Annotated in this window: 42 protein-coding genes and 2 pseudogenes (1 of these 44 only partly in view); 30 read left to right on the top strand and 14 right to left on the bottom strand. The window is 72.2% G+C overall.

Annotation, left to right across the window (positions count from 1 at the left end):
• The 5 genes from N8I87_RS04285 to asnB all read left to right on the top strand — a co-directional run.
• A protein-coding gene (locus N8I87_RS04285) for a type I polyketide synthase (RefSeq protein ID WP_263205591.1) crosses the window boundary here: on the top strand, positions 1-10,871 show its 3' portion. 3,289 nt of this gene lie to the left of the window's left edge; only the last 10,871 of its 14,160 coding nucleotides appear in the window; its start codon lies off the left edge, out of view; it ends in the stop codon at positions 10,869-10,871.
• A gap of 60 nt (positions 10,872-10,931) precedes the next feature.
• Positions 10,932-13,403: a thioester reductase domain-containing protein gene (locus N8I87_RS04280; RefSeq protein ID WP_263205588.1), complete on the top strand. Its 2,472-nt coding sequence runs from the start codon at positions 10,932-10,934 to the stop codon at positions 13,401-13,403.
• Entirely contained in the window at positions 13,400-14,536 is a 1,137-nt protein-coding gene (locus N8I87_RS04275; RefSeq protein WP_263205586.1) for an alpha/beta hydrolase, read from the top strand. The genes N8I87_RS04280 and N8I87_RS04275 overlap by 4 nt, the downstream gene beginning before the upstream one ends.
• 65 nt (positions 14,537-14,601) lie before the next feature.
• Positions 14,602-15,381, top strand: a complete 780-nt coding sequence (locus N8I87_RS04270) for an alpha/beta fold hydrolase (protein WP_263205584.1) — start codon at positions 14,602-14,604, stop codon at positions 15,379-15,381.
• A 319-nt stretch (positions 15,382-15,700) separates the two neighbouring features.
• Positions 15,701-17,542, top strand: coding sequence for an asparagine synthase (glutamine-hydrolyzing) (gene asnB / locus N8I87_RS04265; protein ID WP_263205582.1), 1,842 nt, complete (start codon positions 15,701-15,703; stop codon positions 17,540-17,542).
• Here asnB and N8I87_RS04260 read toward each other — a convergent pair.
• On the bottom strand, positions 17,515-18,084 hold the full coding sequence (locus N8I87_RS04260) for a DUF4232 domain-containing protein (RefSeq protein ID WP_263205581.1): 570 nt from the start codon (positions 18,082-18,084) through the stop codon (positions 17,515-17,517). The two genes, asnB and N8I87_RS04260, sit on opposite strands and share 28 nt — an antisense overlap.
• Positions 18,085-18,126: 42 nt before the next feature.
• Positions 18,127-19,695 (bottom strand): alpha/beta hydrolase, encoded by a 1,569-nt coding sequence (locus N8I87_RS04255; protein ID WP_263205580.1) that lies wholly within the window; start codon positions 19,693-19,695, stop codon positions 18,127-18,129.
• Positions 19,696-19,966: 271 nt separating this feature from the next.
• Between N8I87_RS04255 and N8I87_RS04250 the strand changes: the two genes are divergently transcribed.
• Together N8I87_RS04250 and N8I87_RS04245 are read left to right on the top strand one after the other, a co-directional pair.
• Complete coding sequence (locus tag N8I87_RS04250) at positions 19,967-20,605, top strand: chaplin (RefSeq protein WP_263205579.1); 639 nt, start codon at positions 19,967-19,969, stop codon at positions 20,603-20,605.
• A 225-nt stretch (positions 20,606-20,830) separates the two neighbouring features.
• Positions 20,831-21,685: a GNAT family N-acetyltransferase gene (locus N8I87_RS04245; RefSeq protein ID WP_263205577.1), complete on the top strand. Its 855-nt coding sequence runs from the start codon at positions 20,831-20,833 to the stop codon at positions 21,683-21,685.
• Positions 21,686-21,743: 58 nt separating this feature from the next.
• Here the strand turns inward: N8I87_RS04245 and N8I87_RS04240 are convergent, their stop codons facing one another.
• The gene (locus N8I87_RS04240; protein ID WP_263205575.1) at positions 21,744-22,226 is read right to left on the bottom strand and encodes a nucleoside deaminase; all 483 of its coding nucleotides are present in this window, start codon (positions 22,224-22,226) and stop codon (positions 21,744-21,746) included.
• A gap of 251 nt (positions 22,227-22,477) precedes the next feature.
• Between N8I87_RS04240 and N8I87_RS04235 the strand changes: the two genes are divergently transcribed.
• Complete coding sequence (locus N8I87_RS04235; protein ID WP_263205572.1) at positions 22,478-23,254, top strand: GNAT family N-acetyltransferase; 777 nt, start codon at positions 22,478-22,480, stop codon at positions 23,252-23,254.
• A 410-nt stretch (positions 23,255-23,664) separates the two neighbouring features.
• Positions 23,665-25,116 (top strand): immune inhibitor A, encoded by a 1,452-nt coding sequence (locus tag N8I87_RS04230; protein ID WP_263205570.1) that lies wholly within the window; start codon positions 23,665-23,667, stop codon positions 25,114-25,116.
• A 43-nt stretch (positions 25,117-25,159) separates the two neighbouring features.
• Here the strand turns inward: N8I87_RS04230 and N8I87_RS04225 are convergent, their stop codons facing one another.
• Positions 25,160-27,883 (bottom strand): glycoside hydrolase family 2 protein, encoded by a 2,724-nt coding sequence (locus N8I87_RS04225; protein ID WP_263205568.1) that lies wholly within the window; start codon positions 27,881-27,883, stop codon positions 25,160-25,162.
• 104 nt (positions 27,884-27,987) lie between these two features.
• Positions 27,988-29,169 carry an ROK family transcriptional regulator gene (locus N8I87_RS04220; protein ID WP_263205565.1) on the bottom strand — a complete coding sequence of 394 codons (1,182 nt, stop codon included), beginning with the start codon at positions 29,167-29,169 and terminating at the stop codon, positions 27,988-27,990.
• Between the two features lie 136 nt (positions 29,170-29,305).
• On the opposite strand from N8I87_RS04220, the gene N8I87_RS04215 reads away from it, so the two are divergent.
• The gene (locus tag N8I87_RS04215; RefSeq protein WP_263205562.1) at positions 29,306-30,760 is read left to right on the top strand and encodes an APC family permease; all 1,455 of its coding nucleotides are present in this window, start codon (positions 29,306-29,308) and stop codon (positions 30,758-30,760) included.
• A 124-nt stretch (positions 30,761-30,884) separates the two neighbouring features.
• On the opposite strand, the gene N8I87_RS04210 is transcribed toward N8I87_RS04215, so the two are convergent.
• Positions 30,885-31,322 carry an SPW repeat protein gene (locus tag N8I87_RS04210; RefSeq protein WP_263205560.1) on the bottom strand — a complete coding sequence of 146 codons (438 nt, stop codon included), beginning with the start codon at positions 31,320-31,322 and terminating at the stop codon, positions 30,885-30,887.
• 650 nt (positions 31,323-31,972) lie between these two features.
• Here N8I87_RS04210 and N8I87_RS04205 point away from each other — a divergent pair.
• A complete protein-coding gene (locus N8I87_RS04205) occupies positions 31,973-32,146 on the top strand; it encodes a DUF8839 family protein (protein WP_263205557.1) in 174 nt (57 codons plus the stop codon).
• Between the two features lie 156 nt (positions 32,147-32,302).
• Here N8I87_RS04205 and N8I87_RS04200 read toward each other — a convergent pair whose 3' ends face one another.
• Positions 32,303-33,358, bottom strand: a complete 1,056-nt coding sequence (locus N8I87_RS04200) for an acyl-CoA dehydrogenase family protein (protein WP_263205556.1) — start codon at positions 33,356-33,358, stop codon at positions 32,303-32,305.
• 99 nt (positions 33,359-33,457) lie between these two features.
• On the opposite strand from N8I87_RS04200, the gene N8I87_RS04195 reads away from it, so the two are divergent.
• The 9 genes and pseudogenes from N8I87_RS04195 to N8I87_RS04155 all read left to right on the top strand — a co-directional run bounded on the left by N8I87_RS04195 (position 33,458) and on the right by N8I87_RS04155 (position 41,995).
• A complete protein-coding gene (locus tag N8I87_RS04195; RefSeq protein ID WP_263205554.1) occupies positions 33,458-33,808 on the top strand; it encodes a YciI family protein in 351 nt (116 codons plus the stop codon).
• Entirely contained in the window at positions 33,808-35,001 is a 1,194-nt protein-coding gene (locus N8I87_RS04190; protein ID WP_263205551.1) for an RNA polymerase sigma factor, read from the top strand. Before N8I87_RS04195 ends, N8I87_RS04190 begins: the two co-directional genes overlap by 1 nt.
• Before the next feature lie 138 nt (positions 35,002-35,139).
• Positions 35,140-36,462 (top strand): aldehyde dehydrogenase family protein, encoded by a 1,323-nt coding sequence (locus N8I87_RS04185; RefSeq protein ID WP_263205549.1) that lies wholly within the window; start codon positions 35,140-35,142, stop codon positions 36,460-36,462.
• 121 nt (positions 36,463-36,583) lie between these two features.
• On the top strand, positions 36,584-37,948 hold the full coding sequence (locus N8I87_RS04180) for a PI-PLC domain-containing protein (protein ID WP_263205548.1): 1,365 nt from the start codon (positions 36,584-36,586) through the stop codon (positions 37,946-37,948).
• Positions 37,949-38,011: 63 nt separating this feature from the next.
• Positions 38,012-38,929: an oxidoreductase gene (locus N8I87_RS04175; protein WP_263205546.1), complete on the top strand. Its 918-nt coding sequence runs from the start codon at positions 38,012-38,014 to the stop codon at positions 38,927-38,929.
• A 79-nt stretch (positions 38,930-39,008) separates the two neighbouring features.
• Entirely contained in the window at positions 39,009-39,401 is a 393-nt protein-coding gene (locus tag N8I87_RS04170; protein WP_263205544.1) for a BlaI/MecI/CopY family transcriptional regulator, read from the top strand.
• Positions 39,398-40,325: pseudogene (locus tag N8I87_RS04165) on the top strand (M48 family metalloprotease). The gene N8I87_RS04170 and the pseudogene N8I87_RS04165 overlap by 4 nt, the downstream one beginning before the upstream one ends.
• Before the next feature lie 123 nt (positions 40,326-40,448).
• Positions 40,449-40,841 (top strand): VOC family protein, encoded by a 393-nt coding sequence (locus N8I87_RS04160; protein WP_263205543.1) that lies wholly within the window; start codon positions 40,449-40,451, stop codon positions 40,839-40,841.
• A gap of 83 nt (positions 40,842-40,924) precedes the next feature.
• On the top strand, positions 40,925-41,995 hold the full coding sequence (locus N8I87_RS04155; RefSeq protein WP_263205541.1) for an adenosine deaminase: 1,071 nt from the start codon (positions 40,925-40,927) through the stop codon (positions 41,993-41,995).
• Here N8I87_RS04155 and N8I87_RS04150 read toward each other — a convergent pair.
• Both N8I87_RS04150 and N8I87_RS04145 read right to left on the bottom strand, forming a co-directional pair.
• Positions 41,977-42,492, bottom strand: coding sequence for a mycothiol transferase (locus N8I87_RS04150; protein WP_263205539.1), 516 nt, complete (start codon positions 42,490-42,492; stop codon positions 41,977-41,979). The genes N8I87_RS04155 and N8I87_RS04150 overlap by 19 nt on opposite strands.
• A gap of 65 nt (positions 42,493-42,557) precedes the next feature.
• Entirely contained in the window at positions 42,558-43,472 is a 915-nt protein-coding gene (locus N8I87_RS04145; protein ID WP_263205537.1) for a LysR family transcriptional regulator, read from the bottom strand.
• 117 nt (positions 43,473-43,589) lie between these two features.
• Between N8I87_RS04145 and N8I87_RS04140 the strand changes: the two genes are divergently transcribed.
• A complete protein-coding gene (locus N8I87_RS04140; RefSeq protein ID WP_263205535.1) occupies positions 43,590-44,582 on the top strand; it encodes an aldo/keto reductase in 993 nt (330 codons plus the stop codon).
• Here N8I87_RS04140 and N8I87_RS04135 read toward each other — a convergent pair.
• Complete coding sequence (locus N8I87_RS04135) at positions 44,572-44,871, bottom strand: DUF1905 domain-containing protein (RefSeq protein ID WP_263205533.1); 300 nt, start codon at positions 44,869-44,871, stop codon at positions 44,572-44,574. The genes N8I87_RS04140 and N8I87_RS04135 overlap by 11 nt on opposite strands.
• An 85-nt stretch (positions 44,872-44,956) precedes the next feature.
• Positions 44,957-45,340, bottom strand: a complete 384-nt coding sequence (locus N8I87_RS04130) for a nuclear transport factor 2 family protein (protein WP_263205532.1) — start codon at positions 45,338-45,340, stop codon at positions 44,957-44,959.
• Between the two features lie 335 nt (positions 45,341-45,675).
• Between N8I87_RS04130 and N8I87_RS04125 the strand changes: the two genes are divergently transcribed.
• The 4 genes and pseudogenes from N8I87_RS04125 to N8I87_RS04110 all read left to right on the top strand — a co-directional run.
• On the top strand, positions 45,676-46,086 hold the full coding sequence (locus tag N8I87_RS04125; RefSeq protein ID WP_263205530.1) for a hypothetical protein: 411 nt from the start codon (positions 45,676-45,678) through the stop codon (positions 46,084-46,086).
• Between the two features lie 118 nt (positions 46,087-46,204).
• Positions 46,205-48,544: an ABC transporter ATP-binding protein/permease gene (locus N8I87_RS04120; protein WP_263205528.1), complete on the top strand. Its 2,340-nt coding sequence runs from the start codon at positions 46,205-46,207 to the stop codon at positions 48,542-48,544.
• A gap of 8 nt (positions 48,545-48,552) precedes the next feature.
• Positions 48,553-49,095, top strand: a complete 543-nt coding sequence (locus N8I87_RS04115; protein ID WP_263205527.1) for an SH3 domain-containing protein — start codon at positions 48,553-48,555, stop codon at positions 49,093-49,095.
• Positions 49,092-50,033, top strand: a pseudogene (locus N8I87_RS04110) (serine/threonine-protein kinase); the annotation flags it as partial. The gene N8I87_RS04115 and the pseudogene N8I87_RS04110, both read left to right, overlap by 4 nt.
• A gap of 321 nt (positions 50,034-50,354) precedes the next feature.
• Here N8I87_RS04110 and N8I87_RS04105 read toward each other — a convergent pair.
• On the bottom strand, positions 50,355-51,629 hold the full coding sequence (locus N8I87_RS04105; RefSeq protein ID WP_263205525.1) for a streptophobe family protein: 1,275 nt from the start codon (positions 51,627-51,629) through the stop codon (positions 50,355-50,357).
• Positions 51,630-51,796: 167 nt separating this feature from the next.
• Here N8I87_RS04105 and N8I87_RS04100 point away from each other — a divergent pair, with 167 nt between their 5' ends.
• Positions 51,797-53,104 (top strand): DUF6777 domain-containing protein, encoded by a 1,308-nt coding sequence (locus N8I87_RS04100; protein WP_263205523.1) that lies wholly within the window; start codon positions 51,797-51,799, stop codon positions 53,102-53,104.
• A 114-nt stretch (positions 53,105-53,218) separates the two neighbouring features.
• A complete protein-coding gene (locus N8I87_RS04095; RefSeq protein WP_263205522.1) occupies positions 53,219-53,671 on the top strand; it encodes an ATP-binding protein in 453 nt (150 codons plus the stop codon).
• Between the two features lie 12 nt (positions 53,672-53,683).
• Here the strand turns inward: N8I87_RS04095 and N8I87_RS04090 are convergent, their stop codons facing one another.
• Entirely contained in the window at positions 53,684-54,571 is an 888-nt protein-coding gene (locus tag N8I87_RS04090; RefSeq protein WP_263205521.1) for an RNA polymerase sigma factor SigF, read from the bottom strand.
• 220 nt (positions 54,572-54,791) lie between these two features.
• On the opposite strand from N8I87_RS04090, the gene N8I87_RS04085 reads away from it, so the two are divergent.
• Both N8I87_RS04085 and N8I87_RS04080 read left to right on the top strand, forming a co-directional pair.
• Positions 54,792-55,373: a DinB family protein gene (locus N8I87_RS04085; RefSeq protein ID WP_263205520.1), complete on the top strand. Its 582-nt coding sequence runs from the start codon at positions 54,792-54,794 to the stop codon at positions 55,371-55,373.
• 69 nt (positions 55,374-55,442) lie between these two features.
• Positions 55,443-55,823: a helix-turn-helix domain-containing protein gene (locus tag N8I87_RS04080; protein ID WP_263205518.1), complete on the top strand. Its 381-nt coding sequence runs from the start codon at positions 55,443-55,445 to the stop codon at positions 55,821-55,823.
• 11 nt (positions 55,824-55,834) lie between these two features.
• On the opposite strand, the gene N8I87_RS04075 is transcribed toward N8I87_RS04080, so the two are convergent.
• Positions 55,835-57,037, bottom strand: coding sequence for an epoxide hydrolase family protein (locus tag N8I87_RS04075; RefSeq protein ID WP_263205516.1), 1,203 nt, complete (start codon positions 57,035-57,037; stop codon positions 55,835-55,837).
• 123 nt (positions 57,038-57,160) lie between these two features.
• Here N8I87_RS04075 and N8I87_RS04070 point away from each other — a divergent pair, with 123 nt between their 5' ends.
• Positions 57,161-57,643, top strand: a complete 483-nt coding sequence (locus N8I87_RS04070; RefSeq protein WP_263205514.1) for a VOC family protein — start codon at positions 57,161-57,163, stop codon at positions 57,641-57,643.
• Positions 57,644-57,671 lie beyond the last annotated feature (28 nt).

Raw genomic sequence — 57,671 nt, 5'->3', positions numbered from 1 at the left:
TCACCGCCGGTCCCGTGCCGGAGATCACCGTGCACAGCCGCCCGCGCGGCCAGGACGCCACCGGCTGGACCCTGCACGCCACCGCGTCCGCGGCCGAGTCCGCCCCCGTGGCGGCCGGGCAGCCGCCGGTGTGGCCGCAGACGGCCGAGGAGCTCTGGACCCCGGAGACCTACGAGCGGCTGGACGTGCTCGGCCTCGGCTACGGTCCCGCCTTCCAGGGCGTGCGGTCGGTGGTCGCGACCGACGACGACACGCTGCTGGCACGCCTCTCGCTGCCGTCCGACGCCCGTGACGTGGCCGATCCCTACCCGGTCCACCCGGCGCTGCTGGACGCCGCCCTCCAGGTCGCCGCGGCCTTCGACGCCGACGGCGGGCGGGTGTTCCTCCCGGTCGCCGTGGGCCGCTGCGTGCTGCCGCCCGGCGGCGCCGCCGACCTGACCGCGTCCGTACGGCGCACGGGCGGTTCGGCCACGGACCTCACGCTGGACGTGACCCTGTGGGACGCCGACGGACTCCCGGCCGGCCGCCTTGAGACCGTACGGCTGCGCGCCGCCGACCCGGCCGACCTGGGCGGCGGTTCGGAGAACGGACGGCACCTGTACGAGGTCGCGTGGACGGATCTGCCCGAGGAGCCCTCCGCCGCAGAGGGCACCGTGTGGGCGGTCGTCGGGGACGGGTCCGATCCACAGGTCGCGGCGGCCCGGCAGGGCCTCGGCGCGGCGGGGGCCGAGGTGCGCGACACGGGCACCGACGTCGTCGTACGCATCTGGCCGCGTCCGGCCGATGACGCCGAACCGGCGGCCGTGGCACAGGAGTTGGCCGCCGCGGCACTGGAGGAACTGCACGCCCTGATCGCGCTGCCCGGGGAGGAGGCCCCGTCCCGGACCGTATGGGTGACCCGCGGCGCGGTCGCCGCCGCCGACGGCGACCGGGTGACCGGCTTCGCCCAGTCGGTGCTGTGGGGCCTGGCGCGCAGCGCCCGCGCCGAGCACCCGGACCTCGGGCTGACCCTGCTCGACCTCGACGATCTCGACCACGCGGACATGGCGACCGCTCTGCTCGCCACCGGGGGCCGTTCCGACGAACCCGAACTCGCCCTTCGTGCCGGTACGTTGCTCGTTCCGAGGCTGGTGCGCGCCCGCCCCGCGGACACCTTGCGCGTGCCGGCCGGGGACCACTACGAACTGGTCCTCGCCGACGATCCGGCCCTGCGCACCGCCGAGCCCCTGCCGCTGGGGCCCGGCCAGGTGCGGATCCAGGTGCACGCGCTCGCGCTCCCGGCGCCCGGAGCGGCATCCGTCGCGTGCGCGGGTGTGCTGACCGAGGTCGCCGCCGACGTCGAGGGACTTCTTCCCGGCCTGCGGGTGGCCGCCACGGCCGACACCGCGCCGGGCTCCGAGGCGGTCACCGACGCGTCACGGATCACGGTGGTCGCGGACGACGTGGCGCTCACCGCCGCGGCAGCGGCAGCCGAACACCCGCGCGTCTTCCATGTCACCGACGTCCGCGAGGCGATCCGCCACCGGGCCGTGTCCGACCGCCCCGTGGTCCTGGACCTGGCCGGCACCCCCACCCCGGTCCCCACCGACGGCACCGTGCTGATCACCGGCGGTCTGGGAGCCGTCGGCCGGCACATCGCCCGCCTCCTCGCCGAACTCGGCGTTCCCCGGCTGCTCCTGACCTCTCGTCAGGGCGCCGACGATCCCCGCACCGCCGAGGTCACCGCCGAACTGGCCGCGCTGGGCACCGAGGTCGAGGTCGCGGCATGCGACGTGGCGGACGCGGCGGCCGTGGCCGACGTACTCGCCGGGATCGGCGAGGAGTCGCCGCTGCGGGGCGTCGTGCACTGTGCCGGTGTCCTGGACGACGGCGTGGTCGCCGAGCTGACCCCCGAGCGGCTCGCACGGGTGCTCGGCCCGAAGGCCGACGGCGCCGCCCATCTGCACCGGCTCACCGCGGACGCGCCCCTCGACCTGTTCCTGCTGGTCTCCTCGGCCGCCGGTGTCGTCGGCAACCCGGGCCAGGGCAACTACGCGGCGGCCAACGCCTTCCTGGACCAACTCGCCCACCACCGGCGTTCCTTGGGCCTGCCCGGCGTCTCCGTCTCGTTCGGCGCGTGGGCGGGCGAGGGCCTCGCCGCCGCACACGCCGACCTGGAGCGGATGGCGCGTCTCGGCCATCGCGCCCTCACCCCCGACCAGGGCCGCGACCTGGTAGAGCTGTCCCTGCGGCGGAACGCGCCGCACCTGGTCGCCTGGGTCCTGGACCTGCCCCGGCTGCGCGAGCACGCGGACGGGGCCGCGCTGTGGCGCTCGCTGCTGCCCGCGCCCAGCACCGACCGGCCCACCGCTGACGGCCTGGCCGACCGCCTGGCCCGGCTGCCGGAGCCGGAACGCGCCGAACGCGTCCTTGCCCTGGTCCGCGACGAGGTCTCCCGCGCCCTCGGCCTGCGTTCGGCGGAATCCGTCCGCCCCGACCAGCCGCTGCGCGACCTCGGCATGGACTCGGTGACCGCGGTCGAACTCCGCAACCGCATCGGCAACCGCATCGGCGCCCGGCTCCCCGCGACTCTGCTGTTCGACCACCCCACCGCGGGCCGGCTCGCCGCCCATCTGCTGTCCCACGTCCTCGTCACGGACGGCGACCGTGCCGCCCGGCGCACCGCGTCCGCCCCGGCACGCCTCGCCGCCCCGGCGACGGACGAGCCGATCGCCGTGGTCTCCATGGCCTGCCGGCTGCCCGGTGGGGTGAGTGACCCGGAGGGACTGTGGCGGCTGGTCGCGGACGGCCGTGACGCGGTCGGTCCGTTCCCGGCGGCGCGCTGGGACGTGGAGTCGCTGTACGACCCCGATCCGGACGCCCTCGGCAAGACATACGCCCGCGAGGGCGGCTTCCTGGACGACATCGAGTCCTTCGACCCGGGCTTCTTCGGCATCACCCCGAAGGAGGCCGCCGCCATGGACCCGCAGCAGCGGCTGCTCCTGGAGACGTCCTGGGAGGCGCTGGAGCGCGCCGGGATCGTGCCCGCCGCACTGGCGGGCAGCATCACCGGTGTGTACGTCGGGATGTTCGGCAGCGACTATCTGTCCGGCTCCCGGCTCGACCAGCTGGACGGCTACGTCGGCACCGGCTCCGCGCTGAGCGTGGCCTCGGGCCGGCTCGCCTACGCCCTCGGCCTGCACGGTCCGGCGATGACCGTCGACACCGCCTGTTCCTCCTCCCTGGTGGCCACCCACCTCGCGACACAGGCGCTGCGGACCGGCGAGTGCGATCTCGCGCTGGCCGGCGGAGTGACGCTGATGGTCACACCCCAGACCTTCGTGGAGTTCAGCCGGCTGCGCGGACTGTCCCCGACCGGCCGCTGCCGTTCCTTCTCCGACGACGCGGACGGCGCGATCTGGGCCGAGGGCGTCGGCATGCTCGTACTGAAGCGGCTGAGCGACGCCCGGCGCGACGGGGACGAGGTACTGGCCGTGCTGCGCGGCACGGCCGTCAACCAGGACGGCCGCAGCCAGGGCCTGTCCGCGCCCAACGGCCCCGCGCAGGAGCAGGTGATCCGGCGGGCGCTGGACGTGTCCGGACTGGAACCCGCCGACATCGACTACGTGGAGGCCCACGGAACCGGAACGACGCTCGGCGACCCGATCGAGGCCAATGCGCTGGCCGAGGTCTTCGCCGACTCCCGTCCCCAGGACCGCCCGCTGTTCCTCGGCTCCCTCAAGTCCAACATCGGCCATGTGCAGGCGGCTTCGGGCGTGGCAGGGCTGATCAAGGTGGTCCAGTCGCTGCGCCACCGGACCCTGCCGCGCACCCTGCACGCCGACACGCCCAGCCGGCACGTCGAGTGGGACGGCAGCGGGCTGCGGCTGCTCCAGGAGGCCGTGGACTGGCCGTCGACGGGGGAGCGGGTCAGGCGCGCCGGGATCAGTGCCTTCGGCATCAGCGGCACCAACGCCCATGTGATCGTCGAGGAGGCCCCGCGCGTCGAGCCCGCGGCCGTGCCCGTCGACCCTGCTGCCCCGCGTGAAACACTGCCCGAGAAGCGGTTGTTCGTGCTGTCCGGACGCGGCGAGACGGCGCTGCGCGGACAGGCCGCGCGGCTGGCCCGGTACGTCACCGACGACACCTCGCTGCCGGACGTCGCCCACACCCTGGCCCGTCACCGCAGCCACTTCGAATGGCGCACGACCGTCGTCGCCGGCGACCGGGACGAACTGCTCTCCTCCCTCAAGGCGTTGAGCAGCGGGCGCAGGCCCCTGACACCGCCCCGCGAGGAGCAGACCGGCAAGGTGGCCTTCGTGTTCGCCGGGCACGGCGGCCAGTGGACCGGCATGGGCATGGAACTGCTGGCCCGTTCCGAGGCGTTCCGCGAGGAGCTGACCCGAATCGACGAGGCTGTCCACCGGCAGGTCGGCTGGTCCGTGCTCAATGTGCTGCGCGCACCCGAGGAGTTCTCCCCGCTCGACCGCACGGAGTACCTCCAGCCGGTTCTGTTCGCGGTCAACGCGGCCCTGGCCGCCGCCTGGCGCGAACTCGGCGTCACACCCGACGCGGTCGTCGGACACAGCCTGGGCGAGATCGCCGCCGCCTACACCGCGGGCGCCCTGACACTGGACGAGGCGGTGGCCGTGGTGACGGGGCGCGCCCAGGCGGTCGTCCCCCTGGTCGGACAGGGCGGCATGCTGGCCGTGGAACTGCCCTCCGCGGACGTCGAGAAACTGCTCGAACCGTATGCCGACCGGCTGTTCGTCGCGGCCCTCAACAGCGCCCGGGGCACGGCCGTTTCGGGCGACGCCGACGCACTGGCCGAGCTGCGCCGGAGCCTGGAGGAGCGGGAGATCCCCGCACGCGTCCTGTCGACGCCGTTCGCCTCGCACACCCCGCTGCTGGAGCCGCTCCGCGACGAACTGCTCGACCGATTCTCCGTCGTCCACGGCACCCGCACACCCACCCCGTTCTACTCGTCGGTGCTGGCCGAACCGGTGCCCGGGGACCGGCTGGACGCCGCCTACTGGTTCGCCAACCTCAGGCAGCCCGTCCGCTTCGCGGACACCGTCCGGCGGATGCTGGCCGACGGCTACCGCTACTTCGTGGAGCTCAGCCCGCACCCTTCGCTCACCTCGTCCGTCGAGGCGGTCGCCGCCGAGGCCGGCATCGACGCGGTCGGCGTCGGTTCGCTGCGCAGGCAGCGCGACGGCCGGGACGTACTGCTCGGCAGGGTGGGCGAGTTGTACACGGCCGGGCACACGCCCGACTGGGCCGCGCTGTTCCCCGAGGGCCACAGGGCGGACCTGCCCACCTACGCCTTCGCCCGCGAACGGCACTGGCTCGCCCCGGTCCAGGGCGGCGGCGCGGCCGGGGGTTCGCCGCTGCTCGGCACCCACGTCGAGGCCAGCGACGAGCCGGACAAGGACATCTTCCAGAGCGAGATCGACCTGCGCGACTCCCGCTTCGTCTATCTGACCGACCACCGCGTCACCGGCGAGGTGTGGCTGCCCGGTGCGGCCTTCCTCGACATGGCGCTCGAAGCCGCGACCGCGGTGACGGAGGGCGGCGAGGTGCGGCTGGCCGACGTGGCGTTCGTCCAGCCGCTGCGGCTGGACGAGGAACGGCCCGTACGGCTCCAACTCGTGCTGCGCCCGGCCGAGAACGGCTTCCGGGACTTCACCGTCGCCTCCGCCGCGCCGGGCGAGCGCTGGGAACGGCATGTCACCGGCCGGATCGCGGTTGCCGACGCCGGTCCCGCGGCGGACGAGGGCGAGGACCTGTCCGCGCTGCGCGAGCGGTGTGCGGAGCGCGTCGACGTACCGGCCGTGTACGCCGGACTCGCCGCCCTCGGCATCGAGTACGGCCCCTTCTTCCGGGGGCTGGAGGAGGGCCACCGCAGCGATGCCGCCGCGGTCGGCCGGCTCGCCGCCAAGCCCGCCGCCGGTCATCTGCTGCACCCCGCCGTGCTCGACGCCGCCTTCCACTCGGCCGCGTTCCCCGAAAACGCCCCGCAGGGACGGGCGTTCGTGCCCGCCGGGGTCGGACGGCTGCGGTTCACCGGGTTGCGCACCACACCGGCCTGGGTGACCTGTGCCCTGCGCGGCGTGGACGGCGACACCGCGACGCTCGACCTGCGGCTGTGGGACGAGGACGAACAACTCGTCCTGGAGGCCTCTCAGTTCCGGCTCGCCGCGCTCTCGCCGCTGGACGGCGCGCTCTTCGAGACCCGCTGGCAGCCCCGCCCCGAGGCACAGGAGGCGCCCGACGGCGGCAGTTGGCTGATCCTCGCCGACGAGACCGGAGTGGCCGAAGAACTGGCTGAACGGCTCGGGGATCTGGTGCCGCACGTCATCGCCCGCAGGGGAGAGGCGTTCGGCGTCGAAGGCCCCGGACGCTATGTGCTCGATCCGGCCGACCCCGCCCAGCTGGCCCGTCTGCTGGACGAGGCCTACCCGGACGGGCCGCCCGGACGGGTCGTCCAGCTCTCCGCGCTCGACGCCCCGGCGATCGGCGACGCACGCACCGCCGATGAGGCGGCCCGCCTGTGCTGCCTGAGCACCCTGCATCTGGTGCGGACCCTCGCCGACCGGCCGAAGGGCCGCACGCCCCGCCTGTTCGTGGTCGTCCGCGGCAGCCAGGCCGCCGGTGACAGCGGCCGGGTGACGCACCCCCAGCAGGCGCTGGCCTGGGGCTTCGGCCTCGCCGTGGCGCAGGAGTACCCCGAACTGGCGACCACGCTCGTCGACCTGCCGCCCACGGGCGGCGCCGGGGAACTGTGGACGCAGCTGTGGCACGCGGACGACGAACGGCTGGTCGCGCTGCGCGAGTCGGGCCGCCTGGTGCCGCGTCTGGCCCGTACCCGCCCGGACGACGCCGGTGACGCCGGCACCGACGGCGTCCACCTGATCACCGGCGGTCTGGGCGGCCTCGGCCGGGTCGTCGCCGAGCGGCTGGTCCGACGCGGCGCCCGACAGCTCGCCCTGATGAGCCGGGGAACGCCCGACGCCGAAACCACCGCCTGGATCCGGGGCCTTCAGGAGCGCGGTGTCACCGTGCACCTGCCCCGCGCCGACGTCGCCGACCGCGCCGGTCTCACGGCCGCCCTGGACGCCGTACGACATGAGGCGGGCCCGATCACCACGGTCGTGCACGCGGCCGGTGTCCTCGACGACGCCACCGTGGCGAACCTGACCGACGAACGCGTCCTGCGCGTTCTCGCCCCCAAGGTGCTCGGCACCGCCCTGCTCACCGAACTGATTCCGGAAGCCCGGAGCCTGGTGCTGTTCGCCTCGGCGGCCGGACTCCTCGGCTCGGCCGGTCAGAGCCCGTACTCCGCCGCCAACGCCTTCCTCGACGCCTGGGCGCATCACCTCGCCCACGCCGACCGGCGGGCGCTGAGCCTGGACTGGGGCGCCTGGGCCGGCGTCGGCATGGTCGCCGAGTCCGGCACCCGGGCCGCCGAGACCAGCCGCTCCGGACTGATCGCCTTCTCCCCGCAGGACGGCGGCGAACTGTTCGAGCGGGTGCTGACCACCGGCCGCCGTCAGCTCGCGCCCATCGCCCTCGACTGGGAACTGCTCGGGCTCGACCCCGACGCGGTGCGCGGCCGCCCGATCCTGGGCGACCTGATCACCCTTCCGACGGGCGGCGCCGACACCGACGACCTCGTCAGGAAGGTGTTCGCCGCCACCACCGAGCACGACCGCGCCGAGTGGCTGGAGGCGTACGTACGGGCCCGGGTCGGCGAGGTCTCCGGCGGCGCCGTGGACGTGTTCGCGACCACGGCCCTGAAGGAACTCGGCCTGGACTCCCTGATGCTGGTCCGGCTGCGCAACGCCTTCGCCCGCGAGCTCGGGGTCGAACTCCCGGCCGCCGACGTGTTCTCCGCCGCCGACATCCGCGGCCTCGCCCGCGCCCTGGGCGCGGCCCTGCCCGAGCGGGAGACGGCAGCGCGCGAGGAGAAGCCGGAGCGGGCGGCGGAAGTGCCCGAGACCGAATTGCGGCCCGCCACCCGGGACGTCGTACGGCTCCTGCGCAGCGCCCAGCCGGGCATGCCCGACGCGGCCCACGGCGTCGGCCTCGCCGTACGCCTCACCGCGCCCTCCACCCGCGAGACCCTCACGGACATCGTCGACCGGCTCGCCGCACGGCACGCCGCCCTGCGCACCGCGATCGTCACCGGACCCGAGGGCGGGCGACAGCTGCGCGTGGACCGCGAGTTGACGCGGCCGCTGCTGCGCTGGACCGCCGACCCGGACGCCGATCCGGCCGACCGGCTGCGCCGGCTGCTGGAGCCGCCGTTCGACCTGGCGAGCCCGTCGCTGTGGCGCTTCGAACTGCTCGACGGCGGTACCGGCGGCCAGATCCTGGTCTTCGGAGCGCACCACGCGGTCAGCGATCTGCAGTCCCTGCTGCTGGTGGCCGGGGAGATCGACGCCGAACTGTCCGGCACCCCGCTCGGCGGCACCGTCACCAACCGGGACATCGACCTGCTGATCGAGGCCCAGGAAGGCGGCCAGGGCGCCACCGCCGAGTGGCGCGAGGCCTTCCACGGCAGCGAGCGGCTGGACCTGACACTCACCCATGACCGGCCCGAGGACCGTTCGTACCGGGCAGGCAGCGTGACCGTCACCCTCCCCGGCTCACTCATGGAGCGCGTCTCGGCGGCCGCGAGCACTCTGGCCGTCACCCCGGCCGCCTTCTGCCTCGGCACACTGACCGTGCTGCTCGCCAGGAAGCGGGAGCGCGAGCGGTTCGTGCTCGCCGTGCCCGTCGACACCCGCATCCACGCCGACGCGTTCGGCGCCGTGGGCTTCTACGGCGTGCCCGTGCCGTTCCCGGCGCAGGCCGCCGCGGGCGAGACGGTCGAGGAGGTGCTGCGCCGGACCGACGGCCGGCTGGAGAAGGTCCTGGCGAAGGGCGCCATGTTCTCGGACGTCCTGGCCACACTGGCCAAGCAGGGGCTGTACCGGGCGAACGCGCCGCTCGTGGAGGTGTACTTCAACTTCGTCCGCTTCTCCGGTCGGCTGAACCGGCTGGAGGTGCTGCCCGCCGGGATCGGATACACCGACCTCGACCTGATGATCACCATGACCCCGGACGCGGGCACGGTCCGGCTCGACCACAACCTGGACATCCTGGACGCGGCGACCGCCACCGCGCTGGGGGAGGAGTTCGTGCGGCTGCTCGAGGAGACGGCGCGGGACGCGACGGCGGTCGTGCGGGAGGGCGGTGCGACCGCGACCGTGTCCCGCGAGGGCGGTGCTACCGCGGTCGTGGCCCGTGAGGAAGGGCCCGCCGCAGTACGGCGGCCGACCCTCGGCCTCGCCGCCACCTTCGCCCTCGGCAACCTCCCGCTGATGTGTGAGTCCGCACTGGAGGAGGAGGGCGTCACCGTCGCGGAGGCCCCTTACCACCAGGTCCTGGCGAGCCTTCAGGACCCGTCCGGTGTCCTCGCCGACCCGGCCACCGCGGTGGGCGTGGTGCTGCTGCGGGCCGCGGACCTGGAACGGTTCGGCCCGGTGGACGACACGCTCCTCGCCGAGCTGCGCACCGCCTACCCGGCCGCGCTGAAGGCCCTGTCCGAACGGACCCGCAGGCCGCTCGTCGTCGGCTTCCCGCCCGCCGCCCACGAAGAGGAACGCTTCGTCGAATGGGAACGCGGGATCGCCGCCGACCTGGCCGACCTGCCCGGCATCGCGGTCCTCGGCCCCGACGAGTGGACCCGCCACCACCGGGTCGACGAACGCTTCGACGCGCGCACCGAGCGGCTGGCCCACCTGCCCTTCACCCCGCACTTCCAGGCGGCCGTCGCCCTGCGCCTCGCCGAGGTCGTACGGGCCGTGCTGCGTCCGGCGCCCAAGGTCATCGCCGTCGACGGCGACGAGACCCTGTGGGGCGGTGTCGCCGGGGAGCTGGGCCCGGAGGCGGTGGACCTCACCGGACCGCGTGCCCTGCTGGCGCGCAGGCTGCTCCAGTGGCGGGCGGCGGGCGCACTGCTGGCGCTGGTCAGCAACAACGACGAGGCCACGGTCCGGGCCGTCCTGGACCGCCCCGACAGCCTGCTGAAGGCCGAGCACTTCAGCGTGCTCTCCGCCGCCTGGGGCCCGAAGCCGGCCCGGATCGCGGACGCGGCGCGCACGCTCAACCTCGGCGTGGACAGCTTCCTGTTCCTGGACGACAACCCGGCCGAGATCGCCAAGATGCGGGCGGCGCTGCCGCTGGTGCTGTCCGTGACCTGCCCGCCGACCGGCGAACTCGACGGTTTCCTGGGCCGTTTGTGGCCGCTGGTCCCGGCCGCGACGACCGCCGAGGACGCGCTGCGGGCGCGGTTCTACGAGCAGGAGCGGGAGCGCGACGCGGTGCGCGAACAGGGCGGGTTCGAGGAGTTCCTGGCCCAGCTGGAGCTGGCGGTCGACATCCGTGCCCTCGCCGAGGACGACGTACAGCGCGCCGAGCAACTCGTGCGCCGCACCAACCAGTTCACCCTGCGTGCCCGCTCCTCGGACGGCGGCGATCTCGCCCGGTGGCGGGAGCGCGGCGAGGTGTGGACGGCGGCGGCCCGGGACCGGTTCGGCGACTACGGTCAGATCGCCCTGCTCGCCGTACGCGCCGAGGGCGGCCAACTCGACGTCCTGGCCTGGATGATGAGCTGCCGCGCACTCGGCCGGGGCGTCGAGGAACGCCTGCTGGCGTGGCTGGCCGACCGGGCCGACGCGCTGGGCTGCGCCAAGGTCCGGCTGTCGGCGGAGCGCACCCCGCGCAACGCGCCCGCACGGCGGCTGCTGGCCGCGCTCGGCGGTGGCCACCAGGACGACGAGCGGCTGGACGCCGTCGTCACACCGGACCATCTGCGGGCGTTCCGGTCCTGGGAGCAGCAGTGACGGACCCAGGAGCAAGGACAGCAGTGAGCGACAGGACAGTGCACAACGTGAAGGGCTCTCATGCGTGATCTGAACGACGACGGCGGCAGGCTGACGACCGCCGAGGCCATCGAGCGAGGCGGTGGCGGGCTCGGCGTGACCGACCTGCTGGCCCGATTGCAGACCGCGGCGGCCGGACCGGCGCCCGCCCCGGCGGTCCGTGACGTGGACGGCCTCGCGGCCACCATCGCCACCGCCGCGGGCCGCTACCTGCCCTCTGGCCAACTGGCCCCGGACGCCGACTTCTTCGACGCGGGCGGTACGTCCGTCCACGCGGTGGAGCTCATCGCGGAGCTGGAGGACGAGCTGGGCATCGAGGTCGACCTGGACGATGTCTTCGCCGACGCCCGGCCGATCAGCCTGGCCCGGCGCTGGCTCCCGGTGATCGCGGGCACGGAGTCGGTGGAGACCGGTTCCGGCACGGCAGCGACGGAGGCCGGTTCCGGCACGGCAGCGGCCCCCGCGGACACCGGCTCCGGCGCCGCACCGGCCCCGGTGAGCGGCACCGCGGGATCGGCGGCCGCCGTCACACCGGCCGCCCTCCCGCTCTCCGCCGCCGGGACCCTCCCCGCCCCGGCCCCGCGCACCCTCCCCGTCCCGGCGCCCCGCACCCCACCCGCCGTACCCGGCACCCCCCGGTCCACCACCGACCGCCACTCCAGGGCCCGCCAGGAGGACCTCGACCAGATCCTGGCCGACCTCGCGCTCGCCGACCGGCTCCCCTTCACCGACGTACCCGAGCCGCTGCCGCCCCGCCGGATCCTGCTCACCGGCGCCACCGGCTTCCTCGGCGGCCATATGCTGCTCGACCTGCTGCGGCACAGCGACGCCCATGTGTACTGCCTGGTCCGCGCCGACGACGAGAAGGCGGCCGAAGCCCGGCTGGCGCAGCAGCTGCGCAGCTACCGGCTGCCCTGGTCGTCGGAGGTGGCACGCCGGGTGACCGTGCTGCCCGGCGACATCCGCCGCCCGCGTCTCGGTCTGTCCGACGAGCTGTGGCACAGCCTCGCCCATGAACTCGACAGCATCGTCGGCGTCGCGGCGGCCGTGGACTTCCTGCGCGGCTACCAGTCCCTGCGCGGCAGCAACGTGCTCGGCACGCTGACCCTGGCCGAACTCGCGGCGACCGGCCGTCCCAAGCCGCTGCACCACATCTCCTCGATCGCGGTGTTCAACGAGGTCGGCATCACCTCCATGGGCGAGGACGACCCGCTCGCCCACATCGACCGGCTCATCTCCGGCTACGACCAGTCCAAGTGGGCCGCCGAGGTCGCGCTGCGCCGGGCCCGCGACCACGGCCTGGTGGTCACCGCGCTGCGCCCCGGCGGCATCGGCGGCCACACCAGGACCGGCGCCTACAACCCGCTCGACCTCAGCAGCGGTCTGATCTCGGCCTTCGGCCGCTTCCGCACCGTACCGGCGTTCCGCTACCTCAACGCCGCCCCGGTCGACTGGGTGAGCCGGGTCGCCGTCGCCGCGGTCTGCGAGCCGGACGCCTGGGGCTTCGACTACAACCTGACCGGCGTCCCCAACACCCTCGACGACGTCGTACAGGACATGGCGCTCGGCGGGATGCACGTCCGCGTCCAGGACTGGGACGAGTGGCGCACCGACGCGCTGGCCCGGCTCGAGGCCGAACCGATACCCGAACTGGGCTTCCTGAGCCGGGTGTTGCAGAGCGCCACCGCCCTCAAGCTGGTCGAGGCCACGCTGAGGGGACCCGCCGCCGGCAGCGAGCGCACCGACTCCCTCGTCGCGGCCCTCGGCCTGCCGCCCGCGGCCCGCTACGACGCACGGGCCCAGATGAAGACCTTCGAGAAGCTCGCCGGTGACGGCCTGGCCCGGCTGCCCCACAAGGAGGACCAGCCCTACCTGTGGTTCACCGAGACGACCGAGGGCACCGTCGGTCCGGTCGGCGCGAACGCAGGGACACCCTGCTCGATGGCGCTCACCCTGTCCATCGCGAGCATGTACCAGCTGGTGAAGGAACGCCGGATCGACGTCACCGGCGAAGTGACCTGCTCCGCGATCCACCCCGGTCCGCTGACCGTCGAGCGCGGCGACGTCTGGATCCGTCCTGAGGAGGGCATCCCGCAGCAGCACGGCCTCAGGCACCAACTCCTGCGCTACCGGCTGCGGTTGCGCGATGCCGACGGCGGACAGTGGTGGCTGGAGGGCCGCAAGTACGCCCGCGCCCGCCGCGATCTGTGGCGGCAGACCCGCGCCCTGACCGTCGAGATCGGCCGCGAGGGCGAGGCCGCGAGCCTGCTCGGCGAGGTCGTCGTACCCGCCGATTCCTACGTCCGCGACCAGATCGACGGCATCAAGGTCGACCCGCGCCTGACCGGTCAGGAGAAGCGGGCCGCCAAGCTGACCTGGCTCGCCTGGTTCGGCCTGGAGATGGGCCGCGGACTGCTCGGCCCGTTCACCCGGGCCGCCGCGGACCTGCTCGACCTGCGCCGCACCCCGACCCTCACGGAGCCCAACCGATGATGTTCAAGGCCACGACCTCCCGCACCCGGCCGGCGCTCCGCAAGGTCCGGACCACCGCGGCCCCGCGCCCGCTGCGCCACCGTCTCGACCCCACCCGGGTCGAGGAGATCCCCTTCCGCGCGAGCGACGGCGTCCGGCTCGGCCTGACCCGCGTCGACACCGGCGACACCGCCCGCCCCGCCGTCCTGCTCCTGCACGGGCACACCGCCTCCGCGGACATGTTCCTGCTGCCGGAGACCCGCAACATGGTCGACGTCCTGCTCGACGACGGCTACGAGCCCTGGCTGCTCGACTGGCGGGGCAGCTGCCGGCTGCCTTACAACGAGACCGGCCGCAGGTACACCTACGACGACGTGGCGTTGTACGACATCCCCGAGGCCGTCTCCCACATCCGCGAACGCATCGGCGACCGGCCGCTGTTCGTGATCGCCCACTGCATCGGCTCCCTCTGCCTGTCGATGAGCATGGCGGCGGGGCTGGTGCCGGGCCTTGCCGGAGTCGTCTCCCAGGGCGTGTTCCTGACCCCGAAGCTGGCGGGCCGCACCTCGCTGCGCATGTCGGTCGCGGGGGAGTTGCTCAAGACCCGGATCGACCACATCCCGGTCGACTTCCGCAAGGTGGGCCTGTGGTCCAAGTACACGCCCCTGTTCGCCCTGGCCTCCCGCAAAGCGGACTGCCCCGACCCGACCTGCCAGATCCTGCACAACTCGGCCTGGGGCACGGGCGCCTCGCTGTTCGTGCACGAGAACCTCGCCGACGCCACCCACGACCGGCTCGCCGAGCTCCTCGGCCCCGCGCCCCTGTGGATCCTTCCGCATCTGCGCCGGATCGAGCTGGCCCGCAGCGTCGTGCGCTGGCACGACACCGACCACCGCTACCGGGCGCTGCCGCCCAACGCGCTGGACGCGGCCGGCCGCATCGACACCCCGCTGCTGCTCCTCGCGGGCAGTGACAACGGGCTCTGGCTGGACTCGCAGCGACTGTGTCACGAGGTGCTGGCACACCGGCAGCCGCAGCTCGACGTGGCGTACACCGAGATCCCCGGATACGGCCACCTCGACCCGTTCATCGGCCGGGGCGCCGCCCTCGACGTGTTCGGGCACATCCTGGAATTCCTGGGCGAACGACGGTGACGGGGCAGGGGGCGGCCGGTTACCGTACCGGGCAGTAACCGGACCGCACCCAGGAGGACCCTCACATGCCGCAGCTCGAAGTCGACGGCGCCGCGTTGACGTACGACGACGAGGGCCCCCGCGACGGCGACGGGGTGCCCCTGGTGTTCGTCCACGGCTGGACGGCCGACCGGCACCGCTGGGACCACCAGGTGGCGCACTTCGCCGAGAAGCGGCGGGTGATCCGGCTGGACCTGCGCGGGCACGGCGAGAGCAGCGGGGCGGGGGTGCGCACGATCGCGGAGCTGGCGAAGGACGTCCTCGCCCTCCTCGATCACCTCGAGGTCGAGCGCTTCGTGCTGATCGGTCACTCCATGGGCGGGATGATCTCCCAGACCATCGCCCTCTCCCACCCCGAGCGCGTCGAGCGCATGGTCCTGGTCGACTCCATCAGCCGGATGACCTACAGCCGCGGCCGGGGCCTGCTGATGGGCGTGTCCACCCTCGTGCCCTTCAAGCTGTTCGTCGCGGCCAACATCCAGCGGGCCTTCGCCCCGGGCTACCCGCGCGAGAAGGTCCGCGAGTGCGTCCGCGCCTCCGCGGGCACTCCGCGCGAGGTGGTCATGACGCTGTACGGCGCCATGCGGGCCTTCGACGTCCTCGACCGGGTCGGCGAGATCCGCACGCCCGTCCTGCTGATCCACGGCTACCACGACATCCAGCTGCCGGTGAAGCAGATGCTCCGGATGGCCATGGCCTACCCGGACGCCGTCGTCCGCATCATCGACGCGGGCCACGAGCTGCCGCTGGAGAAGCCGGCGGAGCTGACGGCGGCGGTGGACTCGTTCGTGACCGCCCACGCCTGACCCGGCCCGCCGCACCTGCCCCGGCTCTTTCACGCCTGCCCCGGCCCCATCGCGTCTGCCCCCGGTCCCGCCGCGCCCGACCCCGTCCCGCTGTTTGGGGAAGTCTTTGCCCATGGCCGGTTCCCGGCGGGACCGGCCCGGTGCGGCGGCGATCCGTCCCCCTCGCACGGGCAAAACGCGGCCGAAAGGGTCATGACGTTCGGCCGTCCGGGTTACGGCCGCGTTGACCGGCCCTCGTGTCTGGCACAGGCTCGACATATAGGTGCTGGATACATCCGGTTCGGCGGGGTGCCGCGGGACCGGAGGCTGGAGGTAGGGCATGTGCGGCATCACCGGCTGGGTCTCCTTCGACCGCGACCTGCGCGACGAGGCCGCCACCCTGGACGCGATGACCGAGACAATGGCCTGCCGCGGCCCGGACGACCGCGGCACCTGGATCGAAGGGCCCGCCGCCCTCGGTCACCGCAGACTCGCGATCATCGACCTGCCCGGCGGCCGCCAGCCCATGACCGCCGGCACACCGGACGGAACCGTCGCGCTGGTCTACTCGGGAGAGACGTACAACTTCACCGAACTCCGCCGCGAACTCACCGGCCGCGGCCACCGTTTCACGACCGACTCCGACACCGAGGCGGTCCTGCGCGGCTACCTCGAATGGGGCGACGCCGTCGCCGAGCGCCTCAACGGCATGTACGCCTTCGCGGTCTGGGACGGCCGGCACGACAAGCTCGTCATGATCCGCGACCGTATGGGCATCAAGCCCTTCTACTGCTTCCCCACCTCCGACGGCGTCCTGTTCGGCTCCGAACCCAAGGCCGTCCTCGCCAACCCGCTGGCCGGGGCCCGGGTCGGCCTCGACGGCCTGCGCGAGCTGTTCACCCTGGTCAAGACCCCCGGCCACGCGGTGTGGGAGGGCATGCGCGAGGTCGAACCCGGCACCGTGGTCACCGTCGACCGCGCGGGGCTGCACACCCGGACCTACTGGAGCCTTCAGACCCGGGCGCACCCCGACGACCGCGACACCACCGTCGCCACCGTCCGCTCGCTCCTCGACGACATCGTGCGCCGCCAGCTGGTGGCCGACGTCCCGCGCTGCACCCTGCTCTCCGGCGGCCTCGACTCCTCGGCCCTCACCGCGATCGCCGCTCTGCAACTCGCCGAACAGGGCGAGAAGGTCCGCAGCTTCTCCGTGGACTTCGTCGGCCAGAGCGACCACTTCGTCGCCGACGAACTGCGCGCCACCCCGGACACCCCGTTCGTGCACGACGTGGCCCGCCTTTCCCGGACCGAGCACCAGGACATCGTCCTCGACGCACAGACCCTGGCCGATCCCGGCGTACGCGCCAGGGTCATCCGGGCCCGGGACCTGCCCATGGGCTTCGGCGACATGGACGCCTCGCTCCTGCTGCTGTTCCGGGCCGTCCGCGACCAGTCCACGGTCGCCCTGTCCGGGGAGTCCGCCGACGAGGTCTTCGGCGGCTACCTCCAGTTCTTCGACGAGGAGGCCCGGGCCGCCGACACCTTCCCCTGGCTGGCGATGGCCGCCCGGCACTTCGGGGACGACAGCAGCGTCCTGCGGCCCGATCTCGCCAAGACCCTGGACCTGGAGTCGTACATCGCCGACTCCTACCGCACCGCCGTGTCCGCCATCCGCCGCCTCGACGGCGAGAGCGACTTCGAGTACCGGATGCGGCAGATCTGCCACCTCCACCTGACCCGCTTCGTCCGTCTCCTGCTCGACCGCAAGGACCGGATGAGCATGGCTGTGGGCCTGGAGGTCCGGGTGCCGTACTGCGACCACCGGCTCGTCGAGTACGTCTACAACACGCCCTGGTCGCTCAAGTCCTTCGACGGACGTGAGAAGAGCCTGCTGAGGGAGGCCGCGGCGGACGTCGTCCCGCGCTCCGTGTACGACCGGGTGAAGAGCCCCTACCCGTCCACCCAGGACCCCCGTTACGGCCTTGCCCTCCAGGAGCAGGTCAAGGATCTCCTCGCCCGCCCCGGCCACCGCGTCTTCGACCTGGTGGACCGTGAGAAGCTCCACCGGGCCGCCCATCGCGACACCCCCGTGAGCACCCAGTCCGCCCGGCACGGCCTGGAAGGCGCCCTCGACCTGGCCACCTGGCTGGACCTCTACACGCCCGAGCTGTCCTTCGGCTGACCACCCGACCAGGGAGACTCCGTCCGGCCCCGCTCGAGCGCGCGGTCCGCGTCCGCCGACTTCGGCTGCCACCACGTCGTCACCGGTTCCCACACCCGGATCGTGTCCCCGGCGCCCAGTTCGGCCGCGGTGAAGGAGCGCCCCCAGTGGGACGGGTCCCCGGCCACGGTCAGCGTGCCCACCCGGCGGGCCTCGGGGTCGGCCGGGTCGGCGATCGTCCGAGCCGCCGCGTAGGCGGTCCCGCCGACGCCGAGCCGGTACGTTCCGCCGCCGCGCGCGGGCACCGGCAGGGCCGCGCCGTCGAGGTCGCCGAAGGTGACCGTGGGGACGGGGTCGAGCGTGCAGGTGCGGCCGCCCCGGTTGGTGACACTGATCCGCACCACGGCCGGGTCGGCGGCCGAGGCCTGCGCCCGGACCGTCAGGTACTTCTCCGGACAGGTCCCGGCCCGGGTCTGCGCAGCGGCCCCGACCTGCGGTGCGGAGAACAGCAGGGCGGTGGTGGCCGCGACGGCCGGGACGGCGACGGTGGCGCGACGACGCATGAAGGGGTTCCTCTGTTCGGTCATGTCCGGGTGTCCGGTCGGTCATGTACGGGTGTCCGGCCCGCAGGAGCTCCCGCTGGGCGGCAGGGAGCCGTACAGCAGGAAGTCGTCGATCTTGCGGTGCACGCACTTCGAGGAGGAGTACCCGGTGTGCCCCTCGCCCCTGTTGTCGAGCACCACGGCGGACGGGCCGAGCCGCCGGGCCGTCTGCTCGGTCCAGCGGTACGGCGTGGCGGGGTCGCCGCGCGTGCCCACCAGGAGCATCTTCGCCGTGTCGACGTTCTTCACCTCGTGCCGGATGAAGTCGGTGCCCTTGGGACGGCCGAAGCACATCAGCACCTCGGTGAGCCGGTGCCGCCCGAACACCGGCGACGCGTGCTCGTACTCGGCGCGCAGCCGCGCGAGATCCTTGGTGATCCGCCCGGCGCTCGGGCGGTCCGGGTCGTCGGCGCAGTTGATCGCCAGCAGTGCGGCCATCGTGTTGTCGGCCGGGACGTCCGCGGCGTCCACCAGCCCGCCGCCCCGCCCGCGGGGGACCGTCATGCCGCCGTAGGCGAAGTTCTCCACGCCCCGGGTGTCCCCGTCGTCGACCAGCGAGGCCACGGCCCGCTCCAGCGAGGGCCACAGGTCCTCGCTGTACAGGGCCTGCCCGATGGCGCTCACCAGGTCCTGGCCGGTGAACTGCCCGCCGTAGTCCGCGGGCACCGGGTTCTCGTCGAGCGAGCGCACCAGCCTGACGACCCCGCTCCCGGCCAGGCGCCGGTCCTGCCCGAACGGGCAGGCGATGTCCGCGACGCACCAGTCCAGGAAGTCGTCCAGGGCCGTCTGCTGCCCCTCGGCGGTCGTCACCCCCTGCTCGGCCAGGGAATCCGTCAGCGTGTCCACGCCGTCCAGCGCGATGCGGCCCACCTTGTCGGGGAACTGGGCCGCGTACACCGCGCCGAGTTTGGTGCCGTAGGAGAAGCCGAGGTAGTTGAGCTTCTTGTCGCCGAGGGCCTGGCGTATGACGTCCATGTCCCGGGCGGTGTTGACGGTGCCTATGTGGGGCAGGACGGGGCCGGAGTGCGCGGCGCACCGCTGGGCCACCGTGCGCAGCCAGGACAGGGTCGCCCGCGGGTCCGTGAGATCCGCGTGCCGCTCCGCGGTCCCCGAGCCCGTGCCGGTGGCGTCGCCGCAGCTGACGGGCGAGGACCGGCCGACGCCGCGCGGATCGAAGCCGACCACGTCGTAGCTGTTGGTCAGCCCCATGAAGTCCTTGCCGTCGTCGGCGAGTTGGTCGACGGCGGGGACGCCGGGACCGCCGAAGTTCAGCAGGACCGAGCCCTGGGACTTCCCGGTCGTCACATAGCGGGCCAGCGCCAGGTCGAGCGTGCCCGCGGCGGGCTTGTCGTAGTCGAGCGGGACCGTGACCTTTCCGCACTCCAGGTCCTTGGGCATGTCGTCGCCGCAGGCCGTCCAGCCGACCTTCTGGCGGTAGAAACGGGACAGGTCGGGCCGGGACGGGCTGTCGGACGCCGCCGCGGGCAGCCCGGCCCCGATCAGGGCCAGGGCGACCGCTCCGGCGCCCGCACAGCGCCGGAGAACGGGCCGCGGGGACAGTGTGGCCGGCATCGATGCCTCCAGGGACGTCATGCTGCGGACCGGGGACAGCGCCCTCGCTCACGATATGCGGGCCCCGCAGCACCCGCCTCCGGGCCAGCAGGGGGACACGGAGTGTCGTATCATCCGCACACACGGTGAGCATTCGACGGTTTTACGACTGGTTCGAGGCCGTGTCACTCGATCGGGCCGAAAGGCCGATAAGCCATAACTCGGATGGTTCGTCTGCGTTCAACCGGGGGCGGGTGAGTGCCCGCAACCATGTCTGGAAGGCAGGGAACCTATGAGAAGGGTTGCCCGAAACGGTGTGATCGCCGTCGCCGTCGCGTCCGGGGCGATGGCTGTGACCATGCCGGCTTTCGCCGATTCCGGCGCGGACGGCTCCGCGGCCGACTCGCCCGGGCTGATCTCCGGCAACACCATCCAGCTCCCCTTGCACGTCCCGGTGAACGTGTGCGGGAACACCGTGAACGTGGGGGGACTCCTCGACCCCGCCGCGGGCAACACCTGCGCCAACGCGGGCGGTGGGGGCGGCGCCGGGACCACGTCCTCGGGCGGTGCGACCGCGCACGGCAGCGGCAAGGATGCGCCGGGCGTGGTCTCCGGCAATGAGATCCAGCTCCCGGTCCATGTGCCGGTGAACGTCAGCGGCAACAGCGTGAACGTGGTCGGCGTGGGCAACCCGGGGACGGGCAACAAGTCCGTGAACACCCCGGGCGAGCAGCCCGATCGACCGGCCGCCCCCGTCCCGCCCCGGGCCCACCCCCGCACGCCGCCGCCCCACCGGGTCCGGCCGCAGGCCCCCGTCGCCCTCGCCCACACGGGTACGGATCTGACCGCGCCCGCCCTTGCCGGCAGCGCCGCGTTCCTCATCACGGGCGTCGCTCTGTACCGACGATTCCGCCCACGGCCGGAGCGCTGACGCGGGCGGCCGCCGGAGGTCCCACCGGATGTGACCGGTGGGACCTTTGGCGGCCGACGCCGCGCCGTCGCCGCCGGTCGAGCGACCGACGTCAACGTCCCTGTCGGGACGTGCTGTTGAACCTCCAACGGCTCGAACCCGGCGTGGCGGTTCCCCGGGTGATCGGGAAGGATGCTGCGGGCGCGGCCGACCACCGCGCACCCCGCTACGGAATGGAGCGCACCCATGACCTCTCCGGCCCCCCAGGACCTCGTCGTCACCCGGGCCACCCTCCAGGACTGGCCGGTGATCAGCGGGTGGGCGGCGGACGAGGGGTGGAATCCCGGGCTCTCCGACGGCCCCGCCTTCTTCGCCCAGGACCCCGAGGGGTTCTTCCTCGGCCGGATCGACGGTGAGCCGGTCTCGGCCATCTCCGTCGTCAACTACGGCACCGACTACGCCTTCCTGGGCTGCTATCTGGTCCGCCCGGACCTGCGTGGACTCGGCCATGGCATCACCACCTGGAAGACCGCGCTCGCCCACGCCGGAAACCGCACCGTCGGCCTGGACGGAGTGGTGGCCCAGCAGGACAACTACCGCCAGTCCGGCTTCGAACTCGCCCACCGCACCGTCCGGTTCGCCGGAACCGCGGCAGAGGCGGAGGCTCCCGCGGACGTCCGTCCCGCCCGCCCCGGCGACCTTCAGGCCATCACCGCGTACGACGGCGCCTGCTACCCGGCCGAACGGCCCCGCTTCCTGGCCCAGTGGCTGACCGGCCCCGAGCACCGGACCTTCGTCCGCCACGACGCCGGACGTCTCACCGGCTACGGCGTCATCCGGCCCGGCCGCGACAGTCTGCGCATCGGCCCGCTGTTCGCGGACGGCCCCGACGACGCCCGGGCCCTGTTCGCCGCCCTCACCGCCGATGCCGCCGGCCGCGAGGTCGCCATCGACGTCCCCGAGACGAACGCGGCGGGCATCGCCCTGGCCGAGGCGGCCGGATTCACGCCCTCCTTCGAGACCGCCCGTATGTACACGGGCCCTGTGCGCGACTACGCCCAGGACCGTGTGTTCGGCGTCACCACACTCGAACTCGGCTGACCGGCCCGGTCATGCAGAGCCCCCGCCCCGCTTCCCGGGCGAGCGGCCCGTCGGCCGATCAGGTCTCCGCCCCGTGGAAGCGGCGGTGCAGGGTGCGTACGTCCTCGACGAGTTCCGGCACCGGTCCCTCGACGAGCACCCCGGGCGCGACCTCACGGACGGGCAGCGCCCGGACCGGCGGTGCGGGAACCGCCAACTCCGCCAGCCAGAAGGTGAGTTGCTCCGAGGACGCGACATACACGATCCGTCCAAGACCCACCCACGCGTGCGCCGCGGCGCACATCGGGCAGTGCTCGCCGGAAGTGTAGACGGTCGCCGAGGCCCGCTCCGCGGGGGTCAGATGCTCCGCCGCCCAGCGGGCCAGCTCGAACTCCGGATGCCGCGTACGGTCCCCGGAGGCCACCCGGTTGCGGTCCTCGGCGAGCACGTCGCCCTCGGCGGACACCAGCACCGACCCGAACGGCTCGTCGCCCGCCGTGAGCGCCTCGGCCGCCAGTTCCACGCAGCGACGCAGAAACGGCAGTTCGCTGTCCATCACCATGACGCACGACCCCTCTCACCGCATGACTCCGCGGCGCACGGTACGGGGAGCAGGGCCGCTCCGGCCAGGCCTTCCACGGCCGGACCCGACGGGCGTACGGCCGGGAAAGCGTACCGCCGGCCCACGGCGCCCACGGCGAGCGACACCGCCGGCGGCGGGAGCGTATCCGGCCACGGTGCGTCAGAGAGCCGAAGGAACCGCCGACCGGTAATCCCGTTGCCCAGGCCCGCCCCGGATGCTGGAGTGAACCCATGGATCACGCCTCGGTGCTCGCCCTGTACGACCGGGACATGCGCGAGGGCGCACGTCCCGACGGCCACGGTGCCCGGATCGAACGCGCCGGGAACGTGGTGCGCCAGGTCGCGGACGCCCACGGCTGGAACGGCGTCGTCTGGTCCGGCGTGGACGCGACGAACGCGGACCGGGCGATCGCCGACCAGATCGCCTACTTCACTGGCCTCGGCCGCGACTTCGAATGGAAGCTGTACGGCCACGACCGCCCGCACGACCTCGGGTCACGGCTCGTCGCGGCCGGGTTCACCCCGGAGCCCGAGGAGACGCTGATGGTCGCCGAGGTCGCCGCCCTGAACGTCGACACGCGGCCACCCGACGGGATCCGCATCCTGCCCGTCACCGACGCGGCCGGCGTCGACCTCGTGGTGAACGTGCACGAACAGGCCTTCGGCACGGACGGGACACGGCTGCGGCACGGGCTGCTCGACCGGCTGGCCGCCGCCCCGGACACGGTGGTCGCCGTGGTGGCACTCGCCGGTGACGAACCGGTCAGCGCGGCCCGCCTGGAGCCGGTGCCCGGCACACGCTTCGCAGGGCTGTGGGGCGGTGGCACGGTCGAGGCCTGGCGCGGCCGGGGCATCTACCGCGCCCTGGTGGCCCACCGAGCCCACGCCGCCGCGGCCCTCGGCTACCGCTATCTCCAGGTCGACGCGGTGGCCCGGAGCCGCCCCATCCTGGAACGCCTCGGCTTCGAACCGCTGAGCACGACGACGCCGTACATGTACACGGCCTGAGCTACGCCGTTCCCCGCCTCGCAGCGGTACGACGGCCGGGCGCGCCTACCGGCCGGGCCGAACGGGCCGGTGTGCAGGGCCGGTTGGCCCATGCGTCCGCCGGGCTGTGCCGCGACTCTTCTGGTGTGGGGGGCCGCCTCCCTCAGCACCCGGCGTCGGGGATGCCGGGGTGCCCGGTCGAGGCGGCAGGCCCGCCGAACGGGGAGGGGAGCCGCGTCGGCGGGCCTGTGCGCGTGCGGGCCTCATGACGTCAGATTCACCACGGTCATTGCCGGGACTCTCTGTTCACCTCATGGTCATGCCATGTACCTTTCAACCAATCGACGCGTGTAGAACCCTCAACCTGGTTCTACGCGCGCAGACTTGGCGCCCGCACCGCCTCTACCCCACCGCTCATGGAGGTTCTCCGGATGCTCGGATCCAGAAGATCCCGCCGCAGACTCACCACAGCCCTGGCCGGCTTCGGGCTGCTCGTCACGGGAGCCGCTCTCCAGGTCGGCACCGCCGCCACCGCCGCCCACGCGGCCACCACGCACCGCATCCTGTTCGACAACGCCCACGCCGAGACGGCGGGCAACGCGGACTGGATCATCTCCACCAGCCAGCCCGACCCGCTCGGCCAGGACTCCTCCCCGTCCGCCGAGACGGACTGGACCGGCGCGCTGTCCTCCTGGGGCGTCGCCCTGCAGAAGGCCGGCAGCTACAGCCTGAAGACGCTGCCGTCGGGTTCCAGCCTCAGCTACGGCGGCTCCTCGGCCACCGACCTGTCGAACTTCGACACCCTGGTCCTGCCTGAGCCGAACACGCTGTTCACGACCGCCGAGAAGACGGCGATCATGAACTTCGTGAAGAACGGCGGCGGTCTGTTCATGGTCTCCGACCACACCGGCGCCGACCGCAACAACGACGGCCAGGACGCGGTCGAGATCCTCAACGACCTGATGACCAACAACAGCGTCGACTCGACCGACCCGTTCGGCTTCTCCATCGACTCGCTGAACATCAGCTCCGGCTACCCGGCCACCATCAGCGACAGCACGGACCCGGTCCTGCACGGCGATTTCGGCACCGTCACCAAGAGCCTGATCGCCAACGGCACCACTGCCACCCTCAAGCCCGCCGACAACTCCTCGGTCAAGGGCCTGGTCTACCGCAGCGGTTACTCCGGGAACACCGGCGCCTTCTTCCTGACCAGCACCTTCGGCAGCGGCCGCGTCGCCTTCTGGGGCGACAGCTCACCCATCGACGACGGCACCGGCCAGTCCGGCAACACGCTGTACGACGGCTGGAACGACTCCGGCGCCACCAACGCGGCCCTCGCCCTCAACGCCACAGCGTGGCTGGCCGGTTCGGGCACCAGCGGCGGTGGCGGTGGCGGTGGTGGCACCTGCACCGCCGCCCAACTGCTCGGCAACAGCGGCTTCGAGTCCGGCAACACCACCTGGAGTGCCGGCAGCGGTGTCATCACCAACTCCAGCGGCGAGTCGGCGCGCACCGGTTCGTACTACGCCTGGCTGGACGGCTACGGCAGCGCCACCACCGACACCCTCTCCCAGTCGGTGACCATCCCGTCCGGCTGCACCACCGCCGCCCTGAGCTTCTATCTGCACATCGACACGGCGGAGACCACCACCAGCACGGCGTACGACACGCTCAAGGTCCAGGTCCTGAACAGCTCCGGGACCGTGTTGGGCACGCTTGCGACCTACTCGAACCTGAACGCGGCGAGCGGCTACACCAAGCGCAGCTTCAGTCTGGCGAGCTATGCTGGCCAGACCGTCACGCTCAAGTTCACCGGCACCGAGGGCTCCACCCTGCAGACGTCCTTCGTCATCGACGACACGGCGCTCAGCGTCAGCTGACGTGCCGGGGGCCCGGCGGGACGCCCCCGCCGGGCCCCACGGGTCAGGGCGCCGGAACCGTCCGCTCCGCCGTGTTCCAGCCGGAGACCCGCACCCGTGGCTCGGATCCGCGCAGATCCGCCGTCCGGTAGGTGGCGGTCAGCGTCATCGACTCGCCCGGCCACAGGCTGACCTGGTTGTCCGACCACCGCACCGGCAGCACCGGCTTCCCCTTCGCGTCGACCAGATGGACGTCCGTCAGCAGCGACGGGGTCTTCCCCTTGCCCGTGTTGCGCACGGTCACCGTGGTGGTCGAGGCGCCGTCCGCCGACTCGGTCGAGGCCGTCGCCGACACCGGCACTTCGGCCATCGAAGCCAGCCCCTTGAGGTCGGCGTAGCTCGTCGTCGGCGTGTAGTACCAGTCGGTGTTGGCCCAGTCGAGCGTGTCCGCCTCGGTGGAGAGCCAGTACACGTTCCGGCTCACCTCCTTGCCGGCGGAGTCGGTCAGGGTCAGCCGTAGCAGATACGTCGTCGACAGTCCGCTCACCGACGCGGGCAGCGTGAGTGCGTCGGCGTGCGCGCCGTCCCCCTTCACCGTCATCTTGGTGGCGGTCTTGTCGTACTTCTGCGTGCCGTCGGGGTTGAACAGCGTGGCCCGCGCGGTGAGTCCGGTGGCGGAGGTGTGCCGGTTGTTGACCACGACGACGGAACGGTTGTCGTAGGAGTACTGGATGTGCAGCGGCTCGTTGGCCTTCTTCGCCCCGAAGTAGGCGCCGCCCTGGTCGAGATAGCGGTCCAGCAGCTGCCAGTGCAGGGACGTCCAGCCGCTGTTGAACATCCAGTAGATCACCCCGGTGGACGGCTTCGAGGAGTCCGTCGCGTTGCGTCCGTACGCCTCGTACTGGGCGCGCACGTTCTCGTACTGTGCGAGCTGCGCCTTGCGGACGTAGTCGGTGAGGCCCTTCGGGGAGCCGTAGCGGCCGGCGAGGGCGGCGTCGTAGATCTTCAGCGTGCCGAAGACCGGTGACGGGGAGCGGTGGTACTGCTTCATGCCCGGGTTCTTCCAGAGCGTGTCCAGCTCGGCGGGCGTCATCATCCGGTGCAGGGTGTCGAGGGTGGGGATGTCGGGTCCCGCGCTGGTCTCGGAGTTGAAGCCGGTGGCGCCCCCCTCGCGCTTGGCGTACCAGTAGTGGGGCGGGATCCAGTCGTAGGGCCCGGTCATCTTCATGCCCGAACTGCCCAGCTGGGGCGAGGACTTGGCCGAGGCGGCGGAGACCACCGGGGTCGGCCAGTCGGCCGCCTTCAGGGCGTCCAGATAGTTCTTCTCGATCGTCCTGTCGGGCGCGAAGTCGCTGCCGATGAGGAAGGAGATGACACTGGGGTGGTCGCGCAGCCGGGCCGCCTCGGCGGCCATCGAGGCCTTGGCGACCGGGTAGTCGGCGGCCGTCCACGGGTCGCCGGACTCGCCGTTCCCGTTGACCTGGCCCTCCCACTTGTCGCAGCACTCCCAGCCGGGCAGCGTGAGCACGCCGTAGCGGTCGGCGAGGTCGAAGAACTCGTCGGGCTCGATGTGACCTTCCAGGCGGATGGTGTTCAGGCCCAGGTCGAGCGCGTACTTCAGCCGGTCCTCGGCATAGGTCCGGTCCCAGCGCAGGAACTCGTCCGGTGACCAGCCGCCGCCCTTGATCAGCAGTTTGCGGCCGTTGATCCGGTACTGGCGGGCGCCGTCGGAGTTCAGCGGTGCCTGGACGTCGCGGATGCCGAAGGTCTCGTGCGCGGTGTCGGACCGGGTGCCGGCGACGGTGGCGGTGAGGTCGAGGTCGTACAGGGGCTGTCCGCCCATGGCCGCGGGCCACCACACCCTCGGCTGGGTGAGGTGCAGGCCGGGGAAGTCGGCCGGGGTGAAGGTGACCGTCTTCGTCTCGTGGGCGGCGAGCGGCACGGTCCTCGTGAACGACGCCCCGCCGACGGTCCCGGAGACCTCGGCCGTGACGGCCGTGTCGGAGTCGTTGCGGGCCCGCGCCTTGACCGTCAGGTCGGCCGTGGCGAGCGAGGGCACGTCCAGCCGGGTCGTCACATGCGCGTCCCGCAGCGCCACCGGGCCGCCCCGGCGGACCAGGACGTCCCGGACGATGCCCATGTTCTCGTCGGGCGGCGGCTGGAGCCAGTCGATCCAGCCCATGGTGAGCTTCTTGTCGGGCACGTTCGGCTGGATCCGGAGGGCCACCGTGTTCGTGCCGGGACGGACCAGCGAGGTGACGTCCAGTTCGTGGCGGGTGTAGGCGCCGGAGACGTCCGCGGCCCCGGCGACCCGGTGGCCGTTGACATAGACGTCGGCCGCCGAGATCACCCCGCTGAAGTCGAGGTAGGTGCGCTCGGCGGTGTCGGCGACCCGGAAGTCGCTGCGGTACCACCACGGGACCTGGAAGGCGGCCTTGGGGATCTTCTGCTGGTTGTTGGAGTAGAACGGGTCCGCGTAGACGCCGTCGGCGAGCAGCGCCGCGAGGACGGTGGAGCGGGGGCCCGCCTGATACCAGCCCGCGGCCGGATAGCCGGGGGAAGAGACGTCCGACGCGGAGTCGCTCACCTTCGCCGTCGACTGGATCGTGTAGCCCGACAGCGGGGTGCCGGTGCCCGCGGCGGAGGGCACACGGGTGACCGGGGTGTGTCCGTGCGCGGGGGCCGGATGCCGGGACCCGGCCCAGGCACTGGTGGACAGCGAGCCGATCAGGCCCAGGGCCACGGCGGCTCCGGCGAGGCGGTGTCGGGGGGCGGGGCGAGGGAACACGGCGGTCTCCAGCCTCGTAAAGTTAGGAAACTTTACTAACCCGCCTCAAGCTAGGGCTCCGAGGGGGCCGTGTCAATCACCGTGGCCCCTGCGGGAATTGGTCGTCACCCGGCCGACCTGCGCTCGAACACCATCTCCCGGGCCGTCCCCAGAGCCGTCGCCACCGCGCCGAGGAGCACCGCGTCCTCACCCAGTCGGCTCGGCGCGATCTTCGGGCGCAGTGGGGTGAGCGTGCGCAGATGCTCCCGGACCGGTCGCAGCAGCAGGTCCACGCTGTGCCCCACCCCGCCTCCGAGCACCACCAGATCCGGATCGAGCACGGCCGCCGCGGCGGCCACCGTGTGCGCTATCCGCTCGCCTTCCAGCTGAACCGCCCTGACCGCGGCGCTGTTGCCGTGCCGGGCCGCGTCGAACACGGCCTTGGCGGTCAGCTGCCCGCTCATCCCGAACCGGCGCGCCGCCTCGACGACGGCCACCCCCGACACCGCGTCCTCCAGCCGCTCCGGCTTCTGCTGCCCGGGCCAGGGCAGGAACCCGATCTCCCCGGCCAGCCCGTGCGCCCCGGTGAACAGCCGTCCCTCGCTGACGACTCCCATGCCGAGGCCGGTGCCGATCAGGATGTATGCGAACAGCCGGCTGCCCGCGCCGACCCCGTACGTGTACTCGCCGAGCGCCGCCAGGTTGGCGTCGTTGTGCACCTCCAGCGGTACGCCCAGCTCGTCGCGCAGCCGGTCGAGCAGTCCGGCGCGGCCCCACCCCGGCAGATGCATCGCGTACCGCACCCGCCGCGTCTTCTCGTCGTACACACCGGGCGTGCCCACCACGCCGTGCACCACCTCGGCCGGGTCCACACCGGAGTTGGCCACGACCTGGCGGGCCGTGGAGACGACCAGGTCGGCCAGGGCGCCCGAGCCGCGGGCGCGGTTGCGCACGTCGGACCGGGCCACCACCGTGCCGTCCAGGTCGGCGACCGCGACCCGCAGCCAGCTGCGGCCGATGTCCACGCCGAGCGCATGACCGGCGGCCGGGTCGGGGGCGTAAAGGACCGCGATCCGGCCGCGCTCGGGGGCGTGGGTGCCGACCTCGTGGACGAGTCCGGCGGACTCCAGCGAGGCGAGCGCACTGGACACGGTCGGCTTGGACAGCCCGGTCTCGCGCGCCAGCTGGGCGCGCGAGGCGGAACCGAGGGCGCGCAGCCGGTCGAGGAGCAGCCGCTCGTTGGTGCTGCGCAGCCGCCGGCGGCTCCAGGGCTGTTCGTGCTGCTCTATGACGTCGCTGGCGGGCATCGCACCATTCTCACGCATTCCTCACGCATACTTGACGCATCTAGTAAGGCTCCTTAACTTTATCGGCCATCAGCCCCGCCGGATCGGCTCCAGCCCCGCCGGGCGAGCCTCTCCGTCCGCCGCGTCAGGAGTCCCCATGTCCGGTAGTCCGCCACCCACGGGTGGATTCGTCCGTCGCGTAGGCCTGTTCCAGGCCACCGCCATCAACATGAGCCAGATGTGCGGGATCGGTCCGTTCGTGACGATCCCGCTGATGGTCGCCGCATTCGGCGGCCCCCAGGCGGTGATCGGTTTCGTGGCGGGCGCGGTGCTGGCGCTCTGCGACGGGCTGGTCTGGGCCGAGCTGGGCGCGGCGATGCCCGGCTCCGGCGGCAGTTACGTCTATCTGCGCCAGGCCTTCCAGTACCGCACGGGCCGGCTGATGCCGTTCCTGTTCGTCTGGACGGCGATGCTCTTCATCCCGCTGATCATGTCCACGGGTGTGGTCGGCTTCGTCCAGTACCTCGGCTATCTCGCCCCCGACCTCGGCAGGACGTCGGGCGATCTGATCGGTCTCGGCATCATCGCCCTGGTCGTGATCCTGCTCTGGCGCGGCATCGAGCACATCGCCCGCATCACCGCCGTGATGTGGACCGTGATGATCGCCTCGGTGCTCCTGGTGATCGTCGCCGCGGCCACCGACTTCAGCCCCCACCTGGCCTTCACGTACCCGGCGCACGCCCTCGACCTGACCTCGAACCACTTCTGGCTCGGCTTCGCCGCGGGCCTGACCATCGGCATCTACGACTACCTCGGCTACAACACGACCGCGTACATGGGCGCCGAGATCAAGGACCCGGGCCGTACCCTGCCGCGCTCCATCCTCTTCTCGATCCTCGGCATCATGGCGATCTATCTGCTCCTGCAGATCGGCACGCTCGGTGTCATCGACTGGCACCGGATGAGCGACCCCGGCGACATCGCCTCCACCTCGGTGGCCTCGGCCGTACTGGAGAAGACCTGGGGCAAGGGGGCCGCCGACACGGTGACCGTCCTGATCCTGATCACGGCGTTCGCCTCGGTCTTCACCGGCCTGCTCGGCGGCTCGCGGGTGCCCTACGACGCCGCACGCGACCGCGTCTTCTTCCGGCCGTACGCGAAGCTGCACCCCAAGCACCGCTTCCCGATGCTCGGCCTGGCGACGATGGGCGTGATCACCGCGATCGGCTTCCTGATCGGCCGGCACACGGATCTGGCCACGCTGATCCAGCTCCTCACCACGGTGATGGTCCTCGTCCAGGCGCTGGCCCAGATCGTCGCCCTGACGGTGCTGCGCAGGCGCCGGCCGACGATGCCACGCCCCTACCGCATGTGGCTCTACCCCCTGCCCAGCGTCGTCGCCTTCGTCGGCTGGTGCGTGATCTACGGCTACGCCGACAAGAACTCCCCGGGGCGCCACCCCATCGAGTGGTCCCTGGCCTGGGTCGCCCTCGGCTGCGTGGCCTTCCTGATCTGGGCGCGGCTGGAGAAGGTGTGGCCGTTCGGGGAGAAGGAGGTCTGCGAGGAGTACGCCGCCCCGCAGGCGCAGGACACGGAGCCCGCCGGTACCTGACGGCCGGCCGTCGTGCGGTGCGCTCGAGTCACCGCCCCGGCAGCCGGAGGCCGGTCCGCCTGTGCGGACCGGCCTCGATCTCCTTGTTCCTTTCCTCTGCGTTCTCTTCGTGGTTTCGGGTGCGCTACGGCATGGGCGCGCTCTTCGCCGCCGTACCGGCGCACATCAGTCCCAGGATGATGGCCAGGGCGCCGATGATGATGTTGTTGAGCACGACGCCGGTGTCCGGGCTGCTGCCGACGATCCAGGGCGCGATGATCATCCACACGCCCAGGGCGCACATGGCCCAGCTCAGGCCGTACATGCGCTCCGGGGCCGAGGTGAATCCGAGGGCGAGCAGGCCTATCGCGATGCCCACGATCAGATTGTGGGTGGCGAGTGCGGGCTGGCTCGCCGTGTAGTGGAGGATCCACGGGGATGCCGCGCAGTACAGACCGAGCAGGAACACCGGTCCGTCGACCAGCGCCACATCCCGGCCACCGAGCATACGGGCGTAGCGTGCCCGCATTTCGTTGACATCGGGGTGGCTGGTTATGTCACCTCTGTGCGAGACGTTGGCCATGACTCGTCTCCTTTGACTTGCAGGCCTGACCGCGTCTGGTGCGGTGCGGTACGCGCCGCGTAGGTACATTCTGCGCTTATTCCGCCCTTATATGTAGGGGTGGGACGGCCTCGACGGTAGCTACGGCTCGTGGCAATCCGGCCGGCACGCCGCCGCACCGAGGGCACTGCGCGAGGGGGGCCAGGGTCGCGGTGGGGCGCAGCTTTCCTTCGCCGTGGCCGAGCGCGGTCTCACCGTCGCCTGGCAGGAGGTGATGGCGCCGGCCCTGCATACCGTCAGTCGGAATCGGGCCTCGTCCGGAAGACCGCCCGGCGGGCCGGTGCGGGCGGGTCGCCGCGGCCGTCGGGCCGGTGTTCCAGACCCGCGTACCCGGCGAGCAGCACCCGTGCCGCTGGTGGCACTCAACGCCGGGCTGAGCGAACTCGGCCCGGCCGGTGGTGGTGCTGGGTGGCCCGGGGCCGTGGGTCGGCCCGTCGGGCGGGGCGATGATCGGGGCAGGGCAGGTGAGCGCGGATGCGGGCGTCGGCCTGGAGCGGTCTCGATGGTGACCTGGTCGGCGTAATGACATGTCCGCAGCGATCCGGGGCAGGTGAAGGGGAGGGGCGGCGCAGGGGTCCGTCGCTGGTCGAGGCCGGAGGTGAACCGCCGCTATGGGCGCGAAGGTGTTGAAGCGTTTTCCCGCCGGGGCTCCGCGTGGATCGTGGCCGGCGGAGGAGTACGCGGCCGCGTGCCGTGCCGAGGGCGAGCCCGCGACCGTGATCATGGACCTGAAGTCCGACGCGTTCCTCGTGGTGGTGCCCACCTGTGAGGAGGAGGCGGCCTAGTGTCCCGCGCGGGAAGTTCCCAGGTGGTTCCGGCTGGGGCGCGAAGGGCCAACACGCCCTGCCGGCGTCCGGAACCCTGGCCGCCAGGGCGTGATGGAGCCGCCGACGAACTACTGGCGCGGGACACCAGCGCGGCGGGGCAACGTCCGCTCAGGCTCACGTGTCCTGGCACGCCAGTGCGTCGAGATGAGCCCTGCGTACCTTCGCCGTCTGCCCCTGTACCAGCAGGAACATGCCCTCGCGGGCCAGTCGCTGGGCGGGGCTGGACAGGGTCATGGCACGGCCGCCGCCGGCCACGACCGCCGCCGTGGTGGCCGTGCGCATGAGGTCGTACGCCCGGGTCTTGAGTGCCAGGCGTTCCTCGATGTGCTCGTACGGCACGGGGTGGTCGGCCAGTGCGTATGCCTGGCGCCGCACCTCGTCGAGGCGGGTCCGCAGCGCGGCGGCCGTCTCGGCGCCGTCCGCGGCGCTCTCCAGCACGCGCAGCGCGGCATACGCCACCCCGAAGACGGCGGGGGAGGCGTTGGTGCTGCGCGGGATGTCGATCAGGGCGAACTTCTCCCTCGGGGTGCGCAGCACCACGGACTCCTCGGGCAGCCACAGGCCGTCCAGTTCGAGCGACACCGTCCGCGCCGCGGCCAGCGCCGCGAGCCGCATCGGTGGCGAGGGGCGCAGCCCGACCTGCTCGCGCGCGTCGGCGAACGCGAACACCACATCGTCCCGCGCGGAGACGCCGGCGACGAGCATCACGTCGTTCAGACCCCAGCCCGTGTACCACGGCACGGTGCCGTCGAAGCGCCAGCCGCCCCGCTCGGCCGTGGCGCGCACGGGAACCCGGGGGAAGGACCGGACGTGGGCGTAGGCGATCCCGGCCAGTCGCGCGCCCGTCGCCAGCGGACGCAACAGCCGCTCCCGCACGGGGAGTTCGGACCTCGTGAGCAGCTTCACCGGTGTGTGGTGCTGCGTCTGCACGAACCAGGTGGAGCAGCAGGCCCCGGCCAGGATCTCCGCGACCTCCCGGGCCACCGCGTCGGGGGCGCCCGCTCCGCCGTACTCGCGAGGCGCGCTCACCCCGAGCAGCCCGCAGCGTCTGACCGCCTCGATGTGGCTCTCGGGTACGCCCTCCCGGTCGACGTGCTCGGCACGTGGGGCGAGCAGATCGTCCGCGAGCCGACGGGCACCGGCGACGAGTGGATGTACTGCAGTGGTCATGGAAAAGATTCTCCCGAAGGGGTGGGACGAGGTGTCGATCCGGGTGACTGTCATTCGTGTAGGAGGTGACAGATACCCCACGACGCCAAGGAGGACGTCATGAAGCACTACCTGCTCAGCGTGGTCCAGCCGGCCGGCGGCACGCCTCCCGCCCCCGACGAGCTCGCCGCGATCATGCGCGACGTGGAGGCGTTCAACCAGGAGCTGCGCGACGCCGGAGCCTGGGTGTTCGCGGGCGGGCTGCACGGCCCGGAGACGGCCACCGTGCTGCGTCCCAAGGACGGCGACGTGCTGATCACCGACGGGCCGTACGCCGAGGGCAAGGAGTATCTGGGCGGCCTGTGCCTGATCAGGGCCGCCGACCTGGACGAGGCCCTGGAATGGGGCAGGAAGGCCGCACTGGCCACCACCCTCCCCATCGAGGTACGGCCCTTCGTCGACCAGCACTGATGCCCGACGCCACCGACGTCGAGGCCGTCTTCCGCGCCGAGTACGGGCGCGCGGTCTCCGTCCTCGTCCGCTTCCTCGGCGACATCGACCTCGCCGAGGAAGCGGTCCAGGACGCCTTCACCACGGCTGTCCGGAAGTGGCCGCAGACCGGGGTGCCGCCCAGCCCGGCCGGCTGGATCATCACCACCGCGCGCAACAGCGCGATCGACCGTCTGCGCCGTGAGTCCTCCCGGGACGCCCGGCAGGCCGAGGCCGCCCGGCTGAACGCGCCCGACACACCGGCCGAGGAGGGCCCCGTGCGCGACGACCGGCTCCGGCTGATCTTCACCTGCTGTCATCCCGCGCTCGCCCTCCAGGCACGCGTCGCGCTCACCCTGCGGCTGCTCGGCGGACTCGGCACCGCGCAGATCGCCCGCGCCTTCCTGGTGCCCGAGCCCACCCTGGCCCAGCGCATCGTGCGGGCCAAGGCCAAGATCCGTGACGCGGGCATCCCGTACCGGGTGCCCCGTGACGCCGACCTCCCCGACCGGCTCAGCGGTGTGCTGGCCGTTGTGTACCTGATCTTCAACGAGGGCTATACGGGCGATTCCGGCCTGTGCGCCGAAGCCGTACGCCTCGGCCGGCTGCTCGCCGAGCTCATGCCGGACGAGCCCGAGGTCATCGGGCTCCTCGCGCTGATGCTGCTGATCGAGGCACGCCGGCCCGCCCGGCGGGACGAGCAGGGTGCGCTGGTGCCGCTGCCCGAGCAGGACCGGGCCCGGTGGGACCGCGACCTGATCGCGGAGGGCCAGGACCTCGTCCGTCGCTGCCTGCGCCGCAATCGGCCGGGCCCGTACCAGATCCAGGCCGCGATCAACGCCGTGCACAGCGACGCGCCGACGGCCGGGGCCACCGACTGGGGGCAGGTCCTGCGTCTGTACGACCAGTTGACGGCCCTCGCGCCGAGCCCGGTGGTCGCTCTGAACCGGGCGGTCGCGGTGGCCGAGGTCGAGGGCCCGCGCACCGCCCTCGACCTGGTGGACGCGCTGGACCTGGACTCGTACCACGTGCTCCACGCCGTCCGCGCCGACCTGCTGCGCCGCCTCGGCCGCCACACCGAGGCGGTACGGGAGTACGAGGCCGCCGTCGCGCTCACCGAGAGCCCCGCTGAACGCGCCCACCTCGAACGCCGCCGGCGGGAACTCACGCGCTGAGCGCCGCTCGCGGTACGGGTTCCGCCTGACGTCCACGGCCCGGGAATGTATTTCGGTCACTGAAAGGTTGCTATTTACATCTGACTGATCGAGACCGTACTCTCGGGCCGCAAGACCCGAGCACACCAGCGAGGCATCGTGAACCACTCCATCCCTGAGCAGCCCGCCGACATCGTGGCCCGGCTGCGCGCCACCTTCCGTACCGGCCGTACCAAGCCCGTCGAGTGGCGCACGGGTCAGCTGCACCGCCTGCGCGAGATGCTCACGGAGAAGGGCCCCGAACTGGCCGCCGCGCTCCATACGGACCTGGGCAAGAGCTCCACCGAGGCCTACCGCACCGAGATCGACTTCACCGTCCGCGAGATCGACCACACCCTGGGGCACCTCACCGAGTGGCTGCGCCCCGAGTCCGCACCCGCCCCCGCGCACCTCGGCGACGACGCGCGGGCCTGGACGCAGTACGACCCCCTCGGCGTCGTCCTCGTCATCGCCCCCTGGAACTACCCGGCCCAGCTCCTGCTCGCCCCGATGGTCGGCGCGCTGGCGGCCGGAAACGCGGTGGTGGCCAAGCCGAGCGAACTGGCCCCGGCCACCTCGGCCGCGCTGGCCGAGCTGATCCCCGAGTACCTCGACACCGAGGCGGTCACGGTGGTCGAGGGCGGTGTGCCCGAGACCACCGCCCTGCTGGCCGAGCGCTTCGACCACATCTTCTACACCGGCAACGGCACGGTCGGCCGCGTCGTGATGCGCGCCGCCGCCGAGCACCTCACCCCGGTCACCCTCGAACTCGGCGGCAAGTCCCCGGTGTTCGTCGACCGCGACGCCGACATCGAGGTGGTCGCGGACCGGCTGGCGCGCGGCAAGTTCCTCAACGCCGGCCAGACCTGCGTGGCCCCGGACTATGTCCTGACCGACCCGGACACCGCCGCCGCCCTGGAGCGCGCGCTCGTACGCTCCGTCGAGGCGCTGTACGGCGCGGACCCGGCGGCCTCGGCCGAATACGGCCGGATCGTCAACGAGCGCCACTTCGACCGGCTCGGCCGACTCCTCGGCTCGGGCCGCGTGGTGCTCGGCGGCGGCAGCGACCGCGCGACCAGGTACCTCGCGCCGACCGTGCTGGCCGATGTCGACCCGAAGTCGTCCGTCATGCAGGAGGAGATCTTCGGCCCGATCCTGCCGATCGTCACCGTGGCCGACCTCGACGAGGCGATCGGCTTCATCAACGACCGCGGCAAGCCCCTCGCGCTGTACGTCTTCACCGAGTCCGACGGCACACGGGCGCGGATCGCCGCCGAGACCTCCTCCGGGGGCCTCGGATACGGCCTCCCGCTCGCTCATCTCACCGTCTCCGACCTGCCGTTCGGCGGTGTCGGCGAGAGCGGCATGGGCAGCTACCACGGCCGCTACTCGATCGAGACGTTCAGCCACCGCAAGGCGGTGCTGGAGAAGCCGCTGAGCTGACCCCCGTCAGCGCTTCGGGGCCCGGCCGTTCGAGCGGCCGGGCCCGACCCCTACTCCTGACGCCCCTTCACAGGGCATGGTGTCATGCACCTGACTGCCTCCTTCCAGGAAAGGCACCCGCATGCGCACCCCCCACGCCCTGATCGCCACGACCGCCGTGCTGGCCGCCGTCGTCGTGGCACCCTCCTCCCATGCCGCCACCGCGGTCCCGGCCTCCGGCGCCTACTACGTCCAGAGCGCCGTGACCGGCCTCGACGCCGCGGACAACGGGGGAGCGGTGGAACAGCACAGACCCAAGGGCAACGAGGACCACCAGCAGTGGAATCTCAGGACGAGCGGATCCTCGTACGTCCTGGAGAGCACCGACACGGCCGGCAGCTGCCTCGGCCGCTCCGGCGACCAGGCCCGGACCGTGTCCTGCGCGAGCGCCGACGCGGCCTGGGAGATCGGCACGGCCGGCGCCGACCGCTACACGCTCAAGGCGCCGGGCACCGACCGCCATCTGACCGTGGCGCCCCAGCCCTCCGGCGCCAACTACCCGGACCAGCTGGCCATCGGAGCCTCCGGTACCCTCGCCGTCTGGTACCTCACCCCGGTCACCCCCGCCACCGGCCCCATGCCGCCGCAGGACCGGCGCACCCTCGACCAGGTCACGTTCCTCACCGCGCACAACGCCTACGCCAACGGAGTCGACGGCGGCTTCGCCCCGCCGTTCGTGAACTTCTTCCCCAACCAGGCCCGCGGCATCGACCGGCAACTCGCCGACGGCGTCCGCGGATTCATGCTGGACATCCATCAGACCCCGGACGGCGCGATCCTGTGCCACAACAGCTGCACGCTGGTCAGCAGGCCGGTCGCGCTGTGGGTGGACGTTCAGCGGATGGTGAACTTCCTCAAGGCCAACCCCGACCAGTTCATCACCGTCTTCTTGGAGGACTACGTCGATCCCGGCGTCCTGCGCTCCGAACTCGCCCGCGTCAGCGGCCTGTCGGACGTGCTCTACCGCCCCGACCGGACGGGCGTGCGGCAAAACGGCTGGCCCCGGCTCGCCGACCTCGTCGCCGCGAACCAACGGTTGCTGATCTTCACCGACCACAGCCGCTCCGCCGACGAGTCCGCGGGGCTGACCCGGGACAGCTTCGGCGTGATGTACCAGCGGGAGTGGACCGTCGAGAACTACTGGTCCATGGGATCGGGCCTGGGCTCCTCGGACTGGTCCTGCTACAGCCGCTGGTACGACGCGGGCACCGACATCCCGCTGACCCGCACCGAGACGGGCTTCAGGCCGCTGTTCGTCATGAACCACTTCCGTGACGCCACCATCGCCTCCACCGCCGGTACGGACAACACCAAACTCGCCGACCGCGCCCGGCGGTTCTGCGAGCCCGCGGCCCGCAAGAAGCCCAACTTCCTTGCCGTGGACCGCTATGACCTCGGCGACCCTGCGTCGGCCGTCGCGGCCCTGAACACCTACACCTATCCGTAGGACCGCTCGCGCATTCGTAAAACCGCTCGCGGCGGGGCCCGGTGCCTGTGCGAGACTCCGCCGATGACCTCCCGAACGATCACCGCGGACGCCGCGGGCACCTGGACCCTCCAAGACCTGCCCGTCAACCGCGTCGGCTTCGGCGCCATGCGGCTGACGGGCAGCGCGGCCTTCCATCTGGGCACGCCCAGCGACCGTGAACGGTCCATCGCCGTGCTGCGCAGGGCCGTCGAGCTCGGCGTCGACCACATCGACACGGCCGCCTTCTACTTCTCGTCCCTGCGCTCGGCCAACGAACTCATCAACAGCGCGCTCGCCCCGTACCCCGACGACCTGGTCATCGTCACCAAGGTCGGCCCCTGCCGCGACCACCAGGGGGAGTGGGCCACCCCGGCCCGGCCCGACCAACTGCGCGGACACGTCGAGGAGAACCTGCGTCAGCTGGGGCGCGACCACCTGGATGTGGTCAACTTCCGCCGGACGGCTCGCCAGGACTCCATCGCCGAGCACTTCGGCGCCCTCGCCGAACTGCGCGAGGCGGGTCTGATCCGGCACCTCGGCATCTCCGGAGTCGGCCCGCACCACCTGGCCGAGGCGCTGGCGATCGCGCCGGTGGTGTGCGTCCAGAACCGGTACGCGCTCGACCGGCCCGACCCCGTGGACGACGAGATGCTGCGCGTCTGCGCCGACCGGGGCATCGCCTTCGTACCGTTCTACGCGGTCGCCGGGGACAGCGGACCACGCGGTGCGACGGAGCACCACGACGAAGCGGTGCTCGCCGTCGCCAGGGAGCACGGTGCGAGCCCCGCCCAGGTACGCATCGCCTGGACACTGCACCAGGGCCCGCACGTCCTCGCCATCCCCGGCACCGGCAACCCCGACCACCTGGCCGAGAACGTCGCCGCGGGCGCGCTGCGACTCACCGAGGCCGAACTGGCGCGACTGAACCGGAGCCGTACGGTGGCGGCGGACGCGCGGTGATGCCACCCCCTACGGACCGACTACAATCACGTAGACGATCTACCGAATCGTGGACGAGGACGGAGCGAGGAACGTTCCCATGGCCGACTCGAAGGATGAACGGACCGACGCGAAGGACGAGCGTCGGCCGTCCGGCGAGCTCGAGGCGAGCGTCATGGCCGCCCTCTGGGCCGCCGCCGCGCCCCAGACGCCCGGCCAGGTGCAGCTCAGCCTCGGCTCCGGCCTGGCGCGTACCACGGTGACGACGATCCTCTCCCGATTGCACGACAAGGGCGTCGTCGACCGCCGGCGTCAGGGCCGTGGCTATGCCTACTTCCCGGTCCAGGACGCCCAGGGCCTCACTGCCCGCCGCATGCACACCGAACTGGACCGCGACAGCGACCGCGAGACGGTGCTCGCCCGCTTCGTCGCCCAGCTCAGCGCCGACGACGAGCGCGTCCTGCGCGACCTGCTCGAACCCGGAGAGCGATGACCGTCCTGCTGCTGGTGCCGCTGCTGCTGCCGTGCGCCCTGCCGGTCCTGGCCCGGCGGGCCCTCGACCGGCTCGTGCCCGCCGCCGCGCTGTGGCTGATCACGGTCTCGGCCGTGGTCCTCGCGGGCTGCTCGGTGGCCGCGCTGGGCGCGTTCGTGCTCATCGGCCTGCTCAAGCTGCCGCTGTTCGCCGCGCTCGGCGAGCTCGTGCATCCGCTGAGCACCGCCTCCGACGTCTTCGTCGTCCCGGCGGCGGCGACCTCCGTGGGAGCCCTGGCCGTGTGCGCCTGGACCCTCGTCCGCTCGGTGCTCCACCAGACCCGTGCCTTCCGCGCGGCCCGCTCGGCGGCCGGCCGCGGACCGGCGGCGGGCGATCTGTGCGTGGTCGACTCGCCGCGCCCCGACGCCTACGCCCTGCCCGGACGCCCGCACCGCATCGTCGTCACCACCGCGATGCTGCGCAGCCTGGACGCCGCCGAGCGGGAGGCGCTGTTCGCGCACGAGCGGGCGCACAACGAGGGCGGCCACCACTACTTCCTCGCGGCGGCCGAGCTCGCCGCCCACTGCCATCCCGGGCTGCGGCCGGTCCGCGACACCATCCGGCTCGCCGTCGAACGCGCCGCCGACGAGGCCGCGGCGACCGCCGTGGGCGACCGGCGACTGACCGCCCGTGCCATCGCCCGTGCGGCCCTGGTACCACGACGCCGCCCTGGAACGTCCGGACTTCGCCCCCGCCGCGACCACCGGCCCCGTCCCGCGGCGTGTCCGGGCCCTGCTGGCCGCCCCGCCCGCCCCGCGCCGCGCCGCCCGCTCGGTCGCCGTCCTCCTGGCCGCCTGCACCGCCGTCTCCTGCGTCTCCTCGGCCACCGGCATGATCGACTTCCATCACCGGGTGGAGGTCGCGCAGGGCGACGCGAGCCACTGAGCGAGCCTCCGCCGGGCGGCCGTCCGGCGGAGGGCCCCATGGCACATACCTCCCGAGGTGACTGGCGCCCGCGACGTTTTACGTATAACCTCACCCGCTAACCACCCCCGCCGAGAGGTCCCGATGAGACGCGTCGCCCTGGTCACCCTCGTCGTCGACGACTACGACGAGGCGATCCGTTTCTACACCGAGGCCCTCGGATTCCGGCTCGCCGAGGACACGCCGCGCCCGGACGGCTCCCGATGGGTCGTCGTCGAACCGGGGACGCGGGCGTCAGGCACCGGACTGCTGCTCGCCCGCGCCGAGGGGGAGGACCAGCGGGCCCGCGTCGGCGAGCAGACCGGCGGACGCGTCGGGTTCTTCCTGCACACCGACGACTTCGCCCGCGACCACGCCCGGATGACCGCCGCCGGCGTGACCTTCCTGGAGGAGCCGCGGCACGAGCCGTACGGCAGCGTCGCCGTCTTCAAGGACCCGTACGGAAACCGCTGGGACCTGCTGCAGCCCGCCGGCTGAGCTTCCTCCCGCCGGCTGGGCATCCTCCCGCCGCCGCAAACTCCTCCGCCGCTTCGAACCTCCCGCTCAAGGAAAGACCCGCCATGAATGCTACGCGCGTAGACGCCGAAGTGATCCGCCGCCTCCCGAAGGCCGTCCTGCACGACCACCTCGACGGCGGCCTGCGCCCCGCCACCGTTGTCGAGCTCGCGGCCGCGGTCGGCCACACGCTGCCCACCACCGACCCGGACGAGCTCGCCGCCTGGTACTTCGAGGCCGCCAACTCCGGTGACCTGGTCCGCTACATAGCCACTTTCGAGCACACCCTCGCCGTCATGCAGAACCGCGAGGGCCTGCTGCGCGTCGCCGAGGAGTACGTCCTGGACCTCGCCGCCGACGGTGTCGTCTACGCCGAGGTGCGCTACGCCCCCGAGCTCAACACCAAGGGCGGGCTGTCGCTGAGCGAGGTCGTGGAGACCGTCCAGGAGGGCCTCGCCGCGGGTATGGCCAAGGCGGCCGCCGCCGGCACCCCCGTCCGGGTCGGCACCCTGCTGTGCGGCATGCGGATGTTCGACCACGTCCGCGAGGCCGCCGACCTGGCCGTCGCCTACCGTGACGCCGGTGTCGTCGGCTTCGACATCGCCGGCGCCGAGGACGGCTTCCCGCCCGCCGACCACCTGGACGCCTTCGAGCACCTGCGGCGCGAGAGCGTGCCCTTCACCATCCACGCCGGTGAGGCGCACGGCCTGCCCAGCATCCACCAGGCCCTCCAGGTGTGCGGCGCCCAGCGCATCGGCCACGGCGTGCGCCTGACCGAGGACATCGTCGACGGCAAGCTCGGCCGCCTCGCCGGCTGGGTGCGCGACCGCCGCATCGCCCTGGAGATGTGCCCGACCTCCAACCTCCAGACGGGCTGCGCCACCTCGATCGCCGAGCACCCCATCACGGCCCTGAAGGACCTCGGCTTCCGGGTCACCCTCAACACCGACAACCGTCTGGTCTCCGGTACGACGATGACCCGGGAGATGTCCCTGCTGGTCGAGGAGGCGGGCTGGACGGTCGAGGACCTGCGCACGGTCACCGTGAACGCCCTCAAGAGCGCGTTCATCCCGTTCGACGAGCGAGGCGCCCTCATCGAGGACGTGGTCCTGCCGGGTTACGCCGCCGCGCTCTGAAGCAGCCCCCGCAGGTAGGCGGCCTGTCCGATGTGCTGAAGGTCGTCGGACAGGACGCTGACCAGCCGTACGCCGAGGCTGACCGGCGGATCCCAGCGCTCGTCCACGATGCGTTCCAGATCCTTGGCGGGCAGTTCGCGCAGCGCCCCAAGGGTCTGCTCGTGCACGGCGTCGTAGTACCCGGTCAGCAGTTCGGCGGACTCGACTCGTACCTTGGCGACCTTCGCCGCGCCGTGGCCGTATCCCGTGTCCCGGCGCGGCAGGTCGAGTCCGAAGCGCTTCTCCCAGCCCTGTGACAGCCACACCTGTTCGAGGTCGAAGGCGTCGGCGACATGGTCGTCCTGGACCCGGGTGAGATGCCAGACGAGCCAGGCGACGGAGTTGGCGTCGGGCATGGGGCGGGCGTGCAGCTCGTCGGGCCCGAGGCCGTCGAGGGTGTCATGGACTTCTTCCCGGATGCGGCCGTAGCCGTCGATGAGGATGTCCCTTGCATGCATACGTCCACCATCGCGCATCGCACGCACGTCGCGCAGCCGGACGCCGTGCGTGCGGGGGGCCTGGGTCAGGAGGGGCGGACCCCGTCCGGGGTTGTCGTCAGACCCCCCGTTTCGAGCAGCGTGATCAGCGCGCGGGCCGCCGGGCTGGTGGCCGTCTCGGGCGGCAGCAGGGCGACCGTCTCGTACTCCGCCTCGCCCGTGCCCTTGAGGGGAAGCGCCAGCAGAGAGGTCCGCTTGTGCCGGAAGTGCTGGGGTACGACGGCGATCCCGAGGTTCTCGTCGACCAGGTCCAGCAGGCTGTGCACGTCGTTGACCTCGAGCGCCACCGTACGGCGGACGCCGGCCGCGGTGAAGGCGGTGTCGGTGGTGCGGCGCGGGCCCCAGTCCGGGTGGAAGTCGACGAAGACCTCGCCGCCGAGGTCGTCCGCCGTGAGGGCAGCCGCACCCCTGGCGAGGCGGTGGTGCGGGTGGCACAGCACGGTCATCGGCTCGCTCGTCAGCGGCACCGAACGCAGTTGGTCCGTGTCGTCCTGCGTGCGGTAGGCGAAGGCCAGGTCGAGCCGCCCGGCCGCGACCTCCTCGGCCAGCGCGCCCGAGCCCGCCTGCCGCAGCCTGATCTCCACGTCCGGGTGCCGTCGCCGGAACGCGGCCAGCAGCCCCGCCACATGCACCCCGGCGATGCACTGCTCGGTGCCGAGCGCCAGCGTCCCGCGCAGCACACCCTGCACCGCGGCCACCGCCTCGTGCGCCGCCCGGACCTGTGCCAGGATCCGCTCGGCCTCGGCGAGGAGCGCCCGCCCGGCCTCGGTCAGTGTCACCCGGCGGGTGGTACGCACGAACAGCGGCGCCCGCAGCTCCCGCTCAAGGGCCCGGATCGACGCCGACAAGCCCGACTGGGACACCATCAGCCGCTCGGCGGCCCGGGTGAAGTGCTGGTCCTCGGCGACCGCGACGAAGTGCTGGAGGTGGCGCAGTTCCATGATTGAGAAGCCTAGCCGCACAATTCCATCGGATTCTTCTGTTGGACCGCTGTACCCGGCCCGGGGAAGAGTGGAAGAGGTAGATCCTGTGCCCTGTCCCACCCCTCTGGAGCCGCGTTGTACACCGCACACCCCGACCGCTACGCCGACATGCCCTACCGGCGCACCGGACGCAGTGGTCTGAAGCTTCCCGTGCTGTCGCTCGGCCTGTGGCACAACTTCGGCCCCGACCGCCCGGTGCAGATCCAGCGCGCCATCCTGCGCCGTGCCTTCGACCTCGGCGTGACCCACTTCGACCTGGCCAACAACTACGGCCCGCCGCCCGGCGCCGCCGAGTCCGCCCTCGGCGAGGCGCTGAAGGCGGACTTCGCGCGGTACCGCGACGAGCTGGTCATCTCGACCAAGGCCGGGTACCTGATGTGGCCCGGCCCGTACGGCGAATGGGGCTCGCGCAAGTACGTGCTGTCCTCGCTCGACCAGAGCCTCACCCGGATGGGCCTCGACCACGTCGACATCTTCTACTCGCACCGCCCCGACCCGGACACTCCGCTGGAGGAGACGATGGGCGCCCTGCACTCGGCGGTCCAGCAGGGCAAGGCACTGTACGTGGGCGTCTCCAACTACTCGGCGGAGCAGACCCGCGAGGCCGCGCGCATCCTCGGCGAGCTGGGCACCCCGCTCCTCATCCACCAGCCGCGCTACTCGATGCTCGACCGGCGCCCCGAGGACGAGGGCCTGCTGGACGACCTGGACGAACTCCAGGTCGGCTCCATCGTCTACTCCCCACTGGAGCAGGGCCTGCTCACCGGGCGCTACCTCGACGGCATCCCGGAGGGCTCCCGCGCCGCGAGCGACAGCCCCTTCCTGAACTCGGACGCGGTCACCGAGGACCTGGTCGGCCGGCTGCGCGCGCTGGACGAGATCGCCAAGTCCCGCGGCCAGACCCTGGCGCAGCTGGCCCTCGCCTGGGTGCTGCGCGGTGGACGGGTGACCTCCGCCCTGGTGGGCGCGAGCAGCCCGCGGCAGATCGAGGACAGCGTCGGCACCATCCGCAACCTGGACTTCGACGCCGAGGAACTGGCGCGGATCGAGGCGATCGTCAAGCCGTAGGGCGCTCGCCGAGCCGTTCCAGCAGGTGCACGGTCACCGTGTCGCCCTCCTCCTTGCCGATGATCTTTCGGACCTCGGCCTTCACCGGCAGCTTGTGCGTGCCGTCGCCCAGGGCCATGAAGGAGCTCCGGAACGGCTCCCCGTCGATCGTGCCGCGCACCTTGACGAGTCCGCGGGTGTCGAAGAACTCCACGGAGTCGGGCCACACGACATACGTCCACCCGCCGTTGGCAGGGCTCTTGCGCAGGACCGCGGTGAATCGCGCGTCCACGTCTCCCGCCTTGCTCATGTCGTCCTCCCTCGCGGTGCTCTTCTCGGGCCGTTCACCTCAAGAGACCACCGCGAGCGGGAAAACTCATCGCCGACGGCGCCGGTCACATCCCGGCGGGCACCCGGTCCAGGAAGCCGAGCACCTGCCTGATCCGGCCCTCGGCGTCCAGTGTGATCACGTCGGAGCCGGCCACCGGCGCCGAGCCGTCCGCCTCGTTCACCAGCTCCCAGGAGAAGCGCGCCGTGTCGTGGTGCCCGTCCACGGCACCGAGGGGACGGAAGGAGAATCCAGGGAACTGCTGGTGCGCCGCCGCGATCACGGCCGCGAGCTGCTCGTGCCCGCGGACGTCGGCGAGCGGGTCGGTGTAGCCGCCGTCCGCGCTCCAGGCCTCGGCGACCGCCTTCGCCAGGGCCTCGGGCCCGGTGGCGTTCCATGCCTCGAAGTAGCGGGCGACGGCGCTCTCGTAACGGTCGGTGTTCACGGACATGGCAAATCAGCCTCCATCGAGGTGGTTCTTGCTGGTCGGGAACCGGAGTTTCGGCTCGTCGAGCCGGTAGGACCACCATGCCCGGGTCCGTGGGACGGGTCGATTACCTCTCAGGTCATCACCGCGGGTACCTCTCGGGTCATCACCGCGGGCCGAAGCGGGAACCGTATTTCGGCCAAAGGGTGCGGTGAATATGCCAAGAGACTGGCCGGAAAGTCATGGTGACAGTGTTTCAAGAGTGAAGATACTCGAACGCCAGGGGCACTTCACCGCACCGGAGCCGCACGGAAAGCGAGGACCGGCCGGCACACGAGCAGCGCGACGGGGGAGTGATCGTGCACGACGAATTCCTGTGCCATGTCACGGCGTACGGCACATGCGAGGGGCGGCGCATCGGCGTACCCCTCGGCACCTATCGCGCGCCCACGCTGGCCCTGGCGCTGTGGTGGCTGCGGGACCGTGCCTCCTGGATCGCCGAGCGGCTCGACCCCTTACCCGAGAACCCGCGCTTCCCCGCCGGTGCCCTCGTCCCGGTCGCGCAGAGCGTGGCCGACGTGCCCGGTGTGCTGCGCGCCTGGTGTGCCGACAGTGCCCAACAGGAGCTTGTGGCCGATGAGTTGGCGGGTGGACGGCTGGTGCGGATCGCGGCCGGCGACGACACCACCGAGTACGAGCTGCTCGCCGAGTCGGTCGACGCCCTGCGTATGCAGCGCACCATCCCGTCGCTCGTCGTTCCCGTCGCCTGACACGTGACAGCGGCCCGGGGCACCGTGGTGGCGGCCTGGCGGACGGCTGCGACTGCCGGACGTCCGGAGTCGGCCCGTGGCCGGGCGCACATGTGAGCGAATCGGTAGAATTCAGGCCATGGCGGAGCGACAGGTCGCCCCGACTGCGCCCGAGCTCGTGCTGGAGACCGACGCGGGCTCCACGGTGATGAGTCCGGAGCGCGACTACCACGTGGGACGGGATCCGATGTGCGACGTCGTCATCGACGACGCCCGGGTCTCGTGGCACCACGCGGTGCTGCGGCCCGAGGACGGCCACTGGACGCTGGAGGACGAACACAGCACCAATGGCACCTTCGCCGACGGCCGCCGCATCCAGGAATCGGGCGTCGGGCCGGGCAGCGTCATCCGCTTCGGCAGCCCCTCCGACGGACCCCGCGCGGTCCTCGTCGACCGCCCCGAGCCCGCCCCGGACCGTCCCTCCGCCGTGTCGATGCCAGCCCTGACAGGCACCTTCCGGCAGCCCACCACCGTACGGCCGCTGCCCACCCGCACCGTCCGCATCGGCCGCGCCGCCGACAACGACCTCGTCGTCGACGACCTGGTCGTCTCCCGCCGGCACGCCGAACTGCGCGCCCTGGCCGACGGCACGTTCGAGATCGCCGACGTCGGCAGCCACAACGGCACCTACCTCAACGGCCAGCCCGTCACCCGCGCCCTGATCCGCCCCGGCGACATCGTCGGCATCGGCCACTCCACGTTCAGCCTCGTCGGCGACACACTGCAGGAGTACGTCGACACCGGCGAGGTCTCCCTCGACGTGCAGGACCTCACGGTCGCCGTCGACCGGGGCCGCAAGATCCTCCTCGACCGCGTCTCCTTCCCGGTGGGGGAGAAGTGCCTGCTGGCGGTCGTCGGACCGAGCGGCGCGGGCAAGTCCACGCTGCTCAACGCCCTCACCGGACAGCGCCCCGCCGACCACGGCACCGTCCTGTACGACGGCCGCGACCTCTACCGCGACTACGCCGAGCTGCGCCAGCGCATCGGCCTGGTCCCGCAGGACGACATCCTGCACGCCCAGCTGACCGTGCACGCCGCCCTGTCCTACTCCGCCGAGCTGCGCTTCCCGCAGGACACGGCCCCCGAGGAACGCCGGACCCGGGTCGACGAGGTGATCCGGGAACTCGGCCTGGAACAGCGCACCGGCCAGCCCGTGCACAGCCTCTCGGGCGGCCAGCGCAAGCGGGTCAGCGTGGCCCTCGAGCTGCTGACCAAGCCGTCGCTGCTCTTCCTCGACGAGCCGACCTCCGGACTCGACCCCGGCATGGACCGGTCGGTGATGCACATGCTGCGCGGGCTCGCCGACGACGGCCGTACCGTCATCGTCGTCACCCACAGCGTCCTCAGCCTCGACGTCTGCGACCGCCTCCTGGTACTCGCGCCGGGCGGCAAGGTGGCGTACTACGGGCAGCCCGACGACGCCCTCGCCTTCTTCGGCTTCGAGCACTGGCCGGAGGCCTTCGAGGCCTTCGAACGCGACCGGGACCGCGACTGGGCGCGGGAGTACCGCGAATCGCCCTTCCACCGGCACTACATCGCCGAGGCCACCGCACAGCCCCACCGTCCCGGCGCGGGCCCGGTCGCCCCGGCCCCGCCGCCCCGCCCACGCAGCTGGGGCGCCCAGCTCGGCACGCTGGTGCGCCGCTACACGGCCGCGCTCGCCGCCGACCGCATCTTCGTGATCACGATGATCGCGCTGCCGTTCGTGATGGGCGTGATGGCCCGTGCCCTGTCGGGACCGAAACTGACCCTGGACACCGCGATGAACGCGCTGCTCATCCTGTGCGTCGGCGGCGTGTTCATGGGCGCGGCCAACGCCGTGCGCGAACTCGTCAAGGAACGCGTGATCTACCAGCGTGAGCGTGCTGTCGGCCTGTCCAGATCGGCGTACCTGGTCTCCAAGATCGTCGTGCTGGGCACGATCACCGTGCTCCAAGCCGTGGTGCTCACCCTCGTCGCGCTGCTCGGGGTCGATCTCAACGCGCCCGGCGGCAGGGGCGTACTGACGGCGCCGCTGCTCGAAATCACCGTCACCGTCGCCCTGCTCTCCTTCACCGCGATGATGCTCGGCCTGGTGGTCTCGGCGGCGGTGCGCAAGGAGGACGTGACGATGCCGCTGCTGGTGCTGATCTCCATCGTCCAGCTGGTCTTCTGCGGCGCCCTGCTGAAGCTGTACGGCGTGCCCGGCCTGGAACAGATCGCCTGGCTGGTCCCCGCCCGGTGGGCCCTCGGCGCGATGGCCGGCACCATCGAGGTGTCCCGGATCGTCCCCGGCCGGCTGACCGCCGACCCGCTGTTCCGGCATGCGACGGATGTGTGGCTGGTCAACATGGCGATGCTGGTGGTGCTGTCGGTGGTCTTCGGCGTCCTGGTCTCCCGGCTGCTGCGCCGGTACGAACCCGTGGTGATGCGGAAGTAGGCGGCACGATGACGGCCCCCGGCTTCCGGCCCACCCACGTCGTCCCCCCGGACGGGATGCCCGCCTGGGAGGCGCCCGACCCTGCCCGGCCCACCCTGCCCCTCGACCCACTGCTGCCCGTGCAACTCGTGGAGCGGCGCGGCGAATGGGGACACATCCGGTGCGCCAACGGCTGGTCCGCCTGGGTCGACGGCCGCTATCTGGTCGCCGTGCCCGAGGACCCGCCCGCCGCCGGCACACCCGGCGACAGCGCCGATCCGCGCCCGCTGCTCGCCCGCGCCGAGGAGGCGCTGGCCGACTACCGGGCCGCGGTGAGGGAACTGGCGGACGGCCGGCTCGACGGAGAGTCCTTCCGCGGCCGCACCCAGGGGCTGCGGATCGGCGTGGTGGTCGACGGTGAGGCCATGTGGCTGTACGACCCCGACGAGGGGCGGTGGATGTACGGCGACGGGAGGAGGCTGAGCACCTACGCGACGGACACGGACACACCCGGCGCCGACGTCCCCGGTCACCCCCCGACCCGCGTCGTGACCCATGAGGGCGAGCCGTGACGGCGCGCGAGGCGAGCGTCTTCTCCGGGCGGCCTTCCGAGCTGGTCGGGAAGCAGATCGCGGGCTACCGCATCGAGGACGAGATCGGCCGGGGCGGCATGGCCGTCGTCTTCCGGGCCCATGACGTGCGGCTGGACCGCACGGTCGCGCTCAAGCTGCTCGCCCCGGAACTCGCCCGCAACGACACCTTCCGCCGGCGCTTCACCCATGAGTCCCGGGTGGCCGCAGCGATCGACCACCCCAACATCGTGCCGGTCTTCGAGGCCGGCGAGACGGCCGGTGTCCTGTTCATCGCCATGCGGTTCGTCTCAGGCAGCGATCTGCGCCACCTCCTGGACCGGGAGGGTCCGTTGCCCTTCCCGGCCGCGGTGCGGATCGCGGCGCAGGTGGCGTCCGCGCTCGACGCCGCCCACGAGAGCGGGCTGGTCCACCGGGACGTCAAGCCCGGCAACATCCTCGTCGGCCGGGGCACCGACAGCGATCACCCCGAGCATGTGTACCTCACCGACTTCGGGCTGACTAAGAAGTCGCTGTCCCTGACCGGCTTCACGACCGTGGGCCAGTTCGTCGGCACGCTGGACTACGTGGCCCCGGAGCAGATATCCGGCCGCCCGGTGGACGGCCGCTGCGACGTCTACGGCCTGGCCTGCGTCGTCCACGAGACCCTGGCCGGCCATCCGCCCTTCCAGCGCGACGACGACATGGCCCTGCTGTGGGCCCACCAGTACGACGAGCCGCCACTGCTGTCCGAGTCCCGCCCCGACCTGCCCCCGGCCGTCGACCAGGTCTTCGCCAAGGCCATGGCCAAGAGCCCCGACGACCGGTACGACTCCTGCCTCGCCTTCGTCGCGGCCCTGCGCGCGGTCATGACGGGCGGACCGCAGCCGGAGCCCGCCCACCCGCCGACCGAGGCGGACCTGACCATGCCCGAAGGTCCGGGGACGGCCGCTGGGCTTCCGGCGGCTGGAGGTCCGGAGGCGGTGGCTGGGCTTCCGGCGGCCGGGGGGCCGGGGACGGTGGCTGGGTCCCCAGCGGCCGGAGGTCCGGAGGCGGTGGCTGGGCTTCCGGCGGCTGGGGGCCGGGGACGGTGGCTGGGTCCCCAGCGGCCGGAGGTCCGGAGGCGGCGGCAGAGTTCCCAGCGGCCGGAGGTCCGGAGCCGGCGGCAGAGCTCCCCGCGACCGAACGTCCGGAGCCGGCGTCGGAGCTCCCGCCGTGGGCCGAGCCGGTCTTCCGGGGCCGACGGCCCTGACCCGGACCGGTCAGCCGGGAGGCGCCGGTACTTCGCCCCGGCGGTGCACCGGCCGGGCCAGCAGACCGCCCAGGAAACCGGCCGCCAGCCCCCACAGGACCGCGAGGCCCACCGCCGACCACACATCGGGGTCCAGATACAGCTCGCCGGAGAGTCCACCGCCCAGGTCGCCGATGCCGAGCAGCGCGAGGCCGTAGTGCGCGGAGATCCGGCCGAGCAGGCAGATCATGAGTACCGCGAGGGCGAGTGCGACGGCCAGGCGCAGAGCGTGCTGCCACAGCCGTATCCGGGCCGGTGAGCGCACCGCCATCAGGAACGCGGCGGCCAGGACGAGCACGATGTCCGCCACCAGGAGCCACCACGTCCTGCCGTCGTGCTCGGTGAGCGTGCGCAGGTTCAGCGTGGAGACGTCAGGGGTGCGCAGCACCTCGTTCAGCACACGGGGCATGGGCAGCCCGAAGGGGCCGTCCACCCGGCCGTGCCAGGTGGCGCCCAGGCCGATGGTGAGGGCCGGCCAGGCGAGGTTCGGCAGGCCCAGCAGAATGACCGCGAACGTGTCCGCGGGGTGCCCGCGCGTGGCCGCCGCGACCAGTGCGACGAGCGCGGCCAGCGCCACGTACGCCAGCAGCAGCGCGACCACGGCGTACGCCGCCGGACGCACCGCCTCCTGGAACGGCAGCAGCCGCGCCGGCAGGGGCGCCCCGCGCGACACCAGGAGCGCAAGGACGAGCACACCGGCCAGCCACAGCAGCCCGTACACCACCGTCAGCGGGGAGTTCGTGGTGAACCCGACCGTCGGGGTGGCGTCGAGGAGTTCACCGATGTCACTGAGCACACCGTTGCCGAGGCCGACGCTGAAGGTCTGACGGGCCGCCAGGGCCAGGCCGATCAGCGCGAACAGCCACAGCACCGCGATACGGGCGGCCCACCCGGCCAGTTCCCCGGCCCCGGCGACCGCCCGGTGCCGCAGCGGCCGCAGGAATCCGGCGGCGATCACCAGGGCGCCGGTCAGCGTGACCGACAGCGGGATCACGGTCAGCTCCGCCCGCGTCCTGGCGAGTGATCCGGCGTTCCCCGAGAACTCGACGGCGCCTCCGACGGCCGCCACGACGGTCGCCGCGACCACCCGCGGGAAGGCGCCGTCCGGCAGATCGCCGGCACCCGCCGCCCACAGCCCCAGGGCCGCGACCACGACCATGGAGGCCAGCGCGACCAGCACCACGGCCAGGGCCTGCACCCAGCCGTGGCGCGCGACGGGCCGGTCGGGGGCGGTCCGGGGGCTCACGCTGCCACGCTAAGCAGCTCCCGGCGGGGTCGCCCGCCGGGTGGGCCGTCCGCGTCGGCTTGCGGGCCGCGTGGGACGGGAGCACACAATGGGTTAGTTGTGATGTGAGCGGCAATTGGGTGAAATTCGCCGATCAGTGCAACCGGTAGCGCGCGGGAGGAGACCTCGTGAGTGTCGAACCTCCGTCATCCGGCCGTCCGACGGGACCGCCCTCCGGCCCCCTGTCGGGAGCCCAGCCGCCCTCCGGGCCACCGCCGCAGCCACCCGCGGGCGGCGGTCCCGGCGCACCGGAACCGCACCAGCCGTGGTGGAGGTCCGCACCGCGCATCGCGTTGCTCACCACGGGCATCGTGGTCGCCGTGATCGTCGCCGTCGTCCTGTCCAACGCGGGCGGCGGCGGTACGGCCAAGGCGAGCGAGGTCTTTCTGCAGGCCGCGAACTCGACGGGGCAGGACCCTTTCACCGGGTCGACGGCGAAGAGCGGCTCCGTCACGCCGATCACCCCCTCGGCGACCACGACGTCGGCCACGGGCAACGAACTGCACAGTGTGCGGGGCGGGGACCCCGGCCTGTACGCCGGTACCCGCAACACCCCGAGCTGCGACGTGGAGAAGCAGGTCAGGGAGTTGCAGGCGAGCCGGGCCAAGAACAACGCGTTCGCCTCGGTCGTCGGCATCCGGCCGTCGGCCGTTCCCGCGTACCTTCGCTCGCTCACCCCGGTGCAACTCCGCGTGGACACCCGGGTCACCGACCACGGGTACCGCAACGGCACGGCCACCGACTACCAGGCCGTCCTGCAGACGGGCACCGCCGTGCTGGTCGACGGGCACGGGGTGCCCCGGGTGCGCTGCGTCAGCGGCAACCCGCTGACCCCGCCGGTCGCGCAGCGGACCCCGCCGAAGCCGGTGGGGGACCGCTGGGCGTCGTACCGGCCCTCGGCGGTCGTGGTGGTCCGGCCCGCGCCGCGGGTCATCAACATCTTCATCATCTTCGACGGTCACAACGACGAGTGGATCCAGCGCCACCGCGGCGACCACACGGGCGAGAAGGACCACAGGACCAAGCCGCCGGAGCATCAGGTGAACCCCTGGGCCACGCCGTACACACCGCCGACCGCCCCGACGTCACCGACGTCACCGACGTCACCGGCCACGACCGGCCCGTCGTCGCCCACGACGTCCTCCCCGAGCCCGGAATCGCCGAAGTCGGAGTCCCCGACCACCGAGTCGCCCTCGTCGGAATCCCCGCCCTCGGAATCCCCGCCGACCGAGTCCCCGTCCACGGAGGCGCCCTCCTCGGAGACCCCGACCTACGAGTCTCCCCCCTCCGAGGGGGGAACGGTCACCGAGTCCCTGGCCCCCGAGTCCCCGGCCGCCCCCGAGACGCAGCAGCAGCCCGAGGTGCCCTCGAACGTGCCGGAGCTGGACACGGGAAACGTCCCGGCACCGCAGGACACGGGTGGCCAGTCGAGCTAGGACCTGTCCGATGTGCGCCGTCGGCGAACACTGCCCGGGACTGTGGCGCCCCGCTCGGGGTACGAGCACTGATGCGGCAGTGACCGGCCGGACCGGCGTCCGAGAGAGAAACGCATGACCGAACACCTGGACGGGGCAGTGATGCCAACTGGTTTCGACGTGCCCGTGGAACCGCTCCGGCGGGCGGCGCACTACACCGGCGAACCGGGATGCATCGCCGCGGCACGGACCTTCGCCGCGCTCTTCCTCGACCAGCTCAGGACCGAGTGGTGCGCAGGCATCGACGACCGGACCGACGGAGAACTGCTCCTGCTGGTCAGCGAGTTGGTCACCAACGCGGACCGGCACAGCAACGGCCCGTACATCCTCGAACTGGAGGGCACGGACAACGCGGTCACGGTGTGTGTCTACGACAGCAGTGCCGCGCTGCCCCGGCGGTTCCCGCGGGACCCCGAACGCGTCGGACGGCACGGTCTGGAGATCGTGCACGCCCTGGCCGCGGAGGTGATCGCCGAACGCGTCCCGGTCGGAAAGCGGGTGCGCGCGCTGGTGAATCTCGCCCACTGAGGGACCGTGCGGTCAGGCGCAGCCCAGTTCGCCCAGCATGCCCTCGCGCAGCCGCATGATGATGCGCTTGATCAGCCGGGAGACATGCATCTGCGAGCACCCGAGCCGCTCGCCTATCTCCGCCTGCGTGGCCTCCTCCACGAACCGCAGATGGATGATCTCCCGGTCGCGGTCGCTGAGTTCGGCCATGAGCGGGGCGAGTGACTGGAAGTCCTCGACGAGCCGCAGGCCCTCCTCCTCCATGCCGATGAAGTCGGCCAGCACGGCCTCGCCGTCCTCGGGACCGTCACCGGTCAGCGCGGCGTCCAGCGAAGCGGAGTTGTACCCGTTGGAGGCGAGCTGCGCCTCGACCACCTCGTTCTCGGTGATGTTCATCAGGGTGGCCAGCTCGGCGGTCGTCGGCTCGCGGTCCAGCCGACTGGAGAGCTCCTCGCGCGCCTTGGCGAGCTCGACGCGCAGCTCCTGCAGCCGCCGCGGTACATGCACGGCCCAGGTGGTGTCGCGGAAGAACCGCTTGATCTCGCCGACGATGTACGGGAGCGCGAACGACGTGAACTCCACCTCGCGCGAGAGCTCGAACCGGTCGATCGCCTTGATCAGACCGATCATCCCGGTCTGGACGACGTCCTCCATGTCGTCGCCGCGGTTGCGGAACCGTCCGGCCGCGAACCGCACCAGCGACATGTTCATCTCGATGAGCGTGTTGCGTGCGTACTGGTACGCGTGCGTGCCCTCGTCCAGCCCGGACAGACGCTGGAAGAACTGACGCGACAACTCCCGCGCGTCACGTGGGGCGATGCTCCTCGGGTCCGCCATTCCCGGCAGCGGTCCCTCGTCCGTCGCGCTCTCGGCGGTCTGCTCGACGACCACTGCTTCCGACCGGATCCCGGCGGTGTTCATTGCCTCTCCCACGAAAGTCACGGTTCGACGTCTGCCTCTTCGGCCTCTGCTGTTCCGGGCACCTGCTCGCGTTGCGCGACGGGCCGCGTACCCGGAACCGGGCGTCCCATGCGTGCTTCGTCGTGCGGGTACCCACAGTCACCCGGTGCATGCGCAGTGGGGGCGGGCCTGGCGCAAATTGGGTGGCGGCGACGGTCGGCCACGACGGATCCTCGGTGGTATGACCGACATCACGGAGCCGCAGCAGGCGCAGCCCGGCCGGAGCTTCGGCTGGTGGGACATGTTCGTCAGCCCCGAGGACGATCCGCGCAGCGACGGCGGTTTCGTCGGGGAACTCGACACGCTCGTCGGATTTCTCCGGGACCAGCGGCTGACGCTGGAGATGAAGTGCGCGGGGCTGGACGCCGAAGCCATGGCCCGCCGCTCGGTGCCGCCGTCCGACCTGTCGCTCCTCGGACTGGTCCGCCATCTGGCCGCGGTGGAGCGGCACTGGTTCCGGCAGGTCATGGCCGGGCAGGACGCACCCCGGCTCTATCGCACCGCGGATGATCCCCACGCGGACTTCGACGGCGCGGCGCCCGACCCCGGCCTGGTGGCCGAGGCCTGGCGGACCTGGCGCGCCGAGGTCACCTTCGCGGAACGCCTCGTCGCGGAGGCGCCCAGCCTCGACGTCACCGGCTTCGACGGGGACGAACCGGTCGCGCTGCGCGAGGTGCTGGTGCACATGATCGAGGAGTACGCCCGCCACAACGGCCACGCCGACTTCCTGCGCGAGCGGATCGACGGGCGGGTGGGGCAGTGACCCCCGGATTCCCCCCACAGCGGAATGCCGGTCCCTTACCCCGGCGCCCGGGGCTCCTAGGCTGAACAGGTGACCAGCCACGTGCCGAACCCAGCCCGCGTGATTCCGCTGCGCCCGGGGGCCGCCCGCCCGGAAGCACCTGCCCCCGGGCCGGAGGAGGAGCCCCTGTGGCGTGACCTCGTCGGTGACGTCCTGCGCCGCGAGCGTCAGGCACAGGAGCGCACCCTCAAGGACGTGGCCGATGCGGCCCGGATCTCGATGCCGTACCTCTCGGAGGTCGAGCGCGGCCGCAAGGAAGCCTCGTCGGAGATCCTCGCGGCCGCCGCCCACGCCCTCGGACTGGGGCTGGGCGATCTGCTGTCCCGGGTCCAGGGCGAGCTGTCCCGCCGGGCCGACGCCGGCCGTCGTACGACCGCTTCGCCGTACCAGGGGCTGTCCTTGGCCGCCTGACGTGGCGTCAGTCAGAGTGCTTTCTCCCGCAGCTGCCGGAAGAAGGCCCGGACATCGCCGACCAGCAGGTCCGGTTCCTCCATGGCCGCGAAGTGGCCGCCCCGGTCGAACTCCGTCCAGCGGACGAGGTTCTCGGTGCGCTCGGCCCTGTGCCGCAGCGGAATCTGGATCTCGGCGGGGAACACCGCCACAGCGGTCGGTGCGGTCGACGGCTCGGCGGGCGCGGCCGCACGACCCGTGGCATGCGCACGCTCGTAGTACATCCGGGCGGACGAGCCGGCGGTCCCGGTCAGCCAGTACAGCATCACATTGGTCAGCAGCAGGTCCCGGTCGACCGCCTCCTCGGGGAGTTCCCCTGAGTCCGTCCACTCCCGGAACTTCTCGATGATCCAGGCGAGTTGGCCGACGGGCGAGTCCGTGAGCGCGTAGGCCAGGGTCTGCGGGCGGGTGGAGTGCAGCAGGGCGTACGCCGACCCGTCGCCCGACCAGGCGGACCAGCGGCGCCACGAGGCGAGCGTGCGCTCCCGCTCCTCGGGGCCGAGCGCGGCCAGCTCCTCCTCGGTGGGCTCGCCGGTCGCCTGCGCGCCGGGCAGCAGGTTGAGATGGACGCCGATCACCCGGTCGGGATGGGCGCGGCCCAACTCGCGGGAGATCATCGCGCCCCAGTCGCCGCCCTGCGCGCCGAACCGCTCGTAGCCGAGGCGTCCCATCAGTTCGGCCCAGGCGTCGGCGACCCGGCCCGCCTCCCAGCCGGTGTCCGTCGTGGGCCCGGACAGCCCGAACCCGGGGATGCTCGGCACCACGACATGGAAGGCGTCGGCCGGGTCGCCGCCGTGCGCGGCCGGATCGGTGAGCGGTCCGACGACGTCGAGGAACTCGATGATCGAGCCCGGCCAGCCATGGGTGATGATCAGCGGGGTGGCGCCGGGCACCGGGGAGCGGACGTGCGCGAAGTGGACGGTCGCCCCGTCGATCGTGGTGGTGAACTGCGGCCAGGTGTTCAGCCGTGCCTCGGCGGCACGCCAGTCGTAGGTGTGCCGCCAGTACCGCACGAGCTCCCGCAGATAGCCGGCCGGTACGCCGTACGCCCACCCCACCCCGGGCAGTTCGTCGGGCCATCGGGTGCGGTCGAGTCGTTCGTGCAGGTCGTCCAGGTCGCTCTCGGGGATCGCGAGGCGGAAGGGCCGGATGCTCTCTGCGTGCGAAGACGTCATGATCCGGATGCTAGTGGCGCAGGCCCCCCACCCATCCGGATGAATGCGTCTTCCGGCCGATGAGTTTCGCGGCGACCATCGGTCGACACAGGTGACCGCGTTCCACGCCCCAGGAGGTAGCTCATGGCCACCGACGGATTCACCACGTGCCTCTGGTTCGACGACCAGGCCGAGGAAGCCGCCCACTACTACGTCTCGATCTTCAAGAACTCCACCGTCGGCAGGCTCACCCGCTACCCCGAAGGAGCGCCCCGTCCCGCCGGCACCGTCCTGACCGTCGAGTTCACGGCCAACGGCCACAAGTTCGTCGCGCTGAACGGGGGACCGGAGTTCAAGTTCAACGAGGCGATCTCACTCCAGATCTTCTGTGAGAACCAGGAGGAGATCGACTACTACTGGACCAAGCTCACCGAGAACGGCGGCGAGCCCGGCCCCTGCGGCTGGCTCAAGGACAAGTTCGGGATGTCCTGGCAGGTCATCCCGCACCGGCTCGACGACATGGTCAGCGACCCGGACCCGGCGAAGGCGGCACGTGCCACCCAGGCCATGCTGTCGATGCACAAGCTCGACATCGCCGCCCTGGAGAAGGCATACGCGGGCGAGTGAGGATCCGTAGGGGGCGTGGGTCGGCGGC

It is taken from the genome of Streptomyces sp. HUAS 15-9 (genome assembly GCF_025642155.1).
Lineage (GTDB): Bacteria > Actinomycetota > Actinomycetes > Streptomycetales > Streptomycetaceae > Streptomyces.
Note: the sequence above shows the minus strand (reverse complement) of the source record. Positions and strands in the feature narration are given on the sequence as shown.

Excerpts from the sequence above, each read along its gene's own strand:
- N8I87_RS04280 (WP_263205588.1), top strand. The coding sequence starts at position 10,932 with ATGCGTGATCTGAACGACGACGGCGGCAGGCTGACGACCGCCGAGGCC.
- N8I87_RS04275 (WP_263205586.1), top strand. The coding sequence starts at position 13,400 with ATGATGTTCAAGGCCACGACCTCCCGCACCCGGCCGGCGCTCCGCAAG.
- N8I87_RS04270 (WP_263205584.1), top strand. The coding sequence starts at position 14,602 with ATGCCGCAGCTCGAAGTCGACGGCGCCGCGTTGACGTACGACGACGAG.
- asnB (WP_263205582.1), top strand. The coding sequence starts at position 15,701 with ATGTGCGGCATCACCGGCTGGGTCTCCTTCGACCGCGACCTGCGCGAC.
- N8I87_RS04260 (WP_263205581.1), bottom strand. The coding sequence starts at position 18,084 with ATGCGTCGTCGCGCCACCGTCGCCGTCCCGGCCGTCGCGGCCACCACC.
- N8I87_RS04255 (WP_263205580.1), bottom strand. The coding sequence starts at position 19,695 with ATGCCGGCCACACTGTCCCCGCGGCCCGTTCTCCGGCGCTGTGCGGGC.
- N8I87_RS04250 (WP_263205579.1), top strand. The coding sequence starts at position 19,967 with ATGAGAAGGGTTGCCCGAAACGGTGTGATCGCCGTCGCCGTCGCGTCC.
- N8I87_RS04245 (WP_263205577.1), top strand. The coding sequence starts at position 20,831 with ATGACCTCTCCGGCCCCCCAGGACCTCGTCGTCACCCGGGCCACCCTC.
- N8I87_RS04240 (WP_263205575.1), bottom strand. The coding sequence starts at position 22,226 with ATGGTGATGGACAGCGAACTGCCGTTTCTGCGTCGCTGCGTGGAACTG.
- N8I87_RS04235 (WP_263205572.1), top strand. The coding sequence starts at position 22,478 with ATGGATCACGCCTCGGTGCTCGCCCTGTACGACCGGGACATGCGCGAG.
- N8I87_RS04230 (WP_263205570.1), top strand. The coding sequence starts at position 23,665 with ATGCTCGGATCCAGAAGATCCCGCCGCAGACTCACCACAGCCCTGGCC.
- N8I87_RS04220 (WP_263205565.1), bottom strand. The coding sequence starts at position 29,169 with ATGCCCGCCAGCGACGTCATAGAGCAGCACGAACAGCCCTGGAGCCGC.
- N8I87_RS04215 (WP_263205562.1), top strand. The coding sequence starts at position 29,306 with ATGTCCGGTAGTCCGCCACCCACGGGTGGATTCGTCCGTCGCGTAGGC.
- N8I87_RS04210 (WP_263205560.1), bottom strand. The coding sequence starts at position 31,322 with ATGGCCAACGTCTCGCACAGAGGTGACATAACCAGCCACCCCGATGTC.
- N8I87_RS04205 (WP_263205557.1), top strand. The coding sequence starts at position 31,973 with ATGGGCGCGAAGGTGTTGAAGCGTTTTCCCGCCGGGGCTCCGCGTGGA.
- N8I87_RS04200 (WP_263205556.1), bottom strand. The coding sequence starts at position 33,358 with ATGACCACTGCAGTACATCCACTCGTCGCCGGTGCCCGTCGGCTCGCG.
- N8I87_RS04195 (WP_263205554.1), top strand. The coding sequence starts at position 33,458 with ATGAAGCACTACCTGCTCAGCGTGGTCCAGCCGGCCGGCGGCACGCCT.
- N8I87_RS04190 (WP_263205551.1), top strand. The coding sequence starts at position 33,808 with ATGCCCGACGCCACCGACGTCGAGGCCGTCTTCCGCGCCGAGTACGGG.
- N8I87_RS04180 (WP_263205548.1), top strand. The coding sequence starts at position 36,584 with ATGCGCACCCCCCACGCCCTGATCGCCACGACCGCCGTGCTGGCCGCC.
- N8I87_RS04175 (WP_263205546.1), top strand. The coding sequence starts at position 38,012 with ATGACCTCCCGAACGATCACCGCGGACGCCGCGGGCACCTGGACCCTC.
- N8I87_RS04170 (WP_263205544.1), top strand. The coding sequence starts at position 39,009 with ATGGCCGACTCGAAGGATGAACGGACCGACGCGAAGGACGAGCGTCGG.
- N8I87_RS04160 (WP_263205543.1), top strand. The coding sequence starts at position 40,449 with ATGAGACGCGTCGCCCTGGTCACCCTCGTCGTCGACGACTACGACGAG.
- N8I87_RS04155 (WP_263205541.1), top strand. The coding sequence starts at position 40,925 with ATGAATGCTACGCGCGTAGACGCCGAAGTGATCCGCCGCCTCCCGAAG.
- N8I87_RS04150 (WP_263205539.1), bottom strand. The coding sequence starts at position 42,492 with ATGCATGCAAGGGACATCCTCATCGACGGCTACGGCCGCATCCGGGAA.
- N8I87_RS04145 (WP_263205537.1), bottom strand. The coding sequence starts at position 43,472 with ATGGAACTGCGCCACCTCCAGCACTTCGTCGCGGTCGCCGAGGACCAG.
- N8I87_RS04135 (WP_263205533.1), bottom strand. The coding sequence starts at position 44,871 with ATGAGCAAGGCGGGAGACGTGGACGCGCGATTCACCGCGGTCCTGCGC.
- N8I87_RS04130 (WP_263205532.1), bottom strand. The coding sequence starts at position 45,340 with ATGTCCGTGAACACCGACCGTTACGAGAGCGCCGTCGCCCGCTACTTC.
- N8I87_RS04120 (WP_263205528.1), top strand. The coding sequence starts at position 46,205 with ATGGCGGAGCGACAGGTCGCCCCGACTGCGCCCGAGCTCGTGCTGGAG.
- N8I87_RS04115 (WP_263205527.1), top strand. The coding sequence starts at position 48,553 with ATGACGGCCCCCGGCTTCCGGCCCACCCACGTCGTCCCCCCGGACGGG.
- N8I87_RS04095 (WP_263205522.1), top strand. The coding sequence starts at position 53,219 with ATGACCGAACACCTGGACGGGGCAGTGATGCCAACTGGTTTCGACGTG.
- N8I87_RS04090 (WP_263205521.1), bottom strand. The coding sequence starts at position 54,571 with ATGAACACCGCCGGGATCCGGTCGGAAGCAGTGGTCGTCGAGCAGACC.
- N8I87_RS04085 (WP_263205520.1), top strand. The coding sequence starts at position 54,792 with ATGACCGACATCACGGAGCCGCAGCAGGCGCAGCCCGGCCGGAGCTTC.
- N8I87_RS04075 (WP_263205516.1), bottom strand. The coding sequence starts at position 57,037 with ATGACGTCTTCGCACGCAGAGAGCATCCGGCCCTTCCGCCTCGCGATC.
- N8I87_RS04070 (WP_263205514.1), top strand. The coding sequence starts at position 57,161 with ATGGCCACCGACGGATTCACCACGTGCCTCTGGTTCGACGACCAGGCC.